Source organism: Betaproteobacteria bacterium (assembly GCA_009377585.1).
In the GTDB taxonomy this organism is placed as follows: domain Bacteria; phylum Pseudomonadota; class Gammaproteobacteria; order Burkholderiales; family WYBJ01; genus WYBJ01.
Genome location: WHTS01000017.1, coordinates 1 through 56436 on the forward strand (window position 1 = coordinate 1; position 56436 = coordinate 56436).

The window sequence follows — 56436 nt, forward strand, 5'->3', positions numbered from 1 at the left end:
ATGCGCTCGCGCGTCACGTCGAACTGCTTGCCGACTTCTTCGAGCGTGTGGTCGGTGTTCATCTCGATACCGAAGCGCATGCGCAGCACCTTCGCTTCGCGCGGGGTGAGCGTGTCCAGCACGTCCTTGGTCACGTCGCGCAGGCTCGCATAAACCGCGGCGTCCACCGGGGCCATCTGGCTCGTGTCCTCGATGAAGTCGCCCAGGTGCGAATCGTCGTCGTCGCCGATCGGCGTCTCCATCGAGATCGGCTCCTTGGAGATCTTGAGGATCTTGCGGATCTTGTCCTCGGGCATCTCCATCTTCTCGGCGAGCAACGCGGGATCGGGCTCCTGCCCGGTCTCCTGCAGGATCTGGCGCGAGATGCGATTCATCTTGTTGATGGTCTCGATCATGTGCACCGGGATGCGGATGGTGCGCGCCTGGTCGGCGATCGAGCGCGTGATCGCCTGCCGGATCCACCAGGTTGCGTAGGTGGAGAACTTGTAGCCGCGACGGTATTCGAACTTGTCCACTGCCTTCATCAGGCCGATGTTGCCTTCCTGGATGAGATCCAGGAACTGCAGCCCGCGGTTGGTGTACTTCTTCGCGATCGAGATCACCAGGCGCAGGTTGGCCTCCGTCATCTCGCGCTTGGCGCGGCGTGCCTTGGCCTCGCCCGTGGACATCTGCCGGTTGATTTCCTTCAGGTCCTTGAGCGGAATGCCGACCCGGCGCTGCACGTCGATGAGCATGCCCTGCAGCTCGGTGATCGCCGGCTCGAAGCGCACCAGCGCCTCGCTGTACGGATGGCGTGCATCGATCTCGTTCGCGACCCAGCGCAGGTTGGACTCGTTGCCGGGAAACTCCTTGATGAAGTGGGCCCGCGGCATGCGCGCCTTCTCCACGCAGATTTCCATGATCTCGCGCTCGTAGCTGCGCACTTCCTCGACCAGCCTGCGCAGGCCGTCGCACAGCGCTTCGACCTGCTTGGCGGTAAAGCGGATGTTGAGCAGCTCGTTCGAAATCTGGTCGCGCACGTCGAGGTACGCGCGGTTGCGCGCACCGCTCTTGGCGAGCGTCTTGAGGAGTTTGTTGTAGAGGTTGCCGATGACCGCGAAGCGCCTGGCTGCCTCTTCCTTCAACCGCAGCAGGTTCGCGTTGGCAGCCGCGCCTTCGTCGTCCTCGTCCGTTTCCTCGATGTCGTCGACATCCTCCTCTTCGGCCATGTCCTGGATCGGCTCGTCCTCGTCCTCGGCGTTCGGATCGATCAGACCGTCGACGACCTCGTCGATACGCAGCTCCTCGCGCGCGACCCGCTCGGACAGCTTGAGGATCTCGGCGATCGTGGTCGGGCAGGCCGAAATGGCCTGGATCATGTGCTTCAAGCCCTCTTCGATGCGCTTGGCGATCTCGATTTCGCCTTCACGCGTGAGGAGCTCCACCGAACCCATCTCGCGCATGTACATCCGCACCGGATCGGTGGTGCGGCCGAACTCCGCATCGACGTTGGAGAGCGCCTGCTCGGCTTCCTCGGCCACGTCCTCGTCGGCCACCTGGGTGGCGGAATCCGACATGAGGAGCGTCTCGGCATCCGGCGCCTCGTCGTACACCTGGATGCCCATGTCATTGATCATGCTGATGACGGATTCGATCTGCTCCGCATCCAGCATGTCGTCCGGCAGATGGTCGTTGATCTCGGCGTAGGTGAGGTAGCTGCGCTCTTTGCCGAGCACGATCAGGTTCTTCAGCCGCATGCGTCGGGTTTCGGCATCGACCACCTGGACGAGGTGGCGGGCGCCTTCGAGGCCGGCGCGCCCGGCCTTGTCGCGGCCACCCCTGGTCGCGCCGCCTTTGTGCGAGCCTTCCATGCCGCGCTGCTGCGCACGCAGCTTGGCGATGGCGCGCGCCTGCTCGGCCGCCTTGGACTTGTCCGGCGCCTGCTCCTTACCCGGCTTGGCTGCTTTGGCCGGCAGCGCGAGCTGCTGCTTGTGCTCCGCGACCACGCGCGGAGCGGCTTTGGGTGCCGGCTTGGTGGCCGTCGGCCGGGCCGTCTTTACGGTTTTGGCTTTGCTTTTCACTGCGCTCTTGGCGCTTCGGGACCTGTCCACCGCCTTGCTGCGCGCGCTGCGCTTCGCATCGGCACGAGGTTTGGCGCGCTGCGGCCTGGCCGCCGCCTTCGCCTTTGCCGCTTTTGCCTTCTGGGCGGCGTTCTTCACCTTCGGCTTCTGCTTCGATTTCGCTGTCGCCTTGGTCATGTATCGGGTCCCTGGACGCTGATAGGAAAAAGCCGTCGATTATACGCTCGACTCCAGCCGGACGGCCGGCTCTTTCGCCGCCTGGCTCAAGCCCCGCAGCAGGCATTCGAGCTCTGCCTGCTCCTCGGGGGAACGATGCTCGGCAGCCCGCAGGGCGGTCAGTCGCCGCCGCAGAGTCTGCTGCTGCGCCTTGGCCAACGCCTCGGCGAACTCGGCTTCGATGTCGACCTGCGGGGCCGAGAGCAGATCGCATTGGACCTCGCGCAGCACTAGAGCGACCGCGCCGTCCTGGATGCGTTCCATGGCCCAGGGTACGACCTGCCTGGGGTTGATGTCGGGGCGAGCGGCCACCAAGTCAAGCACGGCCGCCAGCGCCGGCGTATAGCGGTCGGAAGGGTCGAGCGCCGAACGCGCCAGCCGGGCGGCGAGATGGGGCGCGGTCAGGATCGCCTGCAGCAGCCAGCGCATGAGCGTCGGCGCGGCCCGACGCGGGGGCGGCGCCGCGGCGGTGTGGGGCGCCGCCTGGGGCGCGCGACGCAGGCCGAAAAGCCGCTCGATGTCGGCCACCTCCACCTGGGTAGCCGCAGCCAGGCGCCGGCGCAAGAGCAATGCCAGCGCCGGGGCGTTTACCTGGGCGAGCAAGGGTTTTGCCAAGTGCAGCAGGCGGGCGCGGCCCTCGGGGGTAGCGAGATCGGCGCGCTCGCTCAATTCGCGCATGATCATCTCCGACAAGGGAACGGCTTCGCGCAGCAGGAGCTCGAACGCTTCGCGCCCGTCCCGGCGCACATAGCTGTCGGGGTCGTCGCCGTCGGGCAGGAACAGGAAACCGACCCCCTTCCCATCCACCAGCTTGCCGAGGCTCGTTTCCACCGCGCGCCACGCGGCCCGCCGGCCCGCCTCGTCGCCGTCGAAACAGAAGATCACCTGGTCGGTCAGACGCAGCAGCTTTTCGAGATGCATCGGTGTGGTTGCCGTGCCCAGCGTGGCGACCACGCCCGGCACGCCGTACTGCGCCAGCGCGACCACGTCCATGTAGCCTTCCACCACCACCGCGCGCCCGGACTCGCGCAACCCCTGGCGCGACTGAAACAGGCCATACAGCTCTCGGCCTTTTTCGAACAGCGGCGTTTCCGGCGAATTGAGGTATTTGGGCTCGCCCGCATCGATGATGCGCCCGCCGAAGCCGATGATCGCGCCGCGCGCGTTGACGATGGGGAAGACGATCCGGTCGCGAAACCGGTCGTAGCGCCGGCCACCCTCGGCATCGATCACGAGCCCGGCATCTTTCAGGGCCGTAGAGGTCTTGTAGTCGGAGAACGGCTCGGCCAGGGACTGCCAACCGCCCGGGGCGTATCCCAGCCCGAAGCGGGCGGCGATCTCGCCGTTGAGGCCGCGTTGCTTGAGATACGCGATGGCGCGCTCGGAACGCTTGAGCTGCTCCTTGTAGAAGCGCGCGGCGCGCAGCAGGCATTCCGCCAGATCCGGCCCCTGCTGGGTGCGTGTCACAACGTCGGTTGCACGCTGCTCGGGCAGCGTCATCCCGACCATCGCGGCGAGCTCTGTCACGGCCTCGACGTAGCCCAGGCCGGCGTGTTCCATGACGAAGCCGATGGCGTTGCCGTGCGCTCCACAGCCAAAGCAATGGTAGAACTGCTTGCTGGGGCTGACCGAGAACGACGGGGTTTTTTCGTTGTGGAAGGGGCAGCGCGCGACGTAGTTCTGACCGGCCTTGCGCAACTGCACGTGATGCTCGATCACGTCCACGATATCGACCCGGTTGAGCAGCTGCTGCTTGAAATCGTCCGGGATCATGCGCCGCGTGCCCTCAGCGAGAGTTACCCGCCGTCGCGATAAACGCGCCTCATGGACTGCCAATCCCTGGAGCCTGGGTTCCAGGGAGCGCCGACGGTTCGCAATTATAGGCGATGGAATACGGCAACTTAGGGGGCAACATCCATGCCAGCGCGGCGCGGCAGGTGCACCCGACTCAAGCGCTCGAACTTAGGCGTTCAAGCGGCTCTTCACCAGTTGCGATACCGCGGCCATATCGGCGCGCCCGGCGAGCCGCGGCCGCAGTGCCGCCATCACGGCCCCCATATCCTTCAGGCCTGCGGCGTTCACGCTCGCAATCGTCTCGTTCACGAGGCTTTCGATCTCGGCTGCGCTCAGCGCCTGCGGCATGTAGGCCTGGAGCACCGAGATTTCAGCCTGCTCGGCATTGACCAGATCCTGCCGGCCGGCCTTTTCGAACTGCGCGATCGACTCGCGCCGCTGCTTGAGCATCTTGTCGATGATTGCGAGCACGTCGGCGTCGGCAAGCTCGATACGCTCGTCGACCTCGCGCTGCTTGATCGCGGCGAGCAGCAGCCGAATCGCCTTCAGACGCTCGGCGTCCCTGGCGCGCATCGCCGCTTTCATATCGTCGCTGATCCGTGCCTTGAGCGACATCGGGAAAGGCTCTCGCCGCGCCGGCGGGCCACCAGCGCGAAGCAAAAAACACTCGACTCGGGGAGACTCAGTACAGCTTGGGGGGGAGGAGCTGGGAGCGCAGGCGCTTGTGCTGGCGCTTGACGGCGGCTGCGAGCTTGCGCTTGCGCGCCGAGGTGGGCTTCTCGTAGTACTCGCGGGAGCGCAGCTCGGTGAGCAGACCGGTCTTTTCGACCGTGCGCTTGAAGCGGCGCAGCGCTACCTCGAACGGCTCGTTTTCCTTGATGCGAACTGTCGTCATACAGGGGCTTCTTCCTGTCGAAGTGCGGGGTCTGGCATTATAGGCAGCACCTTTCCTGCTTTCAACCACCCGGATCACGGCGGTGGTCAGTCAGGTTTTTACGTGAGGCAATAGGCCACCCGAAGCATGTCCTTTCCCAGCGAGGACCGCTGCGTCCTCGGCATCGAGACGTCCTGCGACGAGACCGGCGTGGCACTTTATTCCAGCCGCCGCGGCCTGCTCGCCCATGCGCTCCATAGCCAGGTAGCGCTGCACGCCCGCTACGGCGGCGTGGTGCCGGAGCTCGCCTCGCGCGATCACGTGCGCCGGCTGCTGCCGCTCACGCATGCCGTGCTCGAGGACGCCCGCATGCAAGTCGCGCAGATCGATGCGATCGCCTACACGCAGGGGCCGGGACTTGCCGGCGCCCTGCTGGTCGGCGCTTCCTTCGCCCACGCGCTGGCCTATGCGCTGGACGTACCGGTACTCGGCATCCATCACCTCGAGGCGCACCTGCTCTCCCCGCTCATGAGCTCGGCCGCTCCCGCCTTCCCGTTCGTCGCTCTGCTCGTTTCGGGGGGCCATAGCCAGCTCATGCGGGTCGCGGGACTGGGCGATTACCGGCTTCTCGGCGAAACGCTCGATGATGCCGCGGGCGAAGCGTTCGACAAGACCGCGAAGCTGCTGGGCCTGGGCTATCCGGGAGGCCCGGCGCTGTCGAAACTGGCCAGCCGCGGCACGCCGGGACGCTACAAGCTGCCGCGGCCCATGCTCGCCAGCGGCGATCTCGACATGAGCTTCAGCGGGCTCAAGACGGCGGTCGTGACCATCGCGCGCAACGTGCAGCTCGACGCGCGCGACAAGGCGGATCTCGCTGCCGAATTCGAGCAGGCGGTGGCCGAAGTTCTGGCAGGTAAAGCATTGGCGGCGGTGCGCGCCGAGGCCGCGGGCGATCTGGTGGTCGCGGGCGGGGTGGGTGCCAATGCGCGCCTGCGCGCGCTGCTGGCGGCAAGAGCACGCGACGAAGGCATCGCCGTCCACTATCCGCCGCTCGAGCTCTGCACCGACAACGGGGCCATGGTCGCATTCGCCGGGGCCATGCGGCTGGCCGCAGGCACAGCGCGCGCGCCGGCCGCGGCGGAGCGCGCATTCAACGTCCGACCGCGCTGGGATTTGGCAACGCTGCGCTAGCGCTTCCGCGCGTTGGCAAAAGAAACGTCAGGAGGCCCGTTCGCCGATGCGCCCCTCGGTGCCGGTAAGCAGCTTGGCGATGTTGGAGCGGTGGCGCAGGACGAGAATGGCCGCGACCATCAGTACCGCGGCGAAGTAGGGGTGGCGTACATTGTAGAGCATCGCCGTGAACACCGGGGCGGAGGTGGCGGCGATGAGCGCGGCGAGCGACGAGATGCGAAAGAAGGCCGCGATGGCGATCCAGGTCGCCAGCGTTCCGGCGCCGAGCCAGGGGTTGAGCGCGAACAGCACGCCGGCCGCGGTGGAAACGCCCTTGCCGCCGGCGAAGCGATGATAGAGCGGAAAGACGTGGCCCAGCACGACGGCAACGGCCGCAATGCCGGCCGCCAGCGTCGGATCGCTGCCATACTCCCGGGCCAGCAGGACGGCAACCGCCCCCTTGCCGGCGTCGCCGATGAGCGTGAGCACGGCTGCGGCCCTGCGGCCGGTGCGCAACACGTTGGTCGCTCCCGGATTGCCGGAGCCGTAGCTGCGCGGATCGGGTAGCGCGAGCGCTCGCGACACAACCACGGCGAACGACACCGAACCGATGAGATAGGCGGCGATGGCGACGACTATCGGGTTCATGCGGCGCATTCTACAATCGAGCGCCAGCCATGGACACCATCTTCATATCCGAGCTCAAGCTCGACACGCTGATCGGCATTTACGCGTGGGAGCACGAGGTGCCACAGACGATCCAGCTCGACGTGGAGCTCGCGGTCGATGCGAGCCGGTGTGCGCGCTCGGGGCGCATCGCCGACACGGTGGATTATTCCAGAGTGGTAACGCGCATCCGCGAAACGCTCGCGAAGCGGCATTTCACGCTGATCGAAAAGCTCGCCGAGGAGCTGGCGGCGATGATTCTGCGCGAGTTCGATACGCCCTGGGTGCGCATCACGGTGGCGAAGCTCGCGGCGTTGCGCAGCGTGAAGAAACTCGGCCTCACCATCGAGCGCGGCGTTCGCCCCTGACGCTTGCGCGCTCGGTCAGCCGTCAGCCGCGCGGATGATGCCGCGCATGCAATTGCTTCAGCCGTTCGCGCGCGACGTGCGTGTAGATCTGGGTGGTGGAGATGTCGCTATGCCCGAGCAGCATCTGCACCACGCGCAGGTCGGCGCCGTGATTGATGAGATGAGTGGCGAAGGCGTGCCGCAGCACGTGCGGCGAGACGCTCTGTGCGATGCCCGCGCTGCGGGCATAGCGCCCGATCAAATGCCAAAAGGCCTGCCGCGTCATCGCCGCGCCGCGAGCGGTGACGAAAAGAGCGTCGGCACTGCGCCCGGCCAGTAACCGCGGTCGCGCGGCGCGCAGAAAGTGCTCGATCCAGTCGAGCGCCTCCTCGCCCAGAGGCACCAGGCGCTCCTTGGCTCCCTTGCCGAGCACGCGCACCACACCGGCGTCGCGGCTTACCTGCCCGACGGCGAGCTGCACCAGCTCCGATACGCGCAGGCCGGTGGCATAAAGCGTCTCCAGCATGGCGCGATCACGCAGTCCCAAGTCGGTGCTCACGTCCGGTGCGCCGAGCAACGCCTCCACGTCGGCCTCGCTCAGGGTCAGCGGAAGCGCGCGTGCGAGCTTCGGCGCCTCGATCGCCACGGTGGGATCGGCCGCGCATAAGCTTTCCCGGACCGCGTGGCGGTAGAAGCGCTTGAGCGCCGACAGCAGGCGGGCCGAGCTGCGCGCACTGGTGCCCTGCGAGACCCGATGCGCCAGGTAGCCGAGCACTTCGGCCTTGCCGGCTTCGAGCAAGCTGCGGCTGCGCCGCGCACCGAGCCAGCGGGCGAAGTGTTCGAGATCGCTGCGATAGCTCTCCAGCGTATTGCGTGCAAGCCCGTCCTCGAGCCACAAGGCGTCGCAGAAGCGGTCGATCGCGGGATCAACGCCAGCCTTCATGCCGCAGCAGCCATTGCTTGATCGACAAGGGGCCGGTCGCACGCGAGTGCATGAAACCGCCGATGCGCCCGCCCGCGGCTACGACCCGGTGGCAGGGCACGACCAGCGGCACCGGATTCGACCCGCACGCTCCGCCCACCGCTCGCGCCGCAGTCCCGAGCGCGGTGGCGAGCTCGCCGTAAGTACGCGTGCGGCCGCTCGCAATCGCCGCGATCGCTCGCCATACGCTCACCTGGAACGCCGTGCCCTCGAGCACGTAGGGCACATCGAAATGGTGCCTGGGATTCGCCAGGTAAGCCGCGATCTGGGCGCAGGCTTCGCGGGCAGTCGCATCCAGCGGATCCAGACGCTTCGCCTTTGTCCCGAGGTACCTGACTTCGGTCACCTGATCGCTACCGGTGCGAATGCCGACGTAACCGAACGGCGCAGCCACCACGGCCTGCCAGCGCCAGCTTGCCGGATCCGCATCGCGCTCGGCCGCCGTGCTGCGCTTCATGACGGTTGAACGCGCATCCGGACGAGTTTCTGCAGCGCGTTCACGGTCAACACCAGCTCGATGCTGCTCGCATCGAGCACGAACATGAACGGCAGCAGGAAGGCGGGCGCGGTGTACTTCCAGGCCTGCAGCGTCGTAGGCGGGCGGGCGCGTCGATCGACATGGCAAGCGAGCGTACTACTTTCAGTCGAACAACGGCAGCCGTCCGCTCAATCGCGCCGCCCATTCGAGCGGATCGAAGCGCGCCGCCCGTCCGCCGAGGCAATCGGACAGAAACGTCTCCGTTGCCCGCAACACGCGCAGGTGGTGCGCCCAATAGCCCATCGAATGTCCCATCTCCGGAACGGTCACGTACTGCACGTGCCGTCCTCGGCTACGCAGGGCTTCGACCATCCGCGCGGATTGCTCGGCGCGAACCCGCACGTCGTTTTCGCCTTGCACGATGAGCACGGGGCGTTCGATCCGGTCCGCCCAGTTGAGCGGCGAGACCTTCTCCATGCGCGCCCGGTCGACCGGCACGGCCGGATCGCCGACGTAGTTGTACCAGTAGCTGAGCTCGAGCTCCCAGTAGGGCGGAAAATCCTCGATCAGACTGACGAGATCGGTGGGTCCGGCGATATCGATCCCGCAGGCGAACAGTTCCGGCTCCCGGGCGAGCGCCATCAAGCTCGCATAACCGCCGTAGCTGTGGCCCATGACCGCGACCCGTGCCGGGTCGGCGATGCCTTTCTCGATCGCCCAGCGCACGCCGTCGACGAGGTCGTCCTGCATGCGTCCACCCATCTCGCCCACCGCCGCAGTCAGGAACGAACGGCCATAGCCGGTAGAGCCGCGGAAATTGATGGCAAGCACGGCATAGCCGCGATTGGCGAGGAAGTGCGCCCGCAGCAGATCCTCGCTGTGACCCGGATCCGACCATACCACCCGCGACCAAGGCCCGCCGTGGACCAGCACCACCAAGGGCAGCCGCTTCTTGTCTCCTGTCCCGGGCGGACGCACGAGGTAGGCGGGAATCGCAAGACCGTCGCGGGCCTGGAACTCGACTGCTTCCGGCACCGTCAACAGACGCCCCAGCCCGTTCGCGTCGCTGTCGCCCAGCGGCTCGTGGGTTTTCCGCATGCGATCGAGCAGGTAGTAGCGCCGATCCGCGTGGGTGAATACGCCGATCACGAGACGCTTTTCGGCCGCGTCCATGGACACGATGTCGAAGCCGAAACGCACGCCGGCGTATTCGTCCAGCAGGGGTTTCAGGTCGGCCTCGAGCCCCGGGTCGAGGATGCGCGTGTGCGGATAATCCGCGTTGGTGCTGACGGTGAGCGGTGCACCGCTCACCTTGCTGGCCACGACCCGGCCCACGTCGGCGCCCGCCTCCTCGTGCACGAGCGCACCCACGCCGCTCGCCGTATCGACTTCGAACAGCGCCATGCGGTCGCGGCCCTTGTTGCTCAGCACCCAGGCCTTGCGGTGATCCGGCGATACACCGACCGCGCGGGTCACGTCCTCGCTCTCGCGCGACAACGCCGAGCGCGCGCGCAGTTCCGCCGAGCGTGGCTTACCCCGCGGGCGCGCGGCGACCTCGGACTTGCGCCAGCCGAGAACGGCGCCCTGCGCATCGGTTACAGGTGTGACGCCGTCGCCTGGATTGGCGGCGACCAGTTCCTCGGCGCCAGTGGCGAGATCGATCCGATAGAGATCGCGCACGTTGCGATCGCGCCGGTTGTGCAGCACCAGCACGTGCTGCGGATCCGAATCCAGGATGCGATAGAGCCACACGCGCACACCGGGATACGGCGTCAGATCGCGCAGCTCGGCATCGGGATCATCCAGCTCCAGGCTGTACAGGTGGTGGTTTTCCGCGCCCGACTTGTCGTCCAGGATCAGCAGCCGCCGGCCGTCCGCCGACCAATGCGTGCCGCTGCCGCCGACGCGATACACGTGCACCGAGCCGTCGGGGTTGCGCACGTGCAAGCGCCGGCCCCACCTGGACGGCCCGCTCCAGCGCAGCCGGCTGCCGTCGGGAGAGAAGGAAAATCCGTCGAGCCCGTGACGCCCGAATACGAACTTGTAGGTCGCAATGAGCTCGGGCAGCTCGGCTTCGCGCAGCGCCGGATGCACCGGGGCGCGCTCGCAGCCGGCGGCGAGCGTCGTGATCAGCACGCACAGCGCGACGTGCCGCCATACCGGACGCAGTCTAGGCAGCAAGTTGCCGGATCTGCGCGAGAAGCGAATCGGACAGCGTGACACCTTCGGCTCGAGCCGTCGCAAGCGCCGCGTGGCGGCGCGAGCCGGGAAGCCGCACGCCTGCGTCCGCCGTCATGGCCGCAACCAGGGCCTCGATCCGGTCCAAGAATACTTCGCGTCCAGCCACGGCGTCCGGATCGATGGCAGCCAGGGCATGTCCGATCCGCGCGGGATCGCCGGGCTCGAAGAACGAGTCGTTTTCGAAGCCGAACGCGGCGCCGGTCAGGGCGCAGCACAGGAGCTCGACCGTGAGCGCCAGCATGGTCCCTTTCGCGCCGCCGATGGCGGCGAGGCTTCCGGTAAGCGCGGCTTTCGCGTCGGTGGTCGGATTGCCGTCTCGATCCAGCGCCCAGCCGAGCGGAATAGGCTTGCCGTGCTCGGCATGCAGCATGATCTTGCCGCGCACGACCTCGGTGAGCGACAGATCGATCAGGAGCGGCGGCCCATCGCGGCGCGGGAACACGGCAGCGATCGGGTTGGTGCCGAAGAGCGGCCGCTTGCCGCCCCACGGGTTGATGGCCGCCGGCGAGTTGGTGAAGGCAAGTCCCACCATCCCGGCCTCGGACATGGGCTGCAGATGGTAGGCCATGACGCCGGCGTGGTGGCTGCCGGTCACACCCGCAAGCGCGATGCCGCACTGCTTCGCACGCGGGACCGCCTCGGCCGCAGCCAGCGCCAGAGCCTCATAAGCGAGCCCGCCGCCGGCATCGATCAGGCAACAACCTGCGTGGCTGCGCACGATGCGCGGCACCGCCGTTCCTTGCGCGCGTCCCGTGCGCAAGTGTCCGCAGTAGAGTGCGAGGCGTGCGAGCCCGTGGGTGGGAACGCCGCTCGCTTCGGCGTGCACGAGCGCTCTAGCCGTTGCGCGCGCCATGCTCGGCGCTGCGCCGGCGCGGCACAGCGCTGTCGCCGCGAGAGCAATCAGATCGGAGATCGAAACGAGCGGCACGGACCGACCCCGGTTCGGGTGGCGAGTTGGATGCGGCTGCGAGCGCGCCGCCTTCGAAGGCGCGCGTGCAAGCGCGCGCATTGTAGAAGCCGGCCCGGCGAGGGTCAACGCGCAGACACTGACGCGCGGGTTAAAGCGCCGCACTCGAACGCGCAGGCTCGCAGGGCGTATAGGTCACCCGCCGCATGCGCCGCGCGCATTCTCCCTCGAACGCGCACACTCCGGGATGCACCCTGGCGGCACCCCGGATCGAAACGCGCTCGGCAGCCGAGCCCTCAGATCGCGTGCTCGCGGTCTGCCGTGAGCGCGAAGCGAATGAGCTCGGAGAGATTGCGCGCCTGCAGCTTCTCCATCAGGCGCGCCTTGTACACCTCCACCGTGCGCGGGCTGATGCCGAGCGCTTCGCCGATTTCGCGGTTGTGCCGACCGGCCGCGGCAAGATCCATCACCTGGCGCTCGCGTGGCGTGAGCCGTGCCAGGCGCGAGGAGGTCTCGTCGCCCACCACTTTTTCGGCGCGCCGCTTCGCATCGCGTTCCAGCGCCGAGCCCACCGCCGCCACCAGCTGCTCCTCATCGAGGGGCTTCTCGAGAAAGTCGACCGCACCCGTTTTGAGTGCCTGGCGCGCTGACGCCGCATCGCCGTGCCCGGTGATGATGACGATCGGCATCTCGACGTTCTGGGATGCCAGCCGGGATTGCAGATCCAGGCCCGTCATGCCGCTCATCTTGATGTCGAGCACGAGGCAGCCGCGCCAGTCTTTGCGGTAGGCGGCCAGAAAATCCTCGGCGCTGCTGAAGATCGCCGTGCGATAGCCCTTCAAGCCGAGCAACAAGGCAAGCGCATCGCGCACCGCCCCATCGTCGTCGACGATAAACACGGTTTGTTCAACTGTCGCTGTCATCGGTTTCTCCTGTCAGGGTGGGCAAAGTCAAATGAAACGACCCGTAATCGGTCGGCTCCACCCAGAGCCGGCCGCCATGCGCCTTGACGATCGCGCGGCTGATCGCGAGACCGAGACCCATGCCGTGCGACTTGGACGTCGAGAACGGCAGGAACAATTTGTCGCGTAGCGACGGAGGAATGCCAGGACCGGAATCGATCACGCTCAACTGCACGAAGCCGCCTTCGCGGTCCGCCGCCATGAGCTTGATCTCGCGGCGCACCGGCCGTGCTTCGCGAATCGAGTCCAGGGCGTTGGCGAGCAGATTGCGGAACACGATCTCGAGCTCCAGGCGATCGACCAGGATGCGCGGCAGATCGGGCTCGATCTTGAGGTTGAGCGCGATGCCGTCGGCCTTGGCCTCCTGGGCGAACACGGTCCGCATGGCTTCGAGGAACTCGCCGGGCGCAAGACGCTCCAGATTCATCGTGCCGCTGCGCAGGAAGTCGCGCAGGCGCTTGACGATCGCGCCGACGCGCTGCGCCTGCTCGGTGATCTTGCCGACCGTCTGCTCCAGCTGCAGCACATCGGGCGGCGTGCGCGCCAGCATGTGCTGGCAGGCGCGCCCGTAAGTCACCAACGCGGTGAGGGGCTGGTTGACTTCGTGCGCCAAGGCGGCAGCCATCTCGCCGGCCGCGGCCAGCCGCAGCGATTGGCGCAGGCTCTCCTGCGCGCGTTCGCGTTCGTCCACCACCACGCCGAGCAGCAGCCCGGTGACGCTCAGACCCAGCATGCGCGCCTGCAGCTCCAGCAACGTGCCGACTTCCGTGCCGCTCGCCTGGGCCACGACGATGAGCCCGACCTGGACGAATGCGAGCCCCGCGGCCGCTCCCACCAAGCCCTGCCGGGCCGCGATCCAGATGAGCGGCAGGAACAGAACGAAGAAGTACTTGACGTGCCCGCCCGGCAGAAAGGCGAACACGGCGCCCAATATGGCGACGGTACTGACCAGCTGGACCAGCGTTTCCCAGCGCGGCAGCATTGCGGCGACCTTGCGCCGGCCGTTGCGGTCGGCCAGGACGAGAAAGAAGGGCATCAAGGCGAGCACGCCGACGACATCGCCGATCCAGTAGCGCAGCAACGCCTCGGGAAAAGCGGACCACTCCGCCAGACCGAACACGGCATGGCTGCCGACGTACACGCTGCCGATCAGCAACGGCGCAATCGACAGGATCCCGAGCATCCAGGCGAAATCGCGCAGGCTGCGAATGCGCCCGCGCACCGACAGACGGCGCGACAACGCCATGCCGGCAGCGGTGTAGCCGAGGGTCATGATGAGGGCGCCCACCACGACCGTGCCCACCGGCGCCGGCGTCTGCCGCACCAGGGCCTCGGATATCAGCATGGCGAGCAGCAGAGCCGGTGCAGCGCGCAACCCCCGGATCAGCACCAGGCCGAGAGCCAACGCGATCTGTGGATTCCAGGGCGTGATGCCGATGGAGGCCGACGGGTGGATGAAGCTGACGCGCTCCAGAACGAGATACAACCCGACGAAGACGATCGCCAGTTCCCATTCCTGCAACGACCAGATCGCTGCCGGCCGCGACTCGGGACCCGAGGCGGCGATCGGTTGCTGCAACAATCCGGAGGGCTGGGTTTTCTGCATGCGAGCCTCGATGACTGCCTGCGTGAGAGCCGTACGACGTTGCACGCAAGCACCGTTCCGCTGCGCAACTCAAATCCGCCGTTCTTGCAACACTAAGTTACATAGCGTACGCAGCCGGAAATAAAAGCGCAACCCCCCTTACGAGTTTTTTTGCCGCAGACGCAGCGCCCCTAACGCGATCCCGGGCTTTCCCTGCCGCACCAGCGCTCGCACATCGCCCGTACGACATCGGCGAGCGAACCATTGCGGGCGTTCAGGGTGCGCATCCATTGCGCATCGTTGAGCTCCGCCGTGGCCCTGGCGCGCAGAAAAGCCAGCGCGCGTTCGCTGCCCAGGCGCTCGGCGCAAGCGCCGAGCCGCTCCAGTATCGCGAGGATTTCGCTGCGCAGGCTCACCGACCTGCCGCTGCGGACATCGGCAATCTGCGCCGCAAATCCGAAGCGGCAGGCCTGGAACCGGTTGTAGTCGTAGACGTTGGAATCCTCGGCTGCGTCCTCCTGCGTACCGCGCTGATCCTCGAGCCATGCGCACAGGGTCTGCGCAAACGCCGCGATCGCCGCCGCGGTTTCGATGTCGAGCGGCGTATCGCAGACGCGGATCTCGATCGTGCCGAATTCGGGTTTGGGCCGCACGTCCCAATAGAAGTCCTTCATGCTGCGCACGATCCCGAACCCCGCCATGCGATCGAAGTAGCGCGTGAATGCCTGCCAATCCGCAACGGGCGGCATGTGGCCCGAGAGCGGGAAGACCGAGACGGCGTGCAGGCGGGAGCTGTCGAAGGCCGTATCCTCGCCTTGCGAAAAAGGCGAGGCCGCGGCGAGCGCGATCAGGTGGGGAATGAAGCGTGCCATCTGGCGCGTAAGATGAATCGCCTCGTCGGCGCCGGCGCAGCCGATATGGATGTGCTGGCCGAACACGGTGAACTGCTTGGCGAGATAACCGTAGAGCTCGGACAGCGCGGAGAAGCGCTCGGTGGGGAAGATCCTGCGCTGCGCCCAATGGTGAAAGGGATGCGCGCCGCCGCCGGCGATACCGATATTGAGCTTCTCCGCCGCCGCGCACAGCTCGGCTCGGACCTCGGCGAGATCGCGCAACAGATCGTCGTGGCGCGTGTGCACCTCGCTGTTCACCTCGATCATGCTCTCGGTGATCTCGGGCTTGACGTTGTTCGCACGCGGGCTCCTGGCAAGCACAGAAAGCAGACTTTCGGCGCCGCGTGTGAGGTCGAAATCGCGCAGGTTGACGAGCTGCAATTCCAGCTCGACACCCATGCTCAGCGCTCGACCTGCTTTGAATGCGGGCAGCACGCTCGTCCTCTCAGGGCTTGACGTCGCCGGACAGCCGCAGCGCCCAGTGCAGCGCGAGCGGACCGGCCAGCTCGAACACGACGATCGCAGCCAGCAACACCGACGCGAGCTCCTGGCCGAACTGCGGATAACGCATGGCGATGTCGTGCATCAGCAGCAGCGCCATGCCCGACATCGGCATCAATGTAAGTCCCAGACAGGCTGTCTGGCGCCACGGTAGCGGCGACAGCGGCGCGGAGGCCATCACGCCCAGCCACTTGCCGGCGGCCCGGGCCAGCACATAGATTACCGCAGCCCAGCCGGCGGTCTGCAATTCCGGCCAGGCGGCCTGGGCGCCGGTGATCACGAACAGCAGGATGTAGAGCACGCGTGCGCCGCCGCCCAGATCGAACTCCATCAGCTCGAAGCGGCGCGGAACGTTGCGCACCGTCGCCCCGGCAGAGAGCAGAGCCAGGAACACCGACAGCTGGAGTGCCGTTGCAAGCCCCACCGCGATCAGCACCGCCGCCACGATCAGCACGAAGTGGACATCGGCGCGCCGCGTCAAGGCGCTCGCCGCATAGGGCAGCGCGAAGCCGGTGGCGATGCCGATGGCGAGCGAGCCGAGCAGCAGATACAGGGGGTGCAGCACCACCGTGAGCCAGCCCGCGCGGTATTCCAGGTGCACCATCGCGACCAGCATGGTGGTGAGCAGGAAGGCAAGCAGCGTATTCACGGCGACCAGGTTGAGGCAGCGATCGGTGACTTGTCCTTGCGCATGCGCGTCGCTGGTGACGAGCCAAACGACTGCCGGTGAGGTCGCGATCCCGATGGCAGCGGCCACCGCGGCCTGGATGGGCGGAAAGCCGAACGCGATCAGCGCCGCACTGACGCCACCGAAGCACAGCGCGCTTTCGGCCAGCGACGCGATCCACAGCGAGGGATCGCGGCGCAGCCATTGCAGGTCGAGGCGGCGACCCAGCTCGAACAGCACCAGGCCGACCGCGATATCGACGATGACACGCGCTTCCTCCAGCAGCGGCCGCACCGGCAAATCGAGCGCGAGCGGACCCACGGCGAATCCCGCCAGCACGTAGCCGAACACCGCAGGCATTCTGAAGCGCTGCGCAGCCGCGCCCAGGACACCGCCAATCACCAGCAGCACGCCGAGCAGCAGCGCCTCGTTCAACGGCGGCGGGAAATCCGGGAAAAAGGGCATCATCACTTCAGCCACGATCGTCCCTGTTCGGGTCGCATGCGAGGCGCGAAGCGTGCGATTCGCAGCGCAGGCCTGTCATCGGTTTGCGCGCGTACGCCGGCAGTCCGCCCGATGCGTTGGCTATAATCCCCGGGCGCGCCTGCGCATCGCGGCTGCGCACATGCCGGCGCAAACCAAGCGCAACGCGCGCCGTGCAGCTCCACCATTGGCATTCAACCCCCTGCGGAGGCCCGAAATGAGCGATTCCAGGCGAGGCATGCGCCGCGCCCTGACCAGCTACGGCGACGAAGCGTTCTCGCTGTTCCTGCGCAAGGCCTTCATCAAGGCGATGGGCTATTCGGACGATGCCCTGGCACGCCCGGTGATCGGAATCACCGATACCTACAGCGGCTTCAACGCCTGTCACCGCAATGTACCCGAACTGATCCAGGCGGTGAAGCGCGGGGTCATGCTCGCCGGCGGATTGCCGATCGAATTCCCGACCATTTCGCTGCACGAGTCGTTCTCGCATCCGACCAGCATGTATCTGCGCAACCTCATGTCGATCGACGTGGAGGAAATGATCCGCGCGCAGCCCATGGACGCGGTGGTGCTGATCGGCGGCTGCGACAAGACCGTTCCGGCCCTGCTGATGGGCGCGGCGAGCGCGAACACGCCGGCCATCGTGCTGGTGACCGGACCGATGATGACCGGTTCGCATCATGGCGAACGGCTCGGCGCATGCACCGATTGCCGGCGCTTCTGGGCCAAGTTCCGCGCCGGCGAGATCGACGAGCAGGAGATCAACGACCTCAACGCAGTGCTCGCACCGTCCGCCGGCACCTGCATGGTGATGGGCACCGCCAGCACCATGGCGTGCATGACCGAGGCACTGGGCATGATGCTGCCGGGCGGCGCGGCGATCCCCGCCGTGCATGCCGACCGGCTGCGTGCGGCCGAAGCCACCGGCGCGCGCGCCGTTGCAATGGCCGCTGAGGGACTCACGCCGGATCGGATCATGACGCCGCGCGCATTCGAAAATGCGCTGCGCATGCTGGCTGCGATCGGCGGCTCGACCAACGCGATCGTGCACATCGCCGCGGTCGCCGGCCGGCTCGGCATCGAGATCGATCTCGATGCGTTCGACCGGCTCGGCGACCAAACGCCCGTGCTGGTGGACCTGAAGCCCACCGGCCAGCACTACATGGACGATCTGTTCAAGGCGGGCGGGGTCACGGCGATCCTGCGCGAATTGCAGCCGCTGCTCAATCTCGACTGCGTCACCGTCAGCGGCAAGACCCTGGGCGAGAACATCGATCAAGCGCCCGCGTCGTTTCCGCAGGAGGTGGTGCGGCCGTTTTCCGATCCGATCTTCAAGCAAGGCGGTATCGCCGTTCTGCGCGGGAACATTGCGCCCAACGGAGCGATCATCAAGCAGGCGGCTGCTACGCCGGCGCTGCTGCAGCATACCGGCCGTGCGGTGGTGTTCAGCTCGCTGGAGGATCTCGCCGAGCGCGTCGATCGCGACGATCTCGACGTGCACGCGGACGACGTGCTCGTGCTGCAGAACGCAGGGCCCAAGGGCGCGCCCGGGATGCCCGAATCGGGTTATCTGCCGATTCCGCGCAAGCTCGCACGCCAGGGGGTGAAGGACATGGTCCGGATCTCGGATGCACGCATGAGCGGCACCGCCTTCGGCAGCATCGTGCTGCACATTTCGCCCGAAAGCGCGGTGGGCGGTCCGCTCGCGCTGGTGAGAACGGGCGATCGCATCCAGCTCGATACCACGGGGCGGCGCATCGATCTGCTGGTCGACGACGCCGAGCTCGACAAGCGCAGGAAGACCTGGCGCGCACCCGAGCCGCGCGCCGAGGACGATCGCGGTTATCGCAAGCTCTTCCTCGAACAGGTCGAGCAGGCCGAGCGCGGCTGCGACTTCACGTTCCTCATGCCGGCCATGCGTGCTCGCTCGCCCGAACGCTAGCCGACCCTACGCGGCCTGCTGATCGCGCAGCAGCGTCTCGCCCGGCTGCACGCGGGTGAACTCCACCGGGCGTGTATCGATCTCGAACTTGCCCTCGGTCAGGCGCACGCAGGTGAAGCGCGAGGTCGCGAGATCGCCGGTATTGGGGAAGTCGGAACGGAAGTGCGCACCGCGCGAATCCTCGCGCGCCTGCGCCGCGGCACGGATCGACTTGCTCACGAGCAGCAGGTTCTCGAGATTCAGCCAATCGTGCCAGGTCAGATTGAATGCAAGATCGCTATCCGCAACGCCGGTCTCGTTCAACCTCGCTTCGAGCGCATCGAGACGTTCCGACGCGCGCGCGAGGCTCGCCGCATCGCGCACGATGCCGACCTCGTCCCACATGACCTCGTGGAGCGTATCGCGGATCGCAGCCAGATCGCCCGGCTTGCGCGTCAGCGGATGGCGCGCGCGCGCCATCGCCGCATCGATGATGTTCTCGTCGGGCTCGCGGAATTCGCCGTGGCGGCCGAGCCACTGCGCGATCCGATCACCCGCGATGCCGCCATAGACGGTGGAGTTCGCGACCCCGTTGCCACCCAGGCGGTTTGCCCCGTGCACCCCACCCGTATCCTCGCCGGCGGCGAACAAGCCCGGCAGCTCGGTGGTGCAATCGGTGCCGAAGACCACCCCGCCCATCATGTAGTGCGCGGTCGGCACGACCTCCACCAATCCGCCGGCCAGGTCGAAGCCGCAGTCCTCGCAGCGCTCGACCATGCCTTTGAACATGCGCCGCACGTTCTCCGGACCGAGGTGGCTCATCGAGATGTAGACGCCGCCGTTGGGCGTGACGTTGCCGCAGCGCATTTCTGCGAAGATCGCGCGCGAGACGATATCGCGCGTGGCGCGTTCGCCGCGCGGATCGTAGTTGTGCATGAAGCGTTCGCGCGCGCCGTTCCAGAGCTCGCCGCCGGACCCGCGCAATCCTTCCTCCAGCACGGTGCCGGTCATGCGCGTATGCGGTCCCGCCAGCAAGCCCGTCGGATGGAACTGCACCATCTCCATGTCGCGCAGGGTAAGCCCCGTGTGCAACGCCATCGCCATGCCGTCGCAGGTCTTGTCGCCCGAGGGCGTGTGGTACTTGTACATGGTCGGTCCGCCGCCGGTGGCGAGCAGAACGGCTTTGGCTTGCACGAACACGAAACCGCCGCTACGGATGTCGATCATGAGCACGCCCGCGATGCGGCTGCCGTCCTTCGAGCGCACCAGCGCGATCGCGCGATGCTCTTCCAGGCGCCGTATGCTGCGTGCCCAGACCTGCTCGGCGAGGCGGTTGATGATCTCGATCCCGGTCAGGTCGCCCTTGTGTACCGTGCGATCGAAGGTCTGGCCGGCAAATGCCTTCTGGTGCACGCTGCCATCGGGATTGCGATCGAAGAAGCAGCCCAGCTCGTTCTCCAGCTCGTGGATGCGCTCGATGGCGACTTCCACCAACTGCCAGGCGAGCTCCTGGTGCGGCAGCCACTTGCCGCCTTCGATCGTGTCCATGAAATGGCGCTCGACCGAATCTTCCTTCGCCAGCGCGACGTTGTACCCGCCCTGGACCATGCGGGTGCAACCGCACTTGCCGAGCAGCCCCTTCACCGCCACCGTGATGTCCAGCGCAGGATCGGCCTTGTGCGCGTGCAGGGCGCCGAACAGGCCCGCGCCGCCCGAGCCCAGGATCAGGAGGTCGGTTTGGGTTCGTCGCAATTTGATTGTCATCCGTTGTTTCCAGTGAATTACGGCGTTACGGTTCGCACTTCCAGGTTTCCCCTCACTTGCAGTGCGCGCATCGGCATGCAGGCCGATGCCGTTCGGCCGGCGCGACCCATGGTTCGCCAAACCCCGGCCGAACCCCCCAACCCCTCTCCCGGAGGGAGAGGGGAGCCGGGCGCCGAAGGTTCAAAGCTTCGCTGCGACGCCGAGCTCGGCGAGCACCTTGGCGCGCCGGTCGCGCGCGGAGTCGGCGACGTTCGTGTACAGGTTGCCGCCGTGGCTATCCATTGCGACCAGCAAGGGGCCGAAGCCCTTGACGCGGAATTTCCATAACGACTCGGGATTCAAGTCGTCCAGATCCACGTCTTCGATGGCCTCGATCCAGGTGGTTTCGAGCGCGGCCGCGCCGCCGATGATGGCGAGATAAGCTCCGCCCAGTTCGGCAAACGCCTTCTGCGACTCGGCGAGCAGACCGCCCTTGCCGATGATGATCCGCACGCCGTATTGTGCCATGAGCGGGCGGGTGAATCGCTCCATGCGCGCGCTCGTGGTCGTGCCCACGCAGAGCGGCTCGTAGCCCGTCGGCGTGGCCTGCGTTTCGCCGATCCACTTCACGTTCGGCGCGGTGTGCACGGCCGCATGCCCGTTTAGGTCGAAGCGGGTCTTGCGGCCGCGGTCGAACATGTGGATCTGGGTCGCATCGCGGATGCCGTACAGCGTGCCGTTGAGCGTCACGGTATCGTTGACGCGCAGCGCGCGCACCTGCTGCTCGTCGATCGGCATGTCGAACTCGTGATGGGCCATGTGTCTCTCCGTTTCGCCGCTGCGCGCCAACATTGCGACGATCTCGCGACCGTCGAACCGCGTTCAGAAGCCGTATTCGACGCCCGCCGGCGTGAAGGTTGCCCGCGCCCGCCGCGCCGAATGGCATTGCATGTTGACCGCCACCGGATTCATGGTGATGTGCGTGGCCGCGGTCTCCACGTGCACGGCGAAGGCGGTCGAATCGCCGCCGAGACCTTGCGCACCGACGCCCAGCTCGTTCACGACCGCGGACAGCCCGCGTTCGAGCTCGGCGCCTTCCGGGTCCTCGCACACCGAGCCCAGAGCCCGCGTCGCCGCCACCTTGGACAGGTGCACGCACAGGTCAGCCGTTCCACCTACGCCCACGCCGACGATCGTCGGCGGGCAGGTCTTGCCGCCAGCATCGAGTACGCAATCGATGACGAAGGTCTTGATGGCGTCGATCCCGTCGGCGGGAATCGCCATTTTGAGCCAGGAGTTGTTCTCCGAGCCGCTGCCCTTGGGAATCATCTCGATCGAGAGAACATCGGGCGCGGGCGAAAAATCGATGTGGATAACCGGCACCGAGCGGCCGCACGACGTGTGCTCGTTTTTCCGCGTGACCGGGTGCACGACCGAGGAGCGCAGCGGATGCTCCTTGGTGGCGCGGGCGCATCCGGCCACGATCGCCTCCTTCAAGCGATGACCATCCACCGTCACGTTCGCACCGATGACCACGTTGTAGATCGGGATGCCGGTGTCCTGGCACAGCAGGTTGTCGTTCGCCTCGGCCACCGTGATGTTGCGGATCATCGTGCCCAGCACCGACTTTCCGGTCGCGTCGGTCTCGGCCGCGTCCAGGCGCCGGAAACCTTCCTTGATGTCCGGCGGCAACAGCTTGAGCGCGCGAATATAGAGCGCCTTGGCCGCTTCCTCGACTTGCGTCAGATCGACGTTCATCGGTGCTTACCTCTTCTTTCGTCAGTCGACGTACAGATTGCGTGCCTTGATGATCTTCGCCCAGCGCACGGACTCTTCCTTGATCGCTTGCGCGAACGCCGCCGGCGTGTTGGCCACCGGCTGCATGCCGATCTGCTCGAAGCGCGCACGCACCTCGGCGGCTTGCAGCACCTTGGCGGCGTCGTTGTATACCTTGTCGATCACCGCGCGCGGCGTGCCCTTCGGCGCCACCAGCCCGAACCAGCCGAGATTCTCGAATCCGGGCAGCGTCTCCGCGACCGCAGGCACGTTGGGCACTTGCTTCGACCGCTCCTTGCTCGTCACCGCGAGCGCGCGCAGCTTCCCCTGCTTCACGAAGCCGATCGCGGCCGACAGGTTCGGCGTCACGAAATGGATTTGCCCCGCTACCAGGTCGGCAATGGCCGGCCCCTCGCCCTTGTAGGGGACGTGCGTCACGTCGATGCCGGCCGCGGTGACGAAATTCTCCGCCGCAAGATGCGTCTGCGTCCCCACGCCCGCCGAACCGAAGTTCATGGTCCTGGGCTTGGTCTTCGCCATCGCGATGAAATCCTTGAGGCTCTTGGCAGGGAAGCTGGCATTGACGGCTACGATCTGCGGACCGCTCGCAACGTTGGTGATGGCGACGAGGTCGGTATCGGGATTGAACGGCATCTTGCGATACATGTGCTGGTTGGCCGTTACTATCGAGCCGGAAGTCATCAGCAGGGTATAGCCGTCGGGCGCCGCCTTGGCGACGATATCGCCACCGATGTTGCCGGCCGCACCCGCGCGGTTGTCGACCACGACCGTCTGCCCCCAGACCTCGGTCAGCCGCTGCGCTACGATGCGGGTGACGATGTCGGTTGCTCCCCCCGGTGAAAACGGCACCACGATCCGTACCGGGCGCGCCGGATAGCTCTGCGCGTTGACGGCCGGAGCCAAAAGGGCAAGTGCCGTCAACACGCTCGTGCTCGATATGCGCATGATGTTCCTCCTCGTCGTTTGATTGGATATCGCCACCGTAATTCAACTTCGGTCCGTCGGCCGCCCCGGCAAGCCGTGCCGCATGCTGGCGCGGCCCGCTTACAAGCCCAGCGCCTGTACCGTGAGCTTGCGCAGCTCGCGCTGGAGTTTGTCCCGCACGCCCCGATGGTTGCGGCTCCTGTTCAGATTGGCGAGCTCGTACGGATCGTTCTCCAGGTCGTAGAGTTCGTCGAGCTCGCCGTTGCGTCCGCGGTTCACCCAGCGGATGTACTTGTAGCACTCGGTGCGCACGCACTTGTAAGTCATCCCGACCAGCCACGGCATGGCGTTCTCGGCCCAGTATTCCACCAGGAGCGAGCGGCGCCAGCCGGCGCGCTTGCCTGCGAGCAACGGCAGCAGCGATCGGCCCTGCACCTGGGCACCCGGCTTGCCGCCCGCGAGCTGAATCAACGTGGGCGCGATATCCTGGCACAGGACGAGATCGCCCACCCGCGTACCCGCCTTGATGCGGCGAGGGAAGCGGGCGATGAAGGGCGCGCGGATGCCCTCCTCGTAAGGGAATCGGCGTTCGGGACCGAGCCCGTGTTCGCCGAAGAAATAGCCGTTGTCGCCGAGGAAGACGATGCAGGTGTTGTCGAGCTCGCCCTTGCGCTCCAGCGCCTCGAGCAGCATGCCGACGCCTTCGTCGACCGCGGCCATCATGCGTGCTCGCAACCGGATCTCCTCCTGCTCGCCGGAGTGGATCGCAGCGAGCATCGCGCGTGACTTCTCCGAGCGCTTCAGCTCGAACGCTTCGCGCCAAGCGGGCTTCGACTTCACCACCTCGGCCGCGCTCAGCATGTTGGGCTTGCGCGGAAAGACGCAGTCGCGATAGAGATCCTGGTGGCGCTCGGCAACGCGGTAGCCTTCCATCGCGAACGAGCCGTCGGCGGCCTGCTCCGCATCCGGGTGCACCGCCTTGTGGGCGAAGAACAGCGACCAGGGCTTTGCGTGCTTGCGTTCGACGAACTCGACCGCCATCTCGTTCATGATGTCGGTCACGTAGCCACGATGCTGCACGTACTTGCCATTGACGTTGAGCAGCGGATCGTTCAGCCGCCCATGGCCGTCGAACGCGACCCAGTGGTCGTAGCCGGGACGGGGCTTGCCGTCGTTGCCCATGTGCCATTTGCCGATGTGCGCGGTCTCGTAGCCCAGGCGCTGCAGCTCGAGGTGATAATTGGGCAGGCGGTGGCTCGCCAGGTCGCGCGCGACGTTGTCGATGATGCCGTGCCGGCTCGCATACTGGCCGCTCAGGATCGAGGCCCGGTTGGGCGAGCAGATCGGCGTGGTGTGGAAGGCGCGCTCGAGGATGGCCCCCTCGTGCGCGATGCGATCGATGTGCGGCGTGCGCATGTACGGGTGGCCGCCCGCGCCGAACTCGTCGTAGCGCAGGTCGTCGATCAGGATCACCAGCAGATTCGGTTTGACCGCCAACGCGCTCTCCCTTGCGTTCGTTGGTTGCGGACCACGCCGCTAGACGAGGTTCATCAGAAACGCTCCGCCCGCCACGACGGTCAGGCCGGCCGCCACCGCCAGCAGACTTTTTTGCCAATCGCACCACGGCAGGAATTCGAGCATGAGCAGCCGGATGCCGCCGGCCATGTGGGCGGCGAGGAGCACCACCAGCAAAACCTCGCCCGCCTTGACGAGCGGCTGCTCGGTCCAGGCGAGCGCCGACTGCAGCCCGGCCTCACCCTTCAATGCGGTAGCCAGCGTAAGGAAGTGCACCGGCAAAAACAGCGCCAGTAGCAGCCCCGATATGCGATGCACCAGGAACGCCCACCAGGCGGGGTGGGCGCGTGCGCGCCAGTCGCTTTTCATGCCACCACCGCCCACACCGCGCGCAAGCCCAGGGCGACCAGCACCAGCGCGATGATCGCGACGATAACGTCGAGCTTGCGCCCGCGCAGGGCGAACCATTCGTTCAGGATCGCGCGCAGTCCGATCGGCGCATGCACCGCGACCGCAATCACGAAGATCGCGTAGAACGCGCCCCAGGTGAAGCTGCCGCGGGTGCGCTCCAGGATCTCCGCGGCGCTCAGGCCGCCGCGAACCGCGTAGATCAGCGTCACCAGGTGCACTGCCACGCAAAGCGCGAGCACCATCGCGCTGATGCGTTGCGCCGCCCACAGATAGGCCTGCGAGCGCGCAATCATGGACGTCGGGTCGGGAACGCGTCGGCTGCGGCCAGGCGCGCCATGGCGATCAGATGCGCCCCTTGAGCAAGGCGCCCAAGGTCGCTCGTTTCAAGCCCGCGATCGCCGCGGTCGGCGAAATCTTCTTCGGACAGCGCTCGGTGCAGCTCATGTGGGTATGGCATGCGTGGCAACCGGCGTCGCCCGCCACCGCGGCCAGGCGCTCGTCGCGGGCACTATCGCGCACGTCGTTCACCAGCGTCCAGGCCCGATTCAGCGCGGCGGGTCCGAGATATTCGGGATTCCAGGCGACCACGTCGCACGAGGCGTAACACACACCGCAGCCGATGCATTCGATTCCGGCGTCGACCTGTTCACGTTCCTTCGAATCGGGTTTCACGCGCGCGAAGTCGTCCTTGCGCGTCGCGGTCGACTGGAACTGTCCGCGCGCCCGAGCCCACTTGTCGAAGAACGTGCTCATGTCGGTCACCAGATCCTTGATGACCGGCAGATTCTTCAGCGGAGCGATCTCCAGCGTGTCGTCCTCGATCACCTGGTCGACGTGCGTGCGACAGGTCCAGCGTGCGCGGCCGTTTACGCTCATTGCGCACGAGCCGCACATGCCGACACGGCAGGCGAAGCGATACGACAGCGTGGGATCGAGCGCGCGCTGGACGTGCGTGACGACGTCGAGAACCGTCTGGCTCTCGAGCCGCGGCACTTCGAAATCCTGGAAGGCGCCTTGTTCGCGTCCTCGCCAGACCCTGACCTTGAGAGTGCTCATGTCATGCAAACCCGAGCCCGGTCGCACCGCCGGGATGCAAGGACGACGCGATCACCCGCCGCGCAATCCCTAGGCGCTTTCGTACAGCCGGGTCAACACGAACTCCCGATGTCCGAGCGCTTCGGCGCACGTCAAGCGCCCGTTGCAGGTGCGCAGCATGATCTCGAGCAATTCGTCGCCGCACTGGTCCATGTTCTTCTCCCGCTGCAGCAGCCCGGAGACGTCGAGGTCGATGTGCTCGCTCATCGTGCGGCAGGTGCGCGGATTCGCGGAGAGCTTGATGACCGGGAGGATCGGGTTGCCGATCACGTTGCCCTGCCCGGTCGGGAAGAAATGCACCACGTAGCCCGCGGCGGCCACCAGCGTCACCATCTCGGCGGCCGCGGACGACGAATCCATGAACCACAGGCCCGGGCCGGTTGGCTCCTCGGCCTTGTCGAGCACACCGATCACCTTGCACTTGTGGCCGATCTTCTGGATGTTGCCGAGCGCCTTCTCCTCGATCGTGGTCAAGCCACCGGCGATATTGCCCTTGGTGGGCTGGGAGTCGGACAGATCACTCGTCTTGTGCCGCTCGATCACTTCCTGGTAGCGGTCGAACATGTACATGAAGCGCTCGCGCACTGCCGGCGTGGCGCAGCGGCTGGCGACGATCAACTCGCCGCCGGTGATCTCGGTGGTCTCGCCGAAGCACATCGTCACGCCCAGCGGATCGAGCTTGTCGAACGCATTGCCCACGGTCGGATTGGAGCCGCAACCGGAGGTCGTATCGGACTCGCCGCACTTGGTCGACACCCACAGCTCGCCGATGGGGCAGTCCTCGCGCCGCAATTCGGACGCCCACTGCACGTATTCCTTGGCCACCTTGGAGGCGCGGAAGATCGTGTCGTGGTCGCCGTGCAGCTCGATGCCGAAACCGGTCACCGGCTTGCCGGTCTTGGCGATGCCCTCGACGACGCGCTGCATCCAGCCGTCTTCGATGCCGATCACGACCACCGCGGCGACGTTCGGATTGCAGCCCGCACCGATCAGGGTGCGGAAATGCAGCTCCAGGTCGGCGCCGAACTGCAGCCGGCCGTAGGGGTGCGGAATAGCCAGCGTGCCCTTGATGTTGTGGGCCACCGCTTCGCAGGCCGCATTCGACAGATCGTCGACCGGCAGGATGATGACGTGGTTGCGTACGCCCACGCGGCCGTTTTCGCGCCGGTAGCCGCGGAAAGTCGTCTTGCTCGATATCATGGCTTAAGCCTCGCTCGATGGGGCTCGCGCTTGGCAGCGAGCCGCGGGTTGCTACCAGCGCTTGGTCTTGAGATTGTGGACGTGGCAGTGCTCGCCCACCTTCATGTCGGCCACCGCTTTGCCGATGTCATGACCGTACTTGATGACCGTGTCGCCGTTCTTGATCGGCTGCGTGGCGACTTTGTGGCCGATCGGGATGTCGTTCAGGGCCTTGACGTGCACGGTCGAGTCGCCCTCCATCACCCAGCCGGCGAGCTCCTGTCCGGCTTTGACATTCTCGACCACGACGACACCGACGCTGTCCTTCTTATCGTGAACCAGGAAATGAATCATCGTTGCTCCTTGGTAGCGCAAGCGGCAGGCGGGCCGCAGGAGGCGGACGAACGCTGGATTGCGCGTTCCGGCTTCGAAGCCTTTGCAAAGCGGACGCTTGCGATGGTAGCCAGCGCCTCGATCGAAGTCAACTAGATGACCTATATGACCTCGCGCCCCGCGGTGCTACCATAGCCGTCACCATGAACATCGCCAACGAAGCCCGGCTGCTCGCCGGTAAACCCGGCGGCCAGCCGCTGTACAAGGGCGTGAAGCTGCGCCTCACGCAGGGTCTCATGGCGAGCGAATGGCGTCCAGGCCAGGCGATTCCGAGCGAGTCACGCCTGGCCGAGCGCTTCGGCGTTTCGCTCGGCACTGTACGCAAGGCGATCGACGAGCTGGTGGCCGAGAAGATCCTCCTGCGCCAGCAGGGACGCGGGACCTTCGTCGCCGCGCACACGCCCGACCGGACGCTGTTCTACTTCTTCCACATCGCGGGCCGCGATGGCCGCAAGGAAACGCCAGAGATCGAGCTGCTCGCCTTCAGCCGCGGGCGCGCGGACGCCGACGAGGCAGCCAGGCTCGCGATCGCTCGCGGCGAGCGGGTCCTGCGCATACGAAACCTGCTGCGCCTGGCGGGCGACCCCGTAGTCATCGACGACATCATCATTGCCACGCAGCTCGTTCCGGGCCTCGATCGAGCGGGCTTCGGTGGACGGGACGGAACCATCTACGGCCTGTACCAGGCGCGCTACGGTATCAGCGTGATTCGCATCTCGGAGCGCCTGGGCGCCACCCTGGCCGACCCGGAGAGCGCCCGCCTGCTGGCGGTGCCCGATGCAACGCCGCTGCTTCGCATCGCGCGCATTGCCTACACCTATCACGACCGGCCCGTCGAGCTGCGCTACAGCCTGGTCGATACCACCGCGCATGAGTACGTGAGCGACCTCGTGAAGCAGTAGCGGACGCCACGCGCGCGGCGCCCGGCGCGCTCAAAGCCGCGAGAGCCTGCGTTCGGCGGCCTGCCTCGCTTCGGCCGAGCGGGCGTTACGCGCAATCCATTCGAATACGGCGCGGGCATCGGCACGCAAGCCGGCGCGCAGGAGATTGGCGCCCGCGGCCTCACGCGCCGCGAGCGCGGCCGGATCATGGGGATCCTTGGCTGAGACGGCCGCGAGCAGGTACGCCTCGGCCGCGGCGCGCGGATCGCCGCCGGACTCGTGTGCGCGCGCGAGCCCGGTGAGAACAGCGGCGCGTTGTTGCACATCGTCGACGTGCGCCAGGAGTCCCTGGAACACGATCCGGGCCGCCTCGGCATGGCCGAAGTCCAGGGCATCCGAAGCAGCGAGCGTAATCCGGCGCACGCTCTCGGCATCCAGCCGCGGCTTCGCTTCCAACGCGCCGGCGGCAAGGCTCAGCGCTTGCGGGATCATTCCCGCTTGCAGCAGAAGCGCGAGATTTCGTACCTGCCATTGGCTTGGGCTCATGCCGTCCATCGGCGGCAACCCTTGCCAGTAGCGAATGCCAGACGCGGCTTCGCCCACCTCGGCGGCGAGCATGCCCAGCTCGAAGCGCACTTGCGAGTCCATTTGCGCCACAGGAAACCGGTTCGCATCGGAAAACAGACGCCAAGCGGTGCGGGCCAGCCCCGCATCCCGCAGCCAGGCGAGCAGCTGCGACTGCGCCCGGACGCGCGCCCCGGGCGTGCGCGCATTCACAACGAGCGATGCCGTCAGCGCGCGCGCGATACGGGGCCGCTTCGGTCGCATGCGGCTGGCCGCTTGCGCCCAATGCGCGTCGTCGCCCGCCAGCAGCTGCGCGGCGTTGGCGGCGCGTTCCGCGACTTGCACGTATGCCTTCCACAATGCCGCGACCGAATCCGCCTGCGAGGACGCAGTAATGGCGAACACATTGAGCCGGCCTTCCAGCACTTCGAGCTCGATTTCGGGGTCGGCAGCCGCGCGTCCGGCCGCGGACAGGAGCGCCCAGCCGGGCTCGGTCGCGCCCTTGGCGAGCAGCGCCCGCGCCTGCGCCACAGCCGCGGCAGGCTGTATCAACCCGGCGCGAAGCCGCAGCATCGCCCCAGCGGGCGAGTCCGGGTCGAGCTGCGCCAGCCATTGGGCGGCTTCGTCGGCACGGCCGGCGCCAAGCAGTCCGGCGACGAAGCGTTCGACCTCGGCCGGTTGCAACGGAGCGAAATCCTGGCGAAAGCGCAGCATGGCGAGATAGGCTGGGTCGGCCCGTCCTTCGCCCAGATAGGCGTCGATCGCCGTGAGACGCGCGGCGCGATAATCTCCGGCGCTCATTTTTTCGGCGTGGACGAAGGCCTGGACGAGCAAGCCGCGCGCTTGCTCGAAGCGGCCGAGAGCGACGGCCGCGCCTGCCGCCACGTTGAGCAAGGAAGCGCGCGGCTGCGAGTCCCGGGCATCCGGGGCGTGCGTCTTCACTCGCGCCAGGACATCGGCATAGCGCTGCCTGCGGGACAGAAGATCGAGGCGCGCCAACTCCCACTCGGCCCAGCCGGGATCGGAGCTCCGGGACGGCTGGCTGCGCTCGACGCGCTCCAGCGCGAGCTCGACGGCGCCGGCAGCCGCTATGGCGCGCACGTCTTCGATGTGGGAAACCTGCGCCCAGGCTGTTGCCGAAAGGACTGCCGCGAGCAGCATCAGGCCAAGACGGCAAACCGTGCTCATGCGCGCGACGTAGCGGCTAGCCAGCAGCGGGAGCGCGCGGGTGCACGGCAACAAAAAGGGCGACCTGGGTCGCCCTTGGTGAGCCGGTGCTCGCTAACCGGCGGCCGGTGCGTCGGCAGCGGGCGCTGCCGGCTCCTCGGCCGGTGGGGGGCTTTCGACTTCGCGCTGAACATTGAGCTTTTCGCGGATCCGCGCCGACTTGCCGGAACGCTCGCGCAGGTAATAGAGCTTCGCGCGCCGCACTTCGCCGCGGCGCTTGACGTCGATGCTGGCAATCAGCGGTGAATACGTCTGGAAGGTGCGCTCCACACCTTCGCCGGAAGAGACCTTGCGCACGATGAACGACGAGCTCAGGCCTCGGTTGCGCTTGGCGATCACCACGCCTTCGTACGCCTGGACTCGCCTGCGCTCGCCCTCCACGACGTTTACGTTCACGACCACGGTGTCGCCCGGGGCGAACGAAGGAATGGTCTTGCCGAGACGCGTTATCTCTTCGCGTTCGAGTTGCTCGATGAGGTTCATGCTGTTCGCTCCTTGCCCGGAATGTTTGTTCAATTTGGCCGCTTCGTCAGGCGACCGATACGGCCGCCTGCTGTTCCTGTTCGAATTCGTCCAGCAACCGTGCCTGCATCTCGGTCAATTCCAACCGCGCCAACAGATCCGGCCGCCGCTGCCGTGTACGACCCAGCGCCTGCTTCATGCGCCAGCGCTCGATCACGGCATGATGGCCCGACAGCAGCACCTCGGGCACCCGCTGGCCCTGGTAAATCTCGGGCCGCGTGTAGTGCTGGCAATCGAGCAGCCCGTTCACGAACGAGTCCTGCAGCGCCGATTCCGGATCGCCCAACGTGCCGGGCAGCTGGCGAATGATCGTATCCATCAGCACCATGGCCGGCAATTCGCCACCCGAGAGCACGTAATCGCCGATCGAGATTTCGATGTCGATCGCGCGCTGCAACAGCCGCTCGTCCACGCCTTCGTAGCGCCCCGCCAACAGCACCAGCCCATCGAGCGCTGCCAGCTCGCGCACCAGTGCGTGATCCAGCAACCGGCCCTGCGGCGAGAGGTAGACCACGCGGCTGGCGGCCACACCACTGCTCGCCTGCCGCTGGCGCGCGGCCGCAATGGCTTTCTCCAGCGGTTCGGCCAGCATCACCATGCCGGGCCCGCCGCCGTAGGGCCGATCGTCCACGGTCCGATAGGCATCCGTCGTGAAATCCCGCGGATTCCATGCCACGACCTCGTAGCAGCGCCTATCGCGCGCCCGCCCGGTGATCCCCCATGCGGTCAACGCCTCCAGCATGGCCGGAAACAAGGTGACGATGTCGAACTGGAACATGGGCATCTCCGGGCATCAGTAGTCCGCGTCCCAGTCCAACGTCAGCAGAGCAGCTTCGATGTCCACCTTGACGACCACCGCTTCGATGAACGGGATCAACCGTTCCCGCTCGCCGCGCACCACCAGCACATCGTTCGCGCCGGTCGCGAAAATTTCGGCCACCCGACCCAATTGCACACCCTCGCGGTTCAGTACGCTCAGCCCGATCAGATCGGACCAGTAGTACTCGCCCTCGGGCGCGGGCGGCAGCTCCGAACGTGGCACTGCGATGCGCGAGCCCCGCAGTTGCGCCGCCCGGTCGCGATCCTCGACGCCTTCCAGACGGGCTATCAGGTCCGTGCCGTGAACCCGGCCTTCCAGCACCCGATGCGGCTGCCATTCGCCCTGCGCCGCGAGCCACCATGTTCGATAGACCAGCAGACCTTCCACGCTTTCGGTCTGTGGCCGCACCTTGATCCAGCCGCGTACGCCGAACGGGGCGACGATGCGCCCCATGATCACGTAGGTGTCAGGCTGCCTGCTTCGACTCACCGGCCTGGCGCACCAGCCGACGCACGGTGTCGCTGAGTTGCGCGCCATGCCCCTGCCAATAAGCCACGCGATCCAGCGCGATGCGAAGCTTCTCTTCGCTCTGAGCGGCCATCGGGTTGTAATAGCCGATGCGCTCGACATAACGGCCGTCACGCGCCCGGCGCGAATCGGCGACCACCACGTTGTAGAACGGCCGCTTCTTGGCCCCGCCGCGAGCCAGTCGAATCACCACCATGAGCGTTCTCGCCCTGCCAGAAAAGAAAGGGCGTGATTCTAGCGGACTTTCCCGCGCCGGCCAACCGCGATCGCTTGACGGCGCCTGCCGAAGCGGCCACCCTCGTCCGGATCGGAGCGAGCCGCGACCCCTTTGCACGCGAGCCCCAGCGAGCCTCTTTTGCGGAGCGAACGCCATGAAGAACCGTCAGATCGTGCTTGCGCACCGGCCCCACGGCTGGGTCCAGGAGAGCGACTTCCGCCTGGTCGAGAGCGAGGCGCCCGAACCGCAGGAAGGAGAAGCCCTCGTGCGCAACCGGTATCTCTCGCTCGACCCGTACATGCGCATGCGAATGAGCGACGCGCCGTCCTATGCGCCCAGCGTCGGCGTGGGCGAGGTGATGGTGGGCGGAACGATCGGCGAGGTGGTGGCTTCGCGCTCGCCGCTGCTGGCCGCAGGAGACACCGTCACGGGACCGCTCGGCTGGCAGCTTTACGGCGTCGCGCCGGCGACGCGCCTGCGTCGGATCGAAAACCCGGTCGCGCCGCTGTCCGCGTACCTCGGCGTGCTCGGGATGCCGGGCATCACGGCCTGGGTGGGGCTCGAGCTCATCGGCCCTGGTTCGCCCGGACAGACGCTGGTGGTGTCCGCGGCCTCCGGGGCGGTTGGGAGCGTCGCCGGGCAGATCGGCCGCATCCGCGGCTGCTCGAGCATCGGCATCGCGGGCGGCGCGCAGAAATGCCGCCAGGTCGAGAAGGAACTGGGGTTCGATGCCTGCGTCGACTATCGAGAGCCGGATCTGTCCGGACGCTTGAGGGCCGCTGCGGCCAAAGGCATCGATGTTTATTTCGAGAATGTCGGGGGCTCGATCCTCGATGCCGTGCTCGAATTGCTCAACCCGTTCGCGCGCATCGCGCTCTGCGGCCAGGTCTCGCAGTACAACCTGACCGAGCCGTATGGGGTGCGCAATCTGCGCTCGCTGCTGGTGAACCGCGTGCTGCTGCGCGGCTACATCGTTTCCGATCACATGGACCTTTGGCCCAGGGCAACCGCGGAGCTCACCGGCTGGGTGCGCGAAGGGACATTGCGTTATCACGAAACCGTCGCACACGGCCTGCCGAGCGCGCCCAAGGCCTTCATCGCCATGCTCCGAGGCGATAAGCTCGGCAAGCAGGTGGTCGAGCTCGACGACGCTGGATGATCCGACAACGAAGGAAGGCATTGCATGAGCGGCAGCAATGAATGGATGGGAAGGATCGCCGCAGCAGTCGAAAAGCGCTTCGGCGAGCGCATTGAAGTGGGCGCTGACACGTCCGGCATAACGGGAGTGGGCGAGATCGCCCGCATGCTGGAGCACTGCACGCATCGCAAGTGGACCGAGCGGGCAGTGACCCCTGAATTGTTGCGTTTGCTCTGCGCCGCTGCGCTATCGGCGCCCTCGAAAAGCGACCTGCAGCAGACCGACATCGTCCACGTCGCCGATTCGGCCAGGCGCGAGGCCATTGTCGCGACCATCGACGACATGGACTGGATCATGGATGCGCCGGTGTTTCTCGTCTTCTGCGGCAACAACCGGCGGCTTCGCCTGATGTCGCAATGGCACGGCACGCCCTTCCCGAACGATCATCTGGATCAGTTCTTCAATGCCGCCTGTGACGCGGCGATGATCATGGGCGCGTTCGTCCAGGCGGCCGAGGCCGCAGGGCTCGGTTGCTGCCCGGTGAGCCACGTGCGCAACCACGCCGACAAGGTATCCGAGGTGCTTGGGCTGCCGCAGTGGGTCTTCCCCTTCGCCGGCCTGTGCGTGGGCTACCCGGCGCGCGGCAATCGCATCACCCCGCGGCTGCCGCTGTCGGTCACGCTGCATACCGATCGCTACGACGAGGCGCAGTTGCAGGAGCAGATCGCGCAGTACGATGCGCGCCGCCACGCGGTGCAGCCGTACGCCCGGCAGCGCGATCCGCAGCGCTTCGGCAAGGCGCAGTTCTACGGCTGGTCGGCGGACAAGGCGCGGCAGTATGCGGTGGAAGAGCGCGCGAACTTCGGCGGCTTCGTGCGCCAGCAAGGTTTCAGGCTCGATTAACGGCTTTGCCGGCGCGCTCTTCGTGATTGCGTGGCGAGCCACGCAGGGGGCAAGCGGAGAGCCGGATCGAGCCTGCGCGGCCGCCCGGCCCGCGCCTGTCGACACGACCGGCACGTGCGGGCAAACGCCTGCGCGTCGGTGGCGACCGGCGATCGGCGTGGGTGCTGCTCAGCGCATACCGGGCAGCATGCCGCGAAAATTGCGCATCATCTTCGTCATACCGCCCTTGGCCATCATCTTCATGAGCTTTTGCGCCTGCTCGAACTGATTGAGCAGGCGGTTGACTTCCTGCACGCTCGCCCCGGCGCCGGCCGCGATGCGCCGCTTGCGCGAGGCCTTGATCAGCTCCGGCTTGGCACGCTCCTGCGGCGTCATCGAATTGATGATGCCCTCGATGCGCCGCACGGTCTTCTCGTCCATTTGCGCGCCCTGCGCAGCCTGCGCGAACTGCGCCGGAAGCTTGTCCATGAGCGAGCTCACGCCGCCCATCTTGCGCATCTGCCCGATTTGCGCCTTGAAGTCTTCCAGGTCGAAGCCCTTGCCGGTCTTGACCTTCTTCGCCAGCTTCTCGGCATCGGCCCGATCGACGGTGCGCTGGGCTTCCTCCACCAGCGAAAGCACGTCGCCCATGCCCAGAATGCGCGAGGCCATGCGGTCGGGGTGAAATGCCTCCAAACCGTTCAGCTTCTCGCCCACGCCGGCGAACTTGATCGGCTTGCCGGTAATATTGCGCACCGACAGCGCCGCCCCGCCGCGCGCGTCGCCGTCGAGCTTGGTGAGCACGATCCCGGTCAGCGGCAGGGCCTCGGCGAACGCCTTGGCCGTATTGACGGCATCCTGGCCCTGCATCGAGTCGACCACGAACAGGGTCTCGGCCGGATCGAGCGCGGCATGGAGCGCCCGAATCTCGTCCATCATCTCCTGGTCGATCGTGAGCCGTCCGGCCGTATCGACGATCACGATGTCGTGGAAATGCGTGCGCGCGTAGGCGACCGCGCCGCGTGCGATCTCGACCGGCGCTTGGCCCCCGGGGGCTTCGTAGAAATCGGCTTCCACCTGCTGCGCCAGCGTGCGCAACTGCTCGATCGCGGCCGGGCGGTACACGTCCGCGCTGGCCAGCAGCACCTTCTTGCGCACCTGCTCCTGCAGCAGCTTGGCGAGCTTTCCGCTCGACGTGGTCTTGCCCGAGCCTTGCAGGCCGGCCATGAGGATGATCGCCGGTGGCTTGACCGCGAGATCGAGCCCCACGCTCTCTGTGCCCATCAGCTCGACCAGCTCGCGGTGGACGATACCGACCACCGCCTGCCCCGGCGTCAAGCTGGTCAGCACATCCTGTCCGAGCGCCTTCTCGCGCACCCGCGCAATGAAGTCGCGCACCACCGGCAACGCCACGTCGGCTTCGAGCAGCGCCATGCGCACTTCGCGCATGGCCTCCTGCACATTGGACTCGGTGAGGCGAGCCTCGCCGCGCAAGGACTTGAGAACGCCGGTGAGCCGGCTGGTCAATGCATCGAACATGGTCGCGGAACGATCAAGAAAGGACGAGCCGTATAATGCCTTGCTCTGCGCGCGCGCCAGATAGACACGGCAACACGGCGCAGCGACTCGAGATTCGAATGGACCCCGCCCCGGAAACGACGCGAAGCGAAGGATGACGCCGTCGATTTTAGCCTACCTTGCGACGGCGCTCGTTTACGGCGCGCTGGCGGCTTACTTCTGGCGCACGCGCTGGGCGAGTCCCATCCCGGCTGCTGCCGAGAAGTCCTTGAGGCCGGGTCTTTGGGAGCAGATCGCGGTGCTTGTGCCGCTCGCGCTGCATGCCGTGCTGCTCTACCAATCGACCCTGGCGGGTCCCGAAGTCCGGCTCGGCCTAGGCAATGCCGCCTCGCTCATCGTGTGGCTATCGGTCCTGATCTACTGGCTCGGCAGTTTCGTCTACCGCGTGGAGGGCTTGCAGGCGCTGGTGATGCCCATCGCCGCCATCGGCTGTCTGCTGCCGCTGGCCGCGCCGGGCGCACGGGCACTACCCAACACGCAGTTGCTGGCCTTCAAGGCGCACCTGCTCATTTCCATGCTGGCCTACGGCTTTTTCACCATCGCCTCGCTCCACGTGCTGCTGATGGCGGTGCTGGAAAAGCGCCTGCATGGCGGGCAGCTGCGATCCGCGCTGACGCGCCTGCCGCCGCTGCTCACGATGGAGCACATCCTGTTTCAATTGATCGGCGCCGGCTTCGTGCTGCTCACCCTGAGCCTTGCCTCGGGCATCGTCTTCTCCGAGGAAGTGTTCGGTAAACCCCTGAGTCCCAATCACAAGACCGTGTTCGGCGTGATTTCGTGGGCGCTTTTCGGCGCGCTGCTGTGGGGCCGGCGGCGGTACGGCTGGCGCGGACGTGTCGCCATGCGCTGGACGCTCGCGGGGTTCCTGACGCTGATTCTGGCCTACTTCGGCAGCCGCTTCGTGCTGGAAGTCGTGCTGCAGCGCACGGCTTGACGCTGGCCGGGTCTGGCCGCCATACTGCCTTCGGTCCCCCGACAGCACTAACCCGTTTGGACCCTTTCCCTCTAGGCACGATCGTTATCGCCCTGATCGTGCTGCTCATCGTTTCAGGCTCCTTCTCCATCGCCGAGACCAGCATGATGGCGCTCAACCGCTATCGGCTGAAGCACCTGGTGGAGACCGGCCGACCCGGCGCCAAGCTCACACAGGACCTTCTCAATCGCACCGACCGGCTGTTGGGGGTGATCCTGCTCTTCAACAACCTGGTCAACGCCGCAGCGGCCATGCTCGCCACGATCGTGACCGTGCACCTGTTCGGCGAGAACAAGCTTGCCCTGGCACTCGGCACCGCAGCCATAACGTTCCTGATCCTGGTATTCAGCGAGATTACGCCCAAGGTCGTTGGCGCGACCTATCCGGAGCGGATTGCGCTGCCGGCCTCGTTCGTCCTGGCACCCTTGCTCAAGCTGACGTATCCGTTCGTCGGCTTCACCAATTTCTTCGTGCGCGGGCTGCTCAGGCTCGCCAGGCTGCCGGAACGCCCGTCCGAGGCGGAAAGCAAACTGACCCTGGAAGAGCTGCGCACCCTGGTGCTGGAGTCCAGCCGCTACATTCCGAACAAGCACAAGAGCATTCTGCTCAACCTGTTCGAGCTGGAGTCGATAACCGTCGACGACGTCATGACCCCGCGCAGCCACATCGAAGCGATCGATCTCGCCGACCCGTTGGCCGCTATCCAGCGCCAGATCGCGACCTGCTATCACACCCGGCTGCCCGCCTATCGCGGTCAACTGGACGAGGTTGCCGGGATATTGCACGTGCGCTCGGTCCTGAACCTGGGCAAGAGGTTCGACCAGCTGCACGTCGAGGATCTCGAATCGGTGCTGCGCGAGCCCTACTTCATCCCTGCCGGAACCCCGCTGTTGACGCAATTGCAGCAATTCCAGGAAAACCACGACCGGCTGGGATTGGTGGTCGACGAGTACGGCGAGCTGATGGGGCTGGTCACCATCGACGACATCCTGGAGGAGATCATCGGCGAGTTCACCACCCATTCGCCGCTGGTAAGCGGGCTCATCCATCGCCAGCCGGACGGCAGCACGCTGGTCGAGGCGAGCGTGCCGCTGCGCGAGCTGAACCGAAAGTTGAATCTCACCCTGCCGCTGGATGGACCGAAGACCTTGAACGGACTCATTCTCGAGGCCTTGCAGGACATTCCCGAGCCCGGCACGACGGTGCTGATCGACGGCTATCCGCTGGAAATTGTCCAGACCCAGGAAAAAGTCGTAAAAGCCGTCCGTATCTATCCGCGACGCAAGGAAAATGAGCTCTTGAATAGCGAAGCTAAGGTCTGACTTCTTCGCTTTACAAGGCGGCTGTGTGCAGGGCATCATTGAAAAAGCTGGGCAGAAGGCCAGGCAGAGCGGGGAGCGTCTATGGCAACGGCAACGGCCGCGGCACCACGAAAAGATGTGCGGGAGGCGACGTTCTCCTGGGTCGGCCAGGACAAGGCCGGAAAAACCGTGCGCGGCGAAATGCGCGCCGGTGGGCAAGCTCAGGTCACCGCAACGCTGCGCCGCCAGGGCGTCAAGGTGGTGCGGGTGCGCAAGCAATCGATCCGGCGCGGCGGCTCGGTCTCCGACAAGGACATCACCTTCTTCACGCGCCAGCTCGCGACCATGATGAAGTCCGGAGTGCCGCTGCTGCAAGCGTTCGATATCGTCTCCAAGGGGCATTCCAACCCGGCGGTCCAGCGCCTGCTGATCGACGTGAAGACCGAGGTCGAGACCGGCTCCAGCTTGAAGCAGGCGTTCTCCAAGCACCCGCTGTATTTCGACGCCCTGTACGTGAACCTGGTGGGTGCGGGCGAGCAGGCCGGTATTCTCGACACCGTGCTCGACCGGCTTGCGACCTACAAGGAAAAGATCCTCGCCATCAAGAACAAGATCAAATCGGCGCTGTTCTATCCGATTGCGGTCATCGTGGTGGCCATCGTCATCACCGCGGTGATCATGATCTTCGTCATTCCCGCGTTCAAGAGCGTGTTTGCGAGCTTCGGCGCCGATCTGCCGGCGCCGACGCTGATCGTGATCGCCATCTCGGATTTCTTCGTCGAGTACTGGTTCGTCATGGCGGCCGGCATCGGCGGTGCCATCTGGGCCTTCTTCTGGACCTGGCGACGATCCACCAAGATGCAGATCGTCATGGACCGGCTGTTCCTGCGCATCCCCATCTTCGGCGAACTGATTCGCAAGAGCGCGATCGCGCGCTGGACGCGTACGCTGGCGACCATGTTCGCAGCCGGCGTGCCGTTGGTGGAGGCGCTCGATTCGGTGGCCGGTGCGGCCGGTAACTACGAATACTTCGCCGCGACCAAGAAGGTCCAGACCGAGATCTCGACCGGCACGAGCCTCACCGTCGCCATGCAGAACGCGGACGTGTTTCCGAACATGGTCGTGCAGATGGTGTCGATTGGCGAGGAAGCGGGCTCGCTCGACGCGATGCTGTCCAAGGTCGCGGACTTCTACGAAGCCGAAGTCGACGACGCGGTCGAAGCGCTGCAAAGCCTGATGGAGCCGATCATCATGGTGGTGCTCGGTACGCTGATCGGCGGCATGGTGGTGGCCATGTACCTGCCGATCTTCAAGCTGGGCCAGGTGGTCTAGTCCCGCTTGTCGAGTCCGAGCCTCTGGTCGTGTTGCTGCACGGCGCGGCCGACTGCTGGCCGGGACACTGTGGCGTGGCGTTGGCCTTTGTTCGCCGCAGCGGCTGAATTGCCGAGCCGACGGCCGAGCTGATTGAATGGATGCCCTCGCCGAACTGCTGGCGCGGCCGGTTGCGTTCGTTGCGCTATGCGCGATCGTCGGGCTCGTCGTCGGCAGCTTTCTCAACGTGGTGATCCATCGCCTGCCGAAGATGCTCGAACGGCAGTGGCAGCGAGAGTGCGCCGAGCTCGAGGGCGAAAGGCCGAACGCGACGCCGCGCTACAACCTGATCGTGCCGGCATCGGCCTGTCCCGGCTGCAATCACCGCATCCGGGCGCTCGAGAACGTGCCGGTCCTGAGTTATCTCGCTTTGCGCGGCAAGTGCTCGGCGTGCGGCATGCGCATCCCGGCACGCTATCCGGCAGTGGAGTTGCTGAGCGGCGCGCTCAGTGCCTACGTGGGCTGGCATTTCGGTCCCGGCTGGACCGCCGCTGCCGCGCTGCTGTTCGCCTGGTCGATGATCGCGCTGGCGTTCATCGATCTCGATACCTTCTTCCTGCCCGACAACATCACCCTGCCGCTGGTATGGGCAGGGTTGCTGGCACAATTGCTGCACCTGTTGCCCGAGGTGACGCTGGCCGATGCCGTGATCGGTGCCGTGGCCGGGTACTGCGCGTTGTGGTCGGTGTTCTGGCTGTTCAAGCTCGCCACCGGCAAGGAGGGCATGGGGTACGGCGACTTCAAGCTGCTGGCGGCGATCGGCGCCTGGCTCGGATGGAAGGCGCTACCCCTGGTCATTCTGTTGTCGTCGCTGGTAGGCACGCTCATCGGCGTCGTTCTCATGTTGCTGCGCCGGCAGGGGCGCGACATGCCAATCCCGTTCGGCCCGTACCTGGTCATTGCCGGCTTGATCGCGCTCTTCTGGGGCCGTACGATCACCGAGCGCTATCTCGACCTGTTCTGAGCGCACCATGAGTTATGTCGTCATCATCACCGGAGGGATCGGCTCGGGCAAGACCGCGGTATCCGACCTGTTGCAGGCGCGCGGCGCCGCAGTCGTGGATACCGACGTGATCTCTCGCCGCCTCACCGCGCCCGGCGGCGCGGCGATGCCCGCGCTGGTCGCCCGGTTCGGTGCCGATATTGCGGCGGCGGACGGCGGCCTCGATCGCGACCGGATGCGCGCGCTCGTATTCGGCGACCCCGAAGCGAAACGCAGCCTCGAATCGATCCTGCATCCCATGATCCGGCTCGAAGCCTTCCGGCAGGTGCATGCTGCGAGCACGCCCTACGTGGTGCTGGTGGTCCCTTTGCTGGTGGAATCCAACGCCTATCGCGACATCGCCGATCGGGTGCTGGTGGTCGATTGTCCCGAAGCGATACAGATCGAACGCACCATGCGGCGCAGCGGTCTTGCGCGCGAACAAGTGGAGCGCATCGTGCAAGCGCAAGCGCCGCGCTCGGCGCGACTGGCGCTCGCCGACGACGTGGTGGTGAACGATGCAGGGCTCGACGAGCTCACGGTGGCGGTGGAGCGATTGCACATGCGTTACCTGCAATGGGCTGCGGACAAGTCGCGGCCCGGCGCCAAAGCCCCGGAAGCGCGCCCCTGAAGCTTTATTTTTTGCAGGCATTGAACCATACTTAGCGTGCCGCTCGGGCGCTTGCGGTAGCGGCCGAGTGGCAAGACCAGGGCGATGTCATCCGGGGACAGGAGTGTGCCGACGCCAGCCAACGCGAATCGGATCGGCTATGAATACCCGCTGAGCGAGCGGGTACGGACCCTGTTGCGCCTGGAAGACCTGTACCGCAAAGCGTGGTATTTCACGGCGAAGTCCGAGTCGGTCGAGAACCACGTCGCGCTCGTTCTGCTGTTCGACATCCTGGAGGTCGCTGGCCGGGCCGATCTCAAGTCGGACTTGCTGCAGGAGCTCGAGCGCCAGCGCCAGAGCCTGGAGAGCCTGCGCGACAACCCGGCGATCTCGCTCGACATCCTCGATCAGGTGATACGCGAGATCGACCAGACCTCCACCCGCCTGTTCCAGATGTCGGGCAAGTTCGGCCAGGACCTGCGCGACAACGAGTGGCTGATGAGCATCAAGCAGCGCACCGGCATTCCGGGCGGCGTGTGCGAATTCGACCTCCCCTCGTATCATTACTGGCTCAATCAGGACACCGAACAACGGCGTCACGACCTGGAAGCGTGGCTGGCGCCGTTTCGCCCCATTCACGACGCGATCACCATCGTGCTGCGGCTGCTGCGCGAAAGCGGCAAGTCGAGCGCGCAGATGGCGACCCAAGGCGTATTCCAGCAAATGATGGCCGGACGCATGGCCCAGATGCTGCGCGTACGGCTGAAGCGCGACTATGCCTGCGTGCCCGAGATCAGTGCGAACAAGTACGCGCTCAACATCCGCTTCATGACCCTGTCCGGCCCGGGCAGGGAACGGCCGCGCACGGCCGATTTCGACGTTCCGTTCGAGCTGACGTTCTGTAGTCTCTAGCAAGCGCCCATCGCCGAACCCTGGCGCGCAAGCGGCCCACAACAGCCCGCCCCCTTGCCTCGCCGCCGCGCATGTCTGCCAACGGGTTCGGTTCGTGCGGATGCGGTGGGCGTTGCCAACCAGCCGAGGAAGGTGAGCAATTTCGAGACGATCCTGCCCGCGTTCGTCGACCCGGGGCTGGAGCGCTTTCTCATCGACCACGGCGTAGAGATCAGTGCCACGCCGATCTCGGAGGGCGGCAGTCCGTTGCTGACGCTGCTGTTCGGATTCGGCCCGGCGCTGCTGTTCATCGGCTTTTACATCTGGCTGTTCCGCCGCGCCGCGCAACAGGGCGGCGGCATGGGCGGCGCGCTCATGGGTATCGGCAAGAGCAAGGCGCGCCGCTTCGACAAGGAAAGCGAAACCAAGGTGACGTTCGACGACGTGGCCGGAATCGACGAGGCCGAGAACGAGCTGGTGGAGATCGTCGACTTTCTGAAGGCGCCCGAGAAGTACACGCGTCTGGGCGGTACGGCGCCCAAGGGCGTGCTGCTGGTCGGCGCGCCCGGTACGGGCAAGACGTTGCTCGCGCGCGCGGTCGCGGGCGAGGCCGGCGTGCCGTTCTTCTCGATGAGCGCCGCCGAGTTCGTGGAAATGATCGTAGGCGTGGGCGCGGCGCGGGTGCGCGATCTGTTCAAGGAAGCGCGCGCCAACGCGCCGGCGATCATCTTCATCGACGAGCTCGACGCCATCGGGCGCGCACGCGGGCAGGTTGCGATCGGCGGTTCGAGCGAGCAGGAGCAGACGCTGAACCAGATCCTCACCGAGATGGACGGCTTTTCCAGCCGCGAAGGCGTGATCGTGCTCGCGGCAACCAACCAGCCCGACGTGCTCGACAAGGCGCTGCTGCGGCCGGGCCGCTTCGACCGGCGCGTCATCGTCAATCTGCCCGACAAGCGAGGGCGGGAAGCCATCCTCGCGGTGCATACGCGCAAGGTTCCGCTCGCCGACGACGCCCACCCGGAGGAAATCGCCGCATCGACGCCTGGATTTTCGGGCGCCGATTTGAAGAACCTCGTCAATGAGGCGGCACTGCTGGCGGCGCGGCGCGGCGAGAATCACGTGCGGCAGAAGGATTTCGCCGATGCGCTGGAAAAGATCGTGCTCGGTCCCGCACGTCCGATCCTGTTGAGCGAGGACGATCGCAAGCGCATCGCATACCACGAAGGCGGACACGCCATCCTGGGCCTGGTGGTGCCGGGCGCCGACCCCGTCAGCCGCGTGACGATCGTGCCGCGCGGGCAGGCGCTCGGCGTCACCTACCAGCGCCCCGGGAGCGACCGCTACAACTACCCGGAATCTTATTTGCGCGGAAGAATCGTCGGCATGCTCGGGGGGCGCGCAGCCGAGGAAATCGTTTTCGGCGACCGCACCACCGGCGCGGAGAACGACATCGAGCAGGCGACCTCGCTCGCACGGCGCATGGTCACGCGCTGGGGCATGAGCGACCTGGGGCTGATCCAGCTCGCACCACGCGACAATCCCTATCTTGGCGGCCAGGCCTTCACGGGCACGAAGCCCTTCAGCGAGCACACGGCGCAGGCGATCGACGCCGAGGTGGCGAGAATCATCGACCAGAGCCACGCCGAAGCGAAACGGTTGCTGAACGCGCATCGCGATGCGCTAGACGCACTGGCGCAGGCGCTGCTCGAGCGCGAGTCGCTGGACGAGCGGGAAGTGTTGCAGGCGACCGGGCTCGAGCGTGCCCAGCCTGTTTCCCCGATTCCGTCGGACGAGCAGGACGCGGCTAGTGCGCCGCAGAACCCCCGGGCTCAACGCACCGTATCTTGACCGGGCGCGGGCTGCGCCTGCGATCGAAAGCATGTCCGATGCTGCGGGAGAACTGCATACCCGGAGCTACGAGGCATCGCCAAGCCCAAAGCGGTTCTTGCATTGCGCGCTCGCAAGCCGGGCAGTTCGCCTCGCAGGCAACGCCACGGCCGATGCGGGTACAATGCGCCCGTTTTGTTGATCGCTTTTAGTCCGATGGCCGAGCCCGGCAAGCGCGTCGTCTCCTGTCCGACCTGCGGCTCTCCGGTCCCGTGGGGGCCGGAGAGCCGTTTCCGCCCCTTCTGCTGTGCACGCTGCAGGCTGATCGATCTCGGCCAGTGGGCTACCGAGCAGTACCGGGTGCCGGACGAAACGCGCAACGACGGTGACCCGAACGACCGCTCGGACGTTTGATCAGCTCCCCCAGGCGGCACGCTGCATCGCGATGCCGTGCGCGCCGCCGCGCCATGCCGTTTGCATATCGTCCGGATGCATGCCACCGAGCGCGAATACCGGCAAGGCATAGCCGCGTACGAGCTGCGCGAATCGATCCCAGCCCAGCACCTCGGCGCCGGGATGGGTCAAGGTCGGCGCCACCGGCCCGAGCACCACGAAGTCTGCGCCCAGGGCGCACGCAAGCTCGAGCTCTTCCGCGTCGTGGCATGAGGCAGCGATCAGCGCGGCCGAGGGCCGCTCGCGCAACGCGCGCAGCTGCGCCGACTTCAGATGCACGCCGTCGGCCGAGCATTCCTGCGCAAGCGACACATCGGCGTTGATCAGAACGCGTGCGCCGGCTGCGTGTGCGTGTTCCACCACGCTTGCGGCAAATCGACGCAGATCGCAGCGGCTCAACTGCGGCTCGCGCACCTGGATCAGGCGCAGCCCCTGCGCCAGCGCCGTGTCCAGATCGTGCAGCGCGCGATCCGTGCCGCGTCCGGCGGCATCGGTGATCGCATACACGCTCGGCAAACGCAATGCGGCGAGGATCGGTCCATTGGCCGGAAGGATCGGAGCAACGTCGATGCGCTCGATCGACTGCCATGCCAGCGCCTGGTTCTCCCGCCCATGCGGTTCGCCGCGGAATTCGAGCACGCGAAAGAAGTTGAGATCGACGGTTGCATGCGCGTAGACGTAATGCCGGGTGATCCAGGGATACGCCTGCTTCACCTCGATACCGAGCTCTTCATGGAGCTCGCGCGCAAGCGCGGCCGCAAGCGCCTCGCCGGGCTCGACCTTGCCGCCGGGAAACTCCCAATAGCCCGCGTAGACCTTGCCTGCCGGGCGCTGCGCCAGGAGAAAGCGTCCGTCTTCGCGTACGACCACCGCCGCGACCACCTGCAGCACGCGGTCGGTGGCCGTAGCCGGCGAAGTCGTCGAGGCGGGCACGGACGAGGGGCGCGATAACGAGGCTCGTCAGCGTCGCTTCTTCATGCCGATGCGGCCGGCATAGTCGCGCGCGAACTGCCATGCCACGCGGCCGCTGCGAGAGCCGCGGGCGAGCGCCCACTGCACCGCTTCGCGGCGCACCGCCTCGTCGATGGCCGCAGCGGGCGCATAGTGCCGCACCCAGTGCGCGGCGATGGCGAGGTAGTCGTCCTGGTCGAAGGAATAGAACGACACCCACAGCCCGAAGCGCTCCGAGAGCGAGATCTTCTCCTCGACCGTTTCGCCGGGATGGATTTCCTCGTCGACATGCCGGTACTCCAGGTTCTCGTGCATGTACTCGGGCATCAGGTGGCGGCGGTTCGAGGTCGCATAGATGAGCACGTTGTCGCTCGCTGCAGCGATCGAGCCGTCGAGCACGACCTTGAGCGCCTTGTAGCCCGGATCGTCGGCCTCGAAGGACAGGTCGTCGCAATAGACGACGAAGCGCTCGGGTCGGCCGCAGACCTGCTCGACGATGTCGGCCAGATCGACCAGATCGTGCTTCTCCACTTCGATCAGGCGCAGCCCCCTGCCCGCATACTTGTTCAGCAGCGCCTTCACCAGCGACGACTTGCCGGTGCCGCGCGCGCCCGTGAGCAGCACGTTGTTCGCCGGCAACCCTTGCACGAACTGGCGCGTGTTCTGCTCCACCAGGCGCTTCTGCGGATCGATCCCGCACAGATCTTCCAGGCGAATGCGGTGCGGCTGCGGGATCGGCTGCAGGTAGCCTTTCACGCCGCGCTTGCGCCAGCGCCATGCGATCGCGGCTTTCCACTCCGTCCCGGCCGGCGGCGTGGGCAGAACGAGCTCCAGGCGCTCCATGAGGCGCTCGGCCCGCGTCATCAGCTCGTGTGCGTTGCTGCTGTTCGTCTTGGTCATTCGAAAGCCTGCGCGGGCTTGCCTCCCCGGCCCGGCGCAGGGCGTCAGGTGCGGTACTCGGCGTTGATGGTCACGTAATCGTGCGAGAGATCGCAGCTCCAAAGCGTCGCGCGCTGCGCCCCGCGGTGCAAGTCGACTCGCACCAGGAACTCGCTCTTCGCCATGGCGCGCTTGCCCTCCTCCTCGACGTATTCCGGATGGCGAGCACCGGCGGTGGCGACGTGGACATCGTCGATGTAGAGATCGAGCCGATCCACGTCCAGGTCGTCGATGCCGCTGTAACCGATCGCACACAGGATGCGCCCCAGGTTCGGATCGGAAGCGAAGAAGGCCGTCTTGACCAGAGGCGAATGGGCGATGGCGTAGCCGACCCGACGGCATTCGTCGATGGTCTTTCCGCCTTCGATTTGCAGCGTCACGAACTTGGTGGCGCCTTCGCCGTCGCGCACGATCGCCTGCGCCAATTCGGTCGCGACCTCGGTGATCGCGGCGCGCAACTGCTCGAACGCCTTGCCTCTAGCGCGCTCGATGCGAGGCAGCTCCGCCGTCCCTGTCGCCAGCAGGATCAGCGCGTCGTTGGTCGAGGTGTCGCCGTCCACACTGATGCAATTGAAGGAGCGTTCGACGGCATGGGCGATTGCCGCATCGAGCGCGGCCGGGGAGACCGGCGCGTCGGTCGCGACGAAACCCAGCATCGTCGCCATGTTGGGCCGGATCATGCCCGAGCCCTTGGCGATGCCGGTGACCTTGACGGCCGTGCCCGCCATGTCGACGCTGCGCGATGCGGCTTTCGGCAGCGTATCGGTGGTCATGATCGCTTCCGCGGCGGACAGCCAGTTGTCGGCGCGCAGATCCGTGCGGCAGGCTTGCAAACCGGAGACGATGCGATCGACCGGCAAGCGCTCCATGATGACGCCGGTCGAAAACGGCAGCACCTGCGAGGGCGCGCATCCCATGGCTTCGGCGACCGCCGCACAGACCGCACGCGCATCCTCGATCCCCTGCGCGCCGGTGCCGGCGTTCGCGCAGCCGGTATTGACCACCAGCGCGCGAATCGAGCCGGCCTCGCGTGCCAGATGCTCGCGTGCCAGATGCTCGCGTGCCAGATGCTCGCGTGCCACCACGACCGGGGCAGCGCACAGGCGATTGCGCGTGAATACGCCGGCCACGGTCGTGCCCGCTCGCAATCCGAGGATCAGAAGATCCTTGCGGTCGGGTTTACGGATGTTGGCGCGGGCGACTCCGAGCGTCACGCCTTCGATTGAAGCCAATGCGCGCGCATCCGGTAGGGCGAGATTGACGGCCATGGTGCCGATCCTCCTAGCTCAGCCGCCCGTGGCAGTGCTTGTACTTCTTGCCCGAACCGCACGGGCAAGGATCGTTGCGCCCGACCTTGCCGCTGCGGCGCACGAACGGCTGCGGTTTCTCCGCTTCCGCCACGGCCACGTCGTCGCCCTCGGCCATTTCCCCACCAGCGGCCGCGGAGGCGTAATCGGCGTGCTGATATTGCACGTTCTCGACCGCGGGCAGCCGCTCGGCCTGCTCGACTTCCTCGCGTGTGCGCACCTGCACGGTCATGAGATGCTTGGTGACCTCGTTCTTGATCCGCTCCAGCATGTCGGCGAAAAGCTCGAACGCTTCGCGCTTGTACTCCTGCTTGGGATTCTTCTGCGCATAGCCGCGCAGGTGAATCCCTTGCCGCAGATAGTCGAGCTGGGCGAGGTGCTCGCGCCAGTGGGTATCCAGGCTTTGCAGCATGATCGCGCGCTCGTAATGCCGCATCGCCTCCGGTTCCACCGGCACGATCTTCGCATCGTAAGCCGCGTGCGCGGCGTCCATGATGCGATGGCGCAGCTTCTCCTCGTCGAGGTCGGAGTCGTTCTTCAGCCATTCCTGCACCGGCAATTGCAGATTCAGCTCCTGCGCGAGCGCCTTCTCCAGCCCCGCGATGTCCCACTGCTCTTCCAGGCTCTCGGGCGCAATGTGCGCGGCCACCACGGCGTTCACCACGTCGGCGCGCATGGCGTGCAGCGTTTCGCTGATGTCGGTCGCCTCCAACAGCTCGTTGCGCTGCTGGTAGATGACTTTGCGCTGGTCGTTGGCGACGTCGTCGTATTCGAGCAGCTGCTTGCGGATATCGAAGTTGCGCGCCTCCACCTTGCGCTGCGCGTTCTCGATCGCGCGCGTGACCCACGGATGCTCGATCGCCTCGCCCTCGGGCATCTTGAGTCGGTCCATGATCGATGCCACGCGCTCGGAGGCGAAAATCCGCAACAGCGGATCCTCCAGCGACAGGTAGAAGCGGCTCGATCCCGGATCGCCCTGGCGGCCCGAACGGCCGCGCAACTGGTTGTCGACGCGCCGCGACTCGTGCCGCTCGGTGCCGATGATGTGCAGGCCGCCGGCCTTCACCACCTGGTCGTGCAGCTCCTGCCAGTGGCTTCGGATCGCATCGATGCGCGTCTGCCTCGCGGTCTCATCGAGCGCCTCGTCGGCGCGTACGGCGTTGATCTCGGGCTCGGGATTGCCGCCCAGCACGATGTCGGTTCCGCGCCCCGCCATGTTGGTGGCGATGGTGACCATCTTCGGCCGGCCCGCCTGGGCGATGATCTCGGCTTCGCGCGCGTGCTGCTTCGCGTTCAGCACGTTGTGCGGCAGCTTGTCGGTATCGAGTATGCCGGAGAGCAGCTCCGAATTCTCGATCGAGGTCGTGCCCACCAGGACGGGCTGGCCGCGTTCATGGCAATCGCGGATGTCGTTGATGACGGCCTGGTAACGTTCCTTGGCCGTGCGGTAGACCTGGTCCATCCTGTCGGCGCGAATCATCGAACGATGCGTCGGGATGATGACCGTCTCGAGGCTATAGATCTGCTGAAATTCGTAGGCCTCGGTGTCGGCCGTTCCGGTCATGCCGGCGAGCTTGCCGAACATGCGGAAGTAGTTCTGGAAGGTGATCGAGGCGAGCGTCTGGTTCTCGCGCTGGATCTCCACCCCCTCCTTGGCCTCGACCGCCTGGTGCAACCCGTCGGACCAGCGCCGGCCCGGCATCAACCGCCCGGTGAACTCGTCGACGATGATGATTTCCCCGTTCTGCACCACGTAGTGCTGGTCGCGGTGGAAGAGCGTGCGTGCGCGCAGCGCCGCATTGAGGTGATGCACCATCGTGATGTTGTGCGCGTCGTACAGGCTGCTGCCCTCGGTGAGCATGCCGGCCTCGACCAGCAGCTCCTCGGCGTGCGCATGTCCGTCCTCCGACAGGATCACCTGGTGGTTCTTTTCGTCCACCCAGAAGTCCCCGTCTGCGTTCTCCTCCTTCTGCCGCACGAGCTTGGGGGCGATGCGGTTGATGGCGAGATAGATGTCGGTGGTGTCCTCGGCCTGGCCCGAAATGATGAGCGGCGTGCGCGCCTCGTCGATCAGGATCGAATCGACCTCGTCCACGATCGCGTACACGAGCTTCCTCTGCACGCGTTCCGACGGCTGATAGACCATGTTGTCGCGCAGGTAGTCGAAGCCGAACTCGTTGTTGGTGCCGTAGGTGATGTCGCAGGCATAGGCTTGCTGCTTTCTGTCGTGCTCCATCTGCGACAGGTTGACGCCCACCGTCATGCCGAGGAAGCCGTAGAGCTTGCCCATCCAGTCGGCGTCGCGCTGCGCGAGGTAGTCGTTCACGGTGACGATGTGCACGCCTTGGCCGGAAAGCGCATTGAGATATGCGGGCATCGTGGCGACCAGCGTCTTGCCTTCGCCGGTTCGCATCTCGGCGATCTTGCCCTGGTGCAGCGCGATGCCGCCCATCAGCTGCATGTCGAAGTGGCGCATGCCGAGGGCTCGCTTGCCGGCTTCGCGGACCACGGCGAAGGCTTCGGGAAGCAGCTTGTCGGGCGGCTCGCCGTTGCCGCAACGGACCTTGAACGCCTCGGTCTTCGCGCGCAGCTCCGCATCCGACAACGCCGAGATGGCGGGCTCCAAGGCGTTGATGGCGCGCACGCTGTGAGCGTACTGACGCAGCAGCCGGTCGTTGCGGCTGCCGAACAGCTTCTTGAACAAAGCAGGGATCATTCGGATTACGCCTTGCTTCGGCTCTCTGGCAGCCCGCCCGGCACGCGTTCGCAGCCGGACCGGCAAGTCCGAGCGCCAGAACGCAAAAGGGGGTGAGGACCATGTCCCACCCCCTGCTGCCAACGGCATGGGCGCCTAGCCCGATAGACGCAGGAACCGCGCCGGATTCTGCGGGACGCCGTGATGGATCACCTCGAAATGAAGATGCGGCCCGGTCACCCGGCCGGTGCTGCCGACCTCGCCGATCGTCATACCCTTCATGACGACACCGCCAACCCGGGAGAGGCGCTTGGAGCAGTGCGCATAACGCGTCACCAGACCGTTGCCGTGATCGACCTCGATCATATTACCATACTGAGGATGGTACTCCGACGCGATCACGACCCCCGCAGCCGCGGCCAGGATCGGGGTTCCGTGCTTGGCCATGAAATCCACGCCGTCGTGAAAGGCCCGCCGGCCGTTGAAAGGATCGAGTCGCCAGCCGAAATCGGAGGTATAGGTGCCGGCGCGAATCGGCAGCACCGAGGGAGCCAACTGCTTCTTCACGTTGTCGGCCGTAAGCAGCGAATCGAGCAAGCCCAGCGAATCACCGCGTTCGTCGACCTCGCGGGCGAGGAAATCGAGCCGGCGCGCCAGCTCGGTGAACGACAGCGGGTCGGAAGGCAGTTGCGATACGGCGCCGCCGCGGGCCGGCGGCATTTCGAACAGGAAGTCCTGCGGCTTGAAGCCGGCAAGGCGCGCCACGCGTTCACCGAGCGTATCCAGGCGCAGGATCTGGGCCTGCAGCTCGCCCAGGCGGGTGGCCATGGCATCGAGGTTATCGCGCACGTACGCCTGGGTACGCTCGCTGTCCTCGCGCGTCGTCGTATCGGAGAATAACGATGACAACAGTGGATCGTGCGACTGCGCTGCGTAACGCAACATGGCGTAATTGATGAAGACTGCCAACACGACCAGCGCCGCCAAAACGAGTGCGAACCCGCCGACGATATGGCTGCGGCCCAGAGTGATGGACTTGGCCGTCGGCCGTCGGCTGGAAACCAGGATGATGTTCATCGTTCCCCCCGCCGCTCATGCCTGCACGTAAGGTATCCGAGATACTCGGCGCGGATAGCGCTCTCGGCAATCTGGCCGCGGCGTCGCGCCGCCTGGAGCAATTGCAGCGAATCTATCTGGAAACCGTGCCCGCCGCTTTTTCCCGAGCCAGTCGCGTCGGTTCGGCTCGCGGGGGCGTCGCAACTATTATCGCCAGCAATGGCGCGGTAGCGGCGAAGCTGAGGCAAATGACGCCCCGGATTCTCGACGGCTTCAAGCGGCACGGGCTCGAATTTAATTCAATGCATATCGAAGTGCAAGCTGACGCCGCAGTCGAACGTCCCGGGGCCGCAGGTGCAATGCGACTCTCGCCGGCCGCATCGAGCGCCCTCGAGGAAGCTTTGCGCACCGTCCCGCCTTCGCCTTTGCGGGATGCGTTGAAACGCCTCGCGCGCAGGCGCGGCAGCTAGTGTCCTGAGTCCGAAATTCACCGCGCAAAAGATGCCGAGAATCGACGCCATACATTGTCGCGAATCCTCGCCAGGTGTCCAACCTGGCTGTGGTTCGCTTTGCGTCTGGCGCCGATTTCGACCTTTGCCCGCTTGGCCTCAGGGCAGATGTTCGAGATTGCTGCGACGAACCTCGGACTCAGGACACTGGCCCGCGCTTACAGCAGCCGCTCCAGCATGTAGAGCAGCGCCAGCACCACGCCGGCGACCAGCGCGAGTCGCAGCACCTGGAAGGCGAACCGCAGCCAGCGTCGATTGCGCGTTATGACGTAGGCAAGCAGCGCCGCACCGATGGTGGCAATGGCGAGAAAGCCGAGCAGCCGTATGACGATCAGCATCGTGCCTGGCGCGAGTTGGAGCGCGCGCGGCGAAACCTGCAGCCGCTATACGGGCTGCAGCCGCGCCTGCAGCAACGCGGGCGCCGCCTCGCCACGCCCGAAGCTCACCTGTTCGTAGGCTGCGGGTTCGGCCAGCAACTGCCGCAGCAGCAGGTTGTTCACCGCGTGACCGGACTTGTGCGCCGAGTAGGCGCCGATGACGGGGTGCCCGAGCAGGTACAGGTCGCCGATGGCATCGAGCACCTTGTGCTTGACGAACTCGTTGTCGTAACGAAGCCCGTCGTTGTTGAGCACCCGGTATTCGTCCATCACGATGGCGTTGTCGAGACTGCCGCCGAGCCCCAGGCCTTGCTCGCGCATGGTCTCGACATCCTGCATGAAGCCGTAAGTTCGTGCGCGGCTCACCTCGTCGATATACGAAGTGTCGGCGAAGTCCACACATACGCTCTGCTGGCCCGATGCGAACACCGGATGCCGATACTCGATGGTGAAGACGATGCGGAAGCCATGGTAGGGATCGAAGCGCGCCCATTTGTCGCCGTCACGCACTTCCACCGGACGCAGGATGCGGATGAAGCGCTTGGGCGCCTTCTGCTCCTCGATACCGGCAGACTGGATCAGGAACACGAACGGCCCCGCGCTACCGTCCAGAATCGGTATCTCGGGGCCGCCCACGTCGACATAGGCATTGTCGATGCCGAGGCCGGCGAACGCCGACATCAGGTGCTCGACCGTCGATATGCGCGCCGAGCCCACCTGGATGCAGGTGGAGAGCCGCGTGTCCACGACCGAGCTCGCTTGCGCCCGCTCGTGCGCCGGCGGATCGAGATCGGTGCGCGTAAAAACGATCCCGGTGTCGGCCGAGGCGGGACGCAACGTCAGCACGACCTTTTCGCCCGAGTGCAATCCCACACCGACGGCCCGAATTTTGGACTTCAATGTGCGTTGCTTGATCATCCTGGCACGCGTCTTGACGTTCGTGGCAGTTGCACCGATAGTCGCACTGATAGTTGAGCCGATCGAGTGTAGCACGCTTGCTGCATTGCAACCAACCGCATCTCCCGCACCCGCAACAAGGCGCGTGCGGGGCCGGTGTTGCGCGCAACGGCGGCGCGCATTTCAATCGGCCTGCTTGCGCAGAAACGCCGGTATGTCCAGCTCTTCCACGCCGGAGTGCTTCAGAGCCTCCACCGTGGCGCGATTGCGCCGCATGATGGCCGGTGTCTGATCCAGCACCGAGTAATCCACTTCGCCGGGCTCCATCGCGGGCGAGTTGTCGGTACCGGTCTTCACGACGCTTAACGCCTTGGGCTGCTGGCGGTTTACCGCGGCGCCCAATCCGGTCGCGACGATCGTCACGCGCAGCTCGTCGTTGAGGTTGTCCTCGAACACCGCGCCCACGATCACGGTCGCACTGTCGGCCGTGAAAGCGCGGATGGTGTTCATCACCTCGTGCATCTCCTTCATCTTCAGGGTGCCCCTGGCCGCCGAGATGTTGACCAGCACGCCGCGGGCGTCGCGGATGTTGATGTCCTCGAGCAGCGGGCAGGCCACCGCCTGCTCGGCCGCGACGCGCGCGCGATCCACCCCGGCAGCGCAGGCCGAACCCATCATCGCCATGCCCATCTCGGACATGACCGTGCGCACGTCGGCGAAATCCACGTTGATCATGCCGGGGCAGCTGATGATCTCGGCGATGCCCGCGACCGCGCCGTGCAGCACGTCGTTGGCGGCGCGAAACGCGTCATCGACCGTGATGTCCTCGCCCAGCACGTGCATCAGCTTGTCGTTCGGGATGACGATGAGCGAGTCGACGTGCTCGGTCAGCAGCTCGAGCCCCTCCTGCGCGAGCTTCTGCCGCTTGCCCTCGAAGGAAAAGGGCTTGGTGACGACCGCCACCGTGAGGATGCCCAGCTCCTTGGCGACCTGCGCGACCACCGGGGCTGCGCCCGTTCCGGTACCGCCGCCCATGCCGGCGGTCAGGAACAGCATGTCGGCGCCGCGAATGAGCTCGGCGATGCGGTCCCGGTCCTCCATCGCGGCGGCGCGCCCGATCTCGGGGTCCGCGCCGGCGCCGAGGCCCTTGGTGATGTCGGAGCCCAGCTGCAGCTGCACCTTGGCCTGATTGCGCCGCAGCGCCTGAACATCGGTATTGGCCGCGATGAATTCGACGCCCTTCACGCCCTTGTCGATCATGTGGTCGACCGCGTTGCCGCCGCATCCTCCGACGCCGAACACCTTGATGACTGCTTCCTGGGATTGCGCCTCGATGAATTCAAATGCCATCTGCTTCTCCTTTGTCGTTGGCTGCTGCGAGCGCGTTGCCGCGACCCTCGGTTGCTAGAAATTTCCGGTGACCCAGCTTCTCATCCGTTCGAACACCTGCCCTATCGATCCGCTTTGCAACTTGACCAGTTCGTTGTGCCGGTGCTGCTCCAGGCCCGTGAGCAGCAGGCCGACGCCGGTGGAATAGCGCGGCGTGGAGACGACTCCGGCGAGCCCGCCGAGATAGCGCGGAACGCCGAGGCGCACCGGCATGTGGAAGAGCTCCTCGCCGAGCTCGACCATGCCCTGCATGACCGCCGAGCCGCCTGTGACGACCACCCCGGAGGACAGCAGCTCCTCGTAGCCGCTCGAGCGCAGCTCGCGTTGCACCAGCGAGTACAGCTCCTCCACGCGCGGCTCGATCACTTCCGCGAGCGTCTGGCGCGAAAGTTGGCGCGGCCCGCGATCGCCGACGCCGGGAACTTCGACCATCTGCTCCGGATCGGCGAGCTGGCGCAGCGCGCAGCCGTACTTGATCTTGATCTCCTCGGCGTCCTTGGTCGGCGTGCGCAACGCCATGGCGATGTCGTTGGTGATCTGGTCGCCGGCGATCGGAATCACCGCGGTATGGCGGATGGCGCCGTGGGTGAACACCGCCATGTCGGTGGTGCCGCCGCCGATGTCGACCAGGCACACGCCGAGATCCTTCTCGTCCTCGGAAATCGTGGCGGTCGCGGAAGCGAGTGGCTGCAGGATGAGATCGCGCACTTCCAGCCCGCAGCGGCGCACGCACTTGATGATGTTCTGCGCCGCCGACACGGCACCCGTGACGATGTGCACCTTCACTTCCAGCCGCACGCCGCTCATGCCGAGCGGCTCGCGCACGTCCTCCTGGCCGTCGATGATGAATTCCTGGTTGAGCACGTGCAGGATCTGCTGGTCGGTCGGGATGTTCACCGCCCGCGCGGTCTCGATCACGCGCAGCACGTCCTGCTGCGTGACTTCCTTGTCCTTGATCGCCACCATGCCGTGCGAGTTGTAGCTCTTGATGTGGCTGCCCGCGATGCCGGCGTAGACCTCGCGGATCTTGCAGTCGGCCATCAGCTCGGCTTCCTGCAGCGCGCGCTGGATGGCGTTCACCGTCGATTCGATGTTCACCACCACGCCCTTCTTCAGCCCCCTGGACGGCTGGCTGCCCATGCCGATGATCTCGGCCGTGTCGTCGTCCCTGATCTCGGCGACGATGGCGACCACCTTCGAGGTCCCGATGTCGAGTGCGACCAACAGGTTCTTGCTGTCCTTCGGTCTGGTCATTTACGTCGTTCCTTCGCCTCGGCGCGCGCGAGCTCCGGTACCCGCACCGCAAAGCCGTTCGCATAGCGCAGATCCACGTACTCCATGGGCCGCCCGAGCAAGCTGGCTGCCTGGGTATAGCTCTGCACGAAGCGGGCAAGCCTCCCTTCGATGTCGGCGCGTCCGAGCTCCAGCGCCGTCCCCCCGTCGAGCCGGATCGACCAGGCGCGGCGCGCCGACAGGTTCACCTGCACGGGCTCGCGGCCGATCCGCTCCAGACTGCGACGGAAATAGGCGTACTGGATGGCCATTTCCTTCGCCGCCCCGTTCGGACCGTTGAACGCCGGTAGCTTTCCCTCGTAGTGCGCGTGGAACACTTCGCCTTGCGCGTTCACCAGTCCCAGCGTTCCCCAGCGCGCAAGCGGCACGTGCTCTTCCAGCGTGACGTCGAGTCGATCGGGCCATTGCCGGCGCACGTCCGCCCTGCGCACCCAGGTAATGCTCTCGA

The 56436-nt window shown here is 66.1% G+C and carries 54 protein-coding genes (1 of these 54 only partly in view); 15 read left to right on the forward strand and 39 right to left on the reverse strand.

The genetic code is table 11. The features are described 5' to 3' along the window. The 4 genes from rpoD to rpsU all read right to left on the reverse strand — a co-directional run. On the reverse strand, positions 1-2237 hold a 2237-nt coding region (gene rpoD / locus GEV05_08150; protein MPZ43356.1), incomplete at its 3' end, for an RNA polymerase sigma factor RpoD. Positions 2238-2276: 39 nt separating this feature from the next. Then, positions 2277-4049 (reverse strand): DNA primase, encoded by a 1773-nt coding sequence (locus GEV05_08155; GenBank protein MPZ43357.1) that lies wholly within the window; start codon positions 4047-4049, stop codon positions 2277-2279. Between the two features lie 189 nt (positions 4050-4238). Beyond that, positions 4239-4685: a GatB/YqeY domain-containing protein gene (locus tag GEV05_08160; GenBank protein ID MPZ43358.1), complete on the reverse strand. Its 447-nt coding sequence runs from the start codon at positions 4683-4685 to the stop codon at positions 4239-4241. 67 nt (positions 4686-4752) lie between these two features. After that, on the reverse strand, positions 4753-4965 hold the full coding sequence (gene rpsU / locus GEV05_08165) for a 30S ribosomal protein S21 (protein ID MPZ43359.1): 213 nt from the start codon (positions 4963-4965) through the stop codon (positions 4753-4755). Positions 4966-5091: 126 nt separating this feature from the next. Between rpsU and tsaD the strand changes: the two genes are divergently transcribed. Further along, positions 5092-6135, forward strand: coding sequence for a tRNA (adenosine(37)-N6)-threonylcarbamoyltransferase complex transferase subunit TsaD (gene tsaD, locus GEV05_08170; protein ID MPZ43360.1), 1044 nt, complete (start codon positions 5092-5094; stop codon positions 6133-6135). 27 nt (positions 6136-6162) lie between these two features. Here the strand turns inward: tsaD and plsY are convergent, their stop codons facing one another. After that, complete coding sequence (plsY, locus tag GEV05_08175) at positions 6163-6762, reverse strand: glycerol-3-phosphate 1-O-acyltransferase PlsY (protein ID MPZ43361.1); 600 nt, start codon at positions 6760-6762, stop codon at positions 6163-6165. 29 nt (positions 6763-6791) lie between these two features. Here plsY and folB point away from each other — a divergent pair, with 29 nt between their 5' ends. After that, a complete protein-coding gene (gene folB / locus GEV05_08180) occupies positions 6792-7148 on the forward strand; it encodes a dihydroneopterin aldolase (protein ID MPZ43362.1) in 357 nt (118 codons plus the stop codon). A 22-nt stretch (positions 7149-7170) separates the two neighbouring features. Here folB and xerD read toward each other — a convergent pair whose 3' ends face one another. From xerD to GEV05_08220, 8 genes are all read right to left on the reverse strand, one after another. After that, positions 7171-8070 carry a site-specific tyrosine recombinase XerD gene (gene xerD, locus GEV05_08185; protein ID MPZ43363.1) on the reverse strand — a complete coding sequence of 300 codons (900 nt, stop codon included), beginning with the start codon at positions 8068-8070 and terminating at the stop codon, positions 7171-7173. Next, complete coding sequence (locus tag GEV05_08190) at positions 8054-8566, reverse strand: methylated-DNA--[protein]-cysteine S-methyltransferase (protein MPZ43364.1); 513 nt, start codon at positions 8564-8566, stop codon at positions 8054-8056. Before GEV05_08190 ends, xerD begins: the two co-directional genes overlap by 17 nt. A gap of 183 nt (positions 8567-8749) precedes the next feature. Continuing rightward, entirely contained in the window at positions 8750-10768 is a 2019-nt protein-coding gene (locus GEV05_08195) for an alpha/beta fold hydrolase (GenBank protein ID MPZ43365.1), read from the reverse strand. Next, the gene (locus GEV05_08200; GenBank protein MPZ43366.1) at positions 10758-11756 is read right to left on the reverse strand and encodes an Ldh family oxidoreductase; all 999 of its coding nucleotides are present in this window, start codon (positions 11754-11756) and stop codon (positions 10758-10760) included. The genes GEV05_08195 and GEV05_08200 overlap by 11 nt, the downstream gene beginning before the upstream one ends. A gap of 275 nt (positions 11757-12031) precedes the next feature. Beyond that, on the reverse strand, positions 12032-12658 hold the full coding sequence (locus tag GEV05_08205; GenBank protein ID MPZ43367.1) for a response regulator: 627 nt from the start codon (positions 12656-12658) through the stop codon (positions 12032-12034). Further along, the gene (locus GEV05_08210) at positions 12642-14303 is read right to left on the reverse strand and encodes a GHKL domain-containing protein (protein MPZ43368.1); all 1662 of its coding nucleotides are present in this window, start codon (positions 14301-14303) and stop codon (positions 12642-12644) included. Before GEV05_08210 ends, GEV05_08205 begins: the two co-directional genes overlap by 17 nt. A 170-nt stretch (positions 14304-14473) precedes the next feature. Continuing rightward, entirely contained in the window at positions 14474-15607 is a 1134-nt protein-coding gene (locus tag GEV05_08215; GenBank protein MPZ43369.1) for a glutamate--cysteine ligase, read from the reverse strand. 13 nt (positions 15608-15620) lie between these two features. Then, on the reverse strand, positions 15621-16823 hold the full coding sequence (locus GEV05_08220; GenBank protein ID MPZ43370.1) for a cation:proton antiporter: 1203 nt from the start codon (positions 16821-16823) through the stop codon (positions 15621-15623). A gap of 220 nt (positions 16824-17043) precedes the next feature. Here GEV05_08220 and GEV05_08225 point away from each other — a divergent pair, with 220 nt between their 5' ends. Continuing rightward, a complete protein-coding gene (locus tag GEV05_08225; protein MPZ43371.1) occupies positions 17044-18771 on the forward strand; it encodes a dihydroxy-acid dehydratase in 1728 nt (575 codons plus the stop codon). Between the two features lie 6 nt (positions 18772-18777). On the opposite strand, the gene GEV05_08230 is transcribed toward GEV05_08225, so the two are convergent. The 10 genes from GEV05_08230 to GEV05_08275 all read right to left on the reverse strand — a co-directional run bounded on the left by GEV05_08230 (position 18778) and on the right by GEV05_08275 (position 27768). Next, positions 18778-20514, reverse strand: coding sequence for an FAD-binding protein (locus GEV05_08230; protein MPZ43372.1), 1737 nt, complete (start codon positions 20512-20514; stop codon positions 18778-18780). 180 nt (positions 20515-20694) lie between these two features. Continuing rightward, complete coding sequence (locus tag GEV05_08235) at positions 20695-21312, reverse strand: fumarate hydrolyase (protein MPZ43373.1); 618 nt, start codon at positions 21310-21312, stop codon at positions 20695-20697. A 63-nt stretch (positions 21313-21375) separates the two neighbouring features. Then, positions 21376-22251: a fumarate hydratase gene (locus GEV05_08240; protein ID MPZ43374.1), complete on the reverse strand. Its 876-nt coding sequence runs from the start codon at positions 22249-22251 to the stop codon at positions 21376-21378. A 21-nt stretch (positions 22252-22272) separates the two neighbouring features. Continuing rightward, positions 22273-23235 (reverse strand): tripartite tricarboxylate transporter substrate binding protein, encoded by a 963-nt coding sequence (locus tag GEV05_08245; protein MPZ43375.1) that lies wholly within the window; start codon positions 23233-23235, stop codon positions 22273-22275. Positions 23236-23334: 99 nt separating this feature from the next. Beyond that, the gene (locus GEV05_08250; GenBank protein MPZ43376.1) at positions 23335-24711 is read right to left on the reverse strand and encodes a sulfatase-like hydrolase/transferase; all 1377 of its coding nucleotides are present in this window, start codon (positions 24709-24711) and stop codon (positions 23335-23337) included. A 39-nt stretch (positions 24712-24750) separates the two neighbouring features. Continuing rightward, the gene (locus tag GEV05_08255; GenBank protein ID MPZ43377.1) at positions 24751-25098 is read right to left on the reverse strand and encodes a succinate dehydrogenase; all 348 of its coding nucleotides are present in this window, start codon (positions 25096-25098) and stop codon (positions 24751-24753) included. Continuing rightward, positions 25095-25433 (reverse strand): succinate dehydrogenase, encoded by a 339-nt coding sequence (locus GEV05_08260; protein ID MPZ43378.1) that lies wholly within the window; start codon positions 25431-25433, stop codon positions 25095-25097. Before GEV05_08260 ends, GEV05_08255 begins: the two co-directional genes overlap by 4 nt. 49 nt (positions 25434-25482) lie before the next feature. Continuing rightward, the gene (locus tag GEV05_08265) at positions 25483-26196 is read right to left on the reverse strand and encodes a succinate dehydrogenase/fumarate reductase iron-sulfur subunit (protein ID MPZ43379.1); all 714 of its coding nucleotides are present in this window, start codon (positions 26194-26196) and stop codon (positions 25483-25485) included. 69 nt (positions 26197-26265) lie between these two features. After that, positions 26266-27435, reverse strand: a complete 1170-nt coding sequence (locus GEV05_08270) for a D-galactarate dehydratase (protein MPZ43380.1) — start codon at positions 27433-27435, stop codon at positions 26266-26268. Between the two features lie 51 nt (positions 27436-27486). Continuing rightward, positions 27487-27768 carry a flagellar biosynthesis protein FlgA gene (locus GEV05_08275; protein MPZ43381.1) on the reverse strand — a complete coding sequence of 94 codons (282 nt, stop codon included), beginning with the start codon at positions 27766-27768 and terminating at the stop codon, positions 27487-27489. Between the two features lie 182 nt (positions 27769-27950). On the opposite strand from GEV05_08275, the gene GEV05_08280 reads away from it, so the two are divergent. Further along, positions 27951-28709: a UTRA domain-containing protein gene (locus tag GEV05_08280; protein ID MPZ43382.1), complete on the forward strand. Its 759-nt coding sequence runs from the start codon at positions 27951-27953 to the stop codon at positions 28707-28709. A 30-nt stretch (positions 28710-28739) separates the two neighbouring features. Here GEV05_08280 and GEV05_08285 read toward each other — a convergent pair whose 3' ends face one another. The 5 genes from GEV05_08285 to rpsP all read right to left on the reverse strand — a co-directional run bounded on the left by GEV05_08285 (position 28740) and on the right by rpsP (position 32545). Beyond that, positions 28740-30440 carry a hypothetical protein gene (locus GEV05_08285; GenBank protein ID MPZ43383.1) on the reverse strand — a complete coding sequence of 567 codons (1701 nt, stop codon included), beginning with the start codon at positions 30438-30440 and terminating at the stop codon, positions 28740-28742. Positions 30441-30533: 93 nt separating this feature from the next. Further along, positions 30534-30962, reverse strand: a complete 429-nt coding sequence (gene rplS, locus GEV05_08290; GenBank protein ID MPZ43384.1) for a 50S ribosomal protein L19 — start codon at positions 30960-30962, stop codon at positions 30534-30536. A gap of 46 nt (positions 30963-31008) precedes the next feature. Further along, positions 31009-31779 carry a tRNA (guanosine(37)-N1)-methyltransferase TrmD gene (gene trmD, locus GEV05_08295; GenBank protein MPZ43385.1) on the reverse strand — a complete coding sequence of 257 codons (771 nt, stop codon included), beginning with the start codon at positions 31777-31779 and terminating at the stop codon, positions 31009-31011. A 15-nt stretch (positions 31780-31794) separates the two neighbouring features. Beyond that, positions 31795-32358, reverse strand: a complete 564-nt coding sequence (rimM, locus tag GEV05_08300; GenBank protein MPZ43386.1) for a ribosome maturation factor RimM — start codon at positions 32356-32358, stop codon at positions 31795-31797. After that, the gene (rpsP, locus tag GEV05_08305) at positions 32288-32545 is read right to left on the reverse strand and encodes a 30S ribosomal protein S16 (protein ID MPZ43387.1); all 258 of its coding nucleotides are present in this window, start codon (positions 32543-32545) and stop codon (positions 32288-32290) included. The genes rimM and rpsP overlap by 71 nt, the downstream gene beginning before the upstream one ends. A gap of 175 nt (positions 32546-32720) precedes the next feature. Here rpsP and GEV05_08310 point away from each other — a divergent pair, with 175 nt between their 5' ends. Beyond that, positions 32721-33725 carry a zinc-binding dehydrogenase gene (locus tag GEV05_08310; GenBank protein ID MPZ43388.1) on the forward strand — a complete coding sequence of 335 codons (1005 nt, stop codon included), beginning with the start codon at positions 32721-32723 and terminating at the stop codon, positions 33723-33725. A 24-nt stretch (positions 33726-33749) separates the two neighbouring features. Then, positions 33750-34607 (forward strand): NADPH-dependent oxidoreductase, encoded by an 858-nt coding sequence (locus GEV05_08315; protein MPZ43389.1) that lies wholly within the window; start codon positions 33750-33752, stop codon positions 34605-34607. A 168-nt stretch (positions 34608-34775) separates the two neighbouring features. On the opposite strand, the gene GEV05_08320 is transcribed toward GEV05_08315, so the two are convergent. Beyond that, positions 34776-36125 carry a signal recognition particle protein gene (locus tag GEV05_08320; protein ID MPZ43390.1) on the reverse strand — a complete coding sequence of 450 codons (1350 nt, stop codon included), beginning with the start codon at positions 36123-36125 and terminating at the stop codon, positions 34776-34778. A 133-nt stretch (positions 36126-36258) separates the two neighbouring features. Between GEV05_08320 and GEV05_08325 the strand changes: the two genes are divergently transcribed. From GEV05_08325 to yacG, 8 genes are all read left to right on the forward strand, one after another. After that, positions 36259-37098, forward strand: a complete 840-nt coding sequence (locus tag GEV05_08325) for a cytochrome C biogenesis protein (protein MPZ43391.1) — start codon at positions 36259-36261, stop codon at positions 37096-37098. A gap of 56 nt (positions 37099-37154) precedes the next feature. Beyond that, entirely contained in the window at positions 37155-38459 is a 1305-nt protein-coding gene (locus tag GEV05_08330) for a DUF21 domain-containing protein (GenBank protein MPZ43392.1), read from the forward strand. A gap of 81 nt (positions 38460-38540) precedes the next feature. Continuing rightward, positions 38541-39770, forward strand: coding sequence for a type II secretion system F family protein (locus GEV05_08335; GenBank protein ID MPZ43393.1), 1230 nt, complete (start codon positions 38541-38543; stop codon positions 39768-39770). 136 nt (positions 39771-39906) lie between these two features. Next, complete coding sequence (locus GEV05_08340; GenBank protein ID MPZ43394.1) at positions 39907-40773, forward strand: prepilin peptidase; 867 nt, start codon at positions 39907-39909, stop codon at positions 40771-40773. 7 nt (positions 40774-40780) lie between these two features. Continuing rightward, on the forward strand, positions 40781-41422 hold the full coding sequence (locus GEV05_08345) for a dephospho-CoA kinase (protein ID MPZ43395.1): 642 nt from the start codon (positions 40781-40783) through the stop codon (positions 41420-41422). An 84-nt stretch (positions 41423-41506) separates the two neighbouring features. Next, positions 41507-42313 carry a cell division protein ZapD gene (gene zapD / locus GEV05_08350; GenBank protein MPZ43396.1) on the forward strand — a complete coding sequence of 269 codons (807 nt, stop codon included), beginning with the start codon at positions 41507-41509 and terminating at the stop codon, positions 42311-42313. Between the two features lie 9 nt (positions 42314-42322). Beyond that, positions 42323-44143 (forward strand): ATP-dependent zinc metalloprotease FtsH, encoded by a 1821-nt coding sequence (gene hflB / locus GEV05_08355; protein ID MPZ43397.1) that lies wholly within the window; start codon positions 42323-42325, stop codon positions 44141-44143. A gap of 195 nt (positions 44144-44338) precedes the next feature. After that, a complete protein-coding gene (gene yacG / locus GEV05_08360; GenBank protein MPZ43398.1) occupies positions 44339-44536 on the forward strand; it encodes a DNA gyrase inhibitor YacG in 198 nt (65 codons plus the stop codon). Here yacG and GEV05_08365 read toward each other — a convergent pair whose 3' ends face one another. The 5 genes from GEV05_08365 to GEV05_08385 all read right to left on the reverse strand — a co-directional run bounded on the left by GEV05_08365 (position 44537) and on the right by GEV05_08385 (position 51544). Next, positions 44537-45508: a Nudix family hydrolase gene (locus GEV05_08365; GenBank protein MPZ43399.1), complete on the reverse strand. Its 972-nt coding sequence runs from the start codon at positions 45506-45508 to the stop codon at positions 44537-44539. Positions 45509-45535: 27 nt separating this feature from the next. Further along, complete coding sequence (locus GEV05_08370) at positions 45536-46426, reverse strand: DUF815 domain-containing protein (protein ID MPZ43400.1); 891 nt, start codon at positions 46424-46426, stop codon at positions 45536-45538. Between the two features lie 44 nt (positions 46427-46470). Continuing rightward, on the reverse strand, positions 46471-47733 hold the full coding sequence (gene argJ / locus GEV05_08375) for a bifunctional glutamate N-acetyltransferase/amino-acid acetyltransferase ArgJ (protein MPZ43401.1): 1263 nt from the start codon (positions 47731-47733) through the stop codon (positions 46471-46473). Between the two features lie 13 nt (positions 47734-47746). Next, entirely contained in the window at positions 47747-50488 is a 2742-nt protein-coding gene (gene secA, locus GEV05_08380) for a preprotein translocase subunit SecA (protein MPZ43402.1), read from the reverse strand. Between the two features lie 135 nt (positions 50489-50623). After that, positions 50624-51544: a peptidoglycan DD-metalloendopeptidase family protein gene (locus GEV05_08385; protein ID MPZ43403.1), complete on the reverse strand. Its 921-nt coding sequence runs from the start codon at positions 51542-51544 to the stop codon at positions 50624-50626. 17 nt (positions 51545-51561) lie between these two features. Here GEV05_08385 and GEV05_08390 point away from each other — a divergent pair, with 17 nt between their 5' ends. Beyond that, positions 51562-51993: a DUF721 domain-containing protein gene (locus GEV05_08390; GenBank protein MPZ43404.1), complete on the forward strand. Its 432-nt coding sequence runs from the start codon at positions 51562-51564 to the stop codon at positions 51991-51993. 197 nt (positions 51994-52190) lie between these two features. On the opposite strand, the gene GEV05_08395 is transcribed toward GEV05_08390, so the two are convergent. The 5 genes from GEV05_08395 to GEV05_08415 all read right to left on the reverse strand — a co-directional run. Continuing rightward, positions 52191-52370, reverse strand: coding sequence for a hypothetical protein (locus tag GEV05_08395; GenBank protein MPZ43405.1), 180 nt, complete (start codon positions 52368-52370; stop codon positions 52191-52193). Positions 52371-52415: 45 nt separating this feature from the next. After that, positions 52416-53327, reverse strand: coding sequence for a UDP-3-O-acyl-N-acetylglucosamine deacetylase (locus tag GEV05_08400; GenBank protein MPZ43406.1), 912 nt, complete (start codon positions 53325-53327; stop codon positions 52416-52418). Between the two features lie 162 nt (positions 53328-53489). Further along, positions 53490-54656, reverse strand: coding sequence for a cell division protein FtsZ (gene ftsZ, locus GEV05_08405; GenBank protein MPZ43407.1), 1167 nt, complete (start codon positions 54654-54656; stop codon positions 53490-53492). A gap of 54 nt (positions 54657-54710) precedes the next feature. Continuing rightward, a complete protein-coding gene (gene ftsA / locus GEV05_08410) occupies positions 54711-55949 on the reverse strand; it encodes a cell division protein FtsA (protein MPZ43408.1) in 1239 nt (412 codons plus the stop codon). Further along, on the reverse strand, positions 55946-56436 hold the 3' portion of the coding sequence (locus GEV05_08415) for an FtsQ-type POTRA domain-containing protein (protein ID MPZ43409.1). Its footprint extends 238 nt past the window's final position; only the last 491 of its 729 coding nucleotides appear in the window; its start codon lies beyond the right edge, outside the window; the stop codon is at positions 55946-55948. Before GEV05_08415 ends, ftsA begins: the two co-directional genes overlap by 4 nt.

What these genes read in the sequence shown, in the direction of transcription:
- GEV05_08155 (MPZ43357.1), bottom strand. Translation starts at nt 4,049, where the DNA reads ATGATCCCGGACGATTTCAAGCAGCAGCTGCTCAACCGGGTCGATATC.
- GEV05_08160 (MPZ43358.1), bottom strand. Translation starts at nt 4,685, where the DNA reads ATGTCGCTCAAGGCACGGATCAGCGACGATATGAAAGCGGCGATGCGC.
- rpsU (MPZ43359.1), bottom strand. Translation starts at nt 4,965, where the DNA reads ATGACGACAGTTCGCATCAAGGAAAACGAGCCGTTCGAGGTAGCGCTG.
- tsaD (MPZ43360.1), top strand. Translation starts at nt 5,092, where the DNA reads ATGTCCTTTCCCAGCGAGGACCGCTGCGTCCTCGGCATCGAGACGTCC.
- plsY (MPZ43361.1), bottom strand. Translation starts at nt 6,762, where the DNA reads ATGAACCCGATAGTCGTCGCCATCGCCGCCTATCTCATCGGTTCGGTG.
- folB (MPZ43362.1), top strand. Translation starts at nt 6,792, where the DNA reads ATGGACACCATCTTCATATCCGAGCTCAAGCTCGACACGCTGATCGGC.
- xerD (MPZ43363.1), bottom strand. Translation starts at nt 8,070, where the DNA reads ATGAAGGCTGGCGTTGATCCCGCGATCGACCGCTTCTGCGACGCCTTG.
- GEV05_08190 (MPZ43364.1), bottom strand. Translation starts at nt 8,566, where the DNA reads ATGAAGCGCAGCACGGCGGCCGAGCGCGATGCGGATCCGGCAAGCTGG.
- GEV05_08205 (MPZ43367.1), bottom strand. Translation starts at nt 12,658, where the DNA reads ATGACAGCGACAGTTGAACAAACCGTGTTTATCGTCGACGACGATGGG.
- GEV05_08210 (MPZ43368.1), bottom strand. Translation starts at nt 14,303, where the DNA reads ATGCAGAAAACCCAGCCCTCCGGATTGTTGCAGCAACCGATCGCCGCC.
- GEV05_08225 (MPZ43371.1), top strand. Translation starts at nt 17,044, where the DNA reads ATGAGCGATTCCAGGCGAGGCATGCGCCGCGCCCTGACCAGCTACGGC.
- GEV05_08230 (MPZ43372.1), bottom strand. Translation starts at nt 20,514, where the DNA reads ATGACAATCAAATTGCGACGAACCCAAACCGACCTCCTGATCCTGGGC.
- GEV05_08235 (MPZ43373.1), bottom strand. Translation starts at nt 21,312, where the DNA reads ATGGCCCATCACGAGTTCGACATGCCGATCGACGAGCAGCAGGTGCGC.
- GEV05_08240 (MPZ43374.1), bottom strand. Translation starts at nt 22,251, where the DNA reads ATGAACGTCGATCTGACGCAAGTCGAGGAAGCGGCCAAGGCGCTCTAT.
- GEV05_08245 (MPZ43375.1), bottom strand. Translation starts at nt 23,235, where the DNA reads ATGCGCATATCGAGCACGAGCGTGTTGACGGCACTTGCCCTTTTGGCT.
- GEV05_08255 (MPZ43377.1), bottom strand. Translation starts at nt 25,098, where the DNA reads ATGAAAAGCGACTGGCGCGCACGCGCCCACCCCGCCTGGTGGGCGTTC.
- GEV05_08260 (MPZ43378.1), bottom strand. Translation starts at nt 25,433, where the DNA reads ATGATTGCGCGCTCGCAGGCCTATCTGTGGGCGGCGCAACGCATCAGC.
- GEV05_08265 (MPZ43379.1), bottom strand. Translation starts at nt 26,196, where the DNA reads ATGAGCACTCTCAAGGTCAGGGTCTGGCGAGGACGCGAACAAGGCGCC.
- GEV05_08270 (MPZ43380.1), bottom strand. Translation starts at nt 27,435, where the DNA reads ATGATATCGAGCAAGACGACTTTCCGCGGCTACCGGCGCGAAAACGGC.
- GEV05_08275 (MPZ43381.1), bottom strand. Translation starts at nt 27,768, where the DNA reads ATGATTCATTTCCTGGTTCACGATAAGAAGGACAGCGTCGGTGTCGTC.
- GEV05_08280 (MPZ43382.1), top strand. Translation starts at nt 27,951, where the DNA reads ATGAACATCGCCAACGAAGCCCGGCTGCTCGCCGGTAAACCCGGCGGC.
- GEV05_08285 (MPZ43383.1), bottom strand. Translation starts at nt 30,440, where the DNA reads ATGAGCACGGTTTGCCGTCTTGGCCTGATGCTGCTCGCGGCAGTCCTT.
- rplS (MPZ43384.1), bottom strand. Translation starts at nt 30,962, where the DNA reads ATGAACCTCATCGAGCAACTCGAACGCGAAGAGATAACGCGTCTCGGC.
- trmD (MPZ43385.1), bottom strand. Translation starts at nt 31,779, where the DNA reads ATGTTCCAGTTCGACATCGTCACCTTGTTTCCGGCCATGCTGGAGGCG.
- rimM (MPZ43386.1), bottom strand. Translation starts at nt 32,358, where the DNA reads ATGGCGCGCAACTCAGCGACACCGTGCGTCGGCTGGTGCGCCAGGCCG.
- rpsP (MPZ43387.1), bottom strand. Translation starts at nt 32,545, where the DNA reads ATGGTGGTGATTCGACTGGCTCGCGGCGGGGCCAAGAAGCGGCCGTTC.
- GEV05_08310 (MPZ43388.1), top strand. Translation starts at nt 32,721, where the DNA reads ATGAAGAACCGTCAGATCGTGCTTGCGCACCGGCCCCACGGCTGGGTC.
- GEV05_08315 (MPZ43389.1), top strand. Translation starts at nt 33,750, where the DNA reads ATGAGCGGCAGCAATGAATGGATGGGAAGGATCGCCGCAGCAGTCGAA.
- GEV05_08320 (MPZ43390.1), bottom strand. Translation starts at nt 36,125, where the DNA reads ATGTTCGATGCATTGACCAGCCGGCTCACCGGCGTTCTCAAGTCCTTG.
- GEV05_08325 (MPZ43391.1), top strand. Translation starts at nt 36,259, where the DNA reads ATGACGCCGTCGATTTTAGCCTACCTTGCGACGGCGCTCGTTTACGGC.
- GEV05_08335 (MPZ43393.1), top strand. Translation starts at nt 38,541, where the DNA reads ATGGCAACGGCAACGGCCGCGGCACCACGAAAAGATGTGCGGGAGGCG.
- GEV05_08340 (MPZ43394.1), top strand. Translation starts at nt 39,907, where the DNA reads ATGGATGCCCTCGCCGAACTGCTGGCGCGGCCGGTTGCGTTCGTTGCG.
- GEV05_08345 (MPZ43395.1), top strand. Translation starts at nt 40,781, where the DNA reads ATGAGTTATGTCGTCATCATCACCGGAGGGATCGGCTCGGGCAAGACC.
- zapD (MPZ43396.1), top strand. Translation starts at nt 41,507, where the DNA reads ATGTCATCCGGGGACAGGAGTGTGCCGACGCCAGCCAACGCGAATCGG.
- yacG (MPZ43398.1), top strand. Translation starts at nt 44,339, where the DNA reads ATGGCCGAGCCCGGCAAGCGCGTCGTCTCCTGTCCGACCTGCGGCTCT.
- GEV05_08370 (MPZ43400.1), bottom strand. Translation starts at nt 46,426, where the DNA reads ATGACCAAGACGAACAGCAGCAACGCACACGAGCTGATGACGCGGGCC.
- argJ (MPZ43401.1), bottom strand. Translation starts at nt 47,733, where the DNA reads ATGGCCGTCAATCTCGCCCTACCGGATGCGCGCGCATTGGCTTCAATC.
- secA (MPZ43402.1), bottom strand. Translation starts at nt 50,488, where the DNA reads ATGATCCCTGCTTTGTTCAAGAAGCTGTTCGGCAGCCGCAACGACCGG.
- GEV05_08385 (MPZ43403.1), bottom strand. Translation starts at nt 51,544, where the DNA reads ATGAACATCATCCTGGTTTCCAGCCGACGGCCGACGGCCAAGTCCATC.
- GEV05_08390 (MPZ43404.1), top strand. Translation starts at nt 51,562, where the DNA reads ATGCCTGCACGTAAGGTATCCGAGATACTCGGCGCGGATAGCGCTCTC.
- GEV05_08395 (MPZ43405.1), bottom strand. Translation starts at nt 52,370, where the DNA reads ATGCTGATCGTCATACGGCTGCTCGGCTTTCTCGCCATTGCCACCATC.
- GEV05_08400 (MPZ43406.1), bottom strand. Translation starts at nt 53,327, where the DNA reads ATGATCAAGCAACGCACATTGAAGTCCAAAATTCGGGCCGTCGGTGTG.
- ftsZ (MPZ43407.1), bottom strand. Translation starts at nt 54,656, where the DNA reads ATGGCATTTGAATTCATCGAGGCGCAATCCCAGGAAGCAGTCATCAAG.
- ftsA (MPZ43408.1), bottom strand. Translation starts at nt 55,949, where the DNA reads ATGACCAGACCGAAGGACAGCAAGAACCTGTTGGTCGCACTCGACATC.